The 40,426-nt window shown below is 50.4% G+C and carries 39 protein-coding genes and 1 pseudogene (1 of these 40 only partly in view); 11 read left to right on the forward strand and 29 right to left on the reverse strand.

The genetic code is table 11. The features are described from left to right. Together KXJ70_RS18215 and KXJ70_RS18220 are read left to right on the forward strand one after the other, a co-directional pair. Nucleotides 1-826, forward strand: partial view of an indolepyruvate ferredoxin oxidoreductase family protein gene (locus tag KXJ70_RS18215; RefSeq protein ID WP_219044986.1) — the 3' portion only. It extends 2,669 nt beyond the left edge of the window; only the last 826 of its 3,495 coding nucleotides appear in the window; its start codon lies beyond the left edge, outside the window; its stop codon occupies nt 824-826. Between the two features lie 30 nt (nt 827-856). Continuing rightward, nucleotides 857-1,861 (forward strand): annotated as a pseudogene (locus tag KXJ70_RS18220) (NAD(P)H-dependent flavin oxidoreductase); the annotation flags it as partial. Here KXJ70_RS18220 and KXJ70_RS18225 read toward each other — a convergent pair. The 12 genes from KXJ70_RS18225 to KXJ70_RS18280 all read right to left on the reverse strand — a co-directional run bounded on the left by KXJ70_RS18225 (nt 1,862) and on the right by KXJ70_RS18280 (nt 15,603). Further along, nucleotides 1,862-2,197, reverse strand: coding sequence for a DUF4286 family protein (locus KXJ70_RS18225; protein WP_219044988.1), 336 nt, complete (start codon nt 2,195-2,197; stop codon nt 1,862-1,864). Between the two features lie 45 nt (nt 2,198-2,242). Then, entirely contained in the window at nt 2,243-3,046 is an 804-nt protein-coding gene (locus KXJ70_RS18230) for an enoyl-CoA hydratase/isomerase family protein (protein WP_219044989.1), read from the reverse strand. 27 nt (nt 3,047-3,073) lie between these two features. Continuing rightward, nucleotides 3,074-4,780 (reverse strand): FAD-dependent oxidoreductase, encoded by a 1,707-nt coding sequence (locus KXJ70_RS18235; RefSeq protein ID WP_219044990.1) that lies wholly within the window; start codon nt 4,778-4,780, stop codon nt 3,074-3,076. 74 nt (nt 4,781-4,854) lie between these two features. Then, the gene (locus tag KXJ70_RS18240; RefSeq protein ID WP_219044991.1) at nt 4,855-5,181 is read right to left on the reverse strand and encodes a 2Fe-2S iron-sulfur cluster-binding protein; all 327 of its coding nucleotides are present in this window, start codon (nt 5,179-5,181) and stop codon (nt 4,855-4,857) included. Between the two features lie 120 nt (nt 5,182-5,301). Further along, the gene (locus KXJ70_RS18245; RefSeq protein WP_219044992.1) at nt 5,302-7,611 is read right to left on the reverse strand and encodes a TonB-dependent receptor; all 2,310 of its coding nucleotides are present in this window, start codon (nt 7,609-7,611) and stop codon (nt 5,302-5,304) included. Nucleotides 7,612-7,694: 83 nt separating this feature from the next. Next, nucleotides 7,695-8,540, reverse strand: coding sequence for an SDR family NAD(P)-dependent oxidoreductase (locus tag KXJ70_RS18250; RefSeq protein WP_219044993.1), 846 nt, complete (start codon nt 8,538-8,540; stop codon nt 7,695-7,697). Between the two features lie 31 nt (nt 8,541-8,571). After that, nucleotides 8,572-9,879, reverse strand: coding sequence for a cytochrome P450 (locus KXJ70_RS18255; RefSeq protein ID WP_219044994.1), 1,308 nt, complete (start codon nt 9,877-9,879; stop codon nt 8,572-8,574). Nucleotides 9,880-9,915: 36 nt separating this feature from the next. Further along, nucleotides 9,916-10,953: a helix-turn-helix transcriptional regulator gene (locus tag KXJ70_RS18260; RefSeq protein WP_219044995.1), complete on the reverse strand. Its 1,038-nt coding sequence runs from the start codon at nt 10,951-10,953 to the stop codon at nt 9,916-9,918. A gap of 229 nt (nt 10,954-11,182) precedes the next feature. After that, entirely contained in the window at nt 11,183-12,067 is an 885-nt protein-coding gene (locus tag KXJ70_RS18265) for an enoyl-CoA hydratase/isomerase family protein (RefSeq protein WP_219044996.1), read from the reverse strand. Between the two features lie 22 nt (nt 12,068-12,089). Beyond that, nucleotides 12,090-13,535, reverse strand: coding sequence for an amidohydrolase family protein (locus tag KXJ70_RS18270; RefSeq protein ID WP_219044997.1), 1,446 nt, complete (start codon nt 13,533-13,535; stop codon nt 12,090-12,092). Next, nucleotides 13,532-14,872, reverse strand: a complete 1,341-nt coding sequence (locus tag KXJ70_RS18275; protein ID WP_219044998.1) for a CoA transferase — start codon at nt 14,870-14,872, stop codon at nt 13,532-13,534. Before KXJ70_RS18275 ends, KXJ70_RS18270 begins: the two co-directional genes overlap by 4 nt. 50 nt (nt 14,873-14,922) lie before the next feature. Further along, nucleotides 14,923-15,603 carry an SDR family NAD(P)-dependent oxidoreductase gene (locus tag KXJ70_RS18280; RefSeq protein ID WP_219044999.1) on the reverse strand — a complete coding sequence of 227 codons (681 nt, stop codon included), beginning with the start codon at nt 15,601-15,603 and terminating at the stop codon, nt 14,923-14,925. A 337-nt stretch (nt 15,604-15,940) separates the two neighbouring features. Between KXJ70_RS18280 and KXJ70_RS18285 the strand changes: the two genes are divergently transcribed. From KXJ70_RS18285 to KXJ70_RS18320, 8 genes are all read left to right on the forward strand, one after another. Then, a complete protein-coding gene (locus KXJ70_RS18285; protein WP_219045000.1) occupies nt 15,941-17,311 on the forward strand; it encodes an acyclic terpene utilization AtuA family protein in 1,371 nt (456 codons plus the stop codon). Nucleotide 17,312: 1 nt separating this feature from the next. Continuing rightward, the gene (locus tag KXJ70_RS18290) at nt 17,313-17,645 is read left to right on the forward strand and encodes an AtuA-related protein (RefSeq protein WP_219045001.1); all 333 of its coding nucleotides are present in this window, start codon (nt 17,313-17,315) and stop codon (nt 17,643-17,645) included. A gap of 895 nt (nt 17,646-18,540) precedes the next feature. Next, a complete protein-coding gene (locus KXJ70_RS18295) occupies nt 18,541-18,855 on the forward strand; it encodes a YdeI/OmpD-associated family protein (protein ID WP_219045002.1) in 315 nt (104 codons plus the stop codon). A 143-nt stretch (nt 18,856-18,998) separates the two neighbouring features. Next, a complete protein-coding gene (locus tag KXJ70_RS18300) occupies nt 18,999-19,538 on the forward strand; it encodes a GNAT family N-acetyltransferase (RefSeq protein WP_219045003.1) in 540 nt (179 codons plus the stop codon). After that, nucleotides 19,538-20,170, forward strand: a complete 633-nt coding sequence (locus tag KXJ70_RS18305) for a DUF998 domain-containing protein (RefSeq protein WP_219045004.1) — start codon at nt 19,538-19,540, stop codon at nt 20,168-20,170. Before KXJ70_RS18300 ends, KXJ70_RS18305 begins: the two co-directional genes overlap by 1 nt. 150 nt (nt 20,171-20,320) lie before the next feature. Further along, nucleotides 20,321-20,527 (forward strand): ParD-like family protein, encoded by a 207-nt coding sequence (locus tag KXJ70_RS18310; protein ID WP_219045005.1) that lies wholly within the window; start codon nt 20,321-20,323, stop codon nt 20,525-20,527. Continuing rightward, nucleotides 20,520-21,293, forward strand: coding sequence for a type I methionyl aminopeptidase (gene map / locus KXJ70_RS18315; RefSeq protein WP_219045006.1), 774 nt, complete (start codon nt 20,520-20,522; stop codon nt 21,291-21,293). The genes KXJ70_RS18310 and map overlap by 8 nt, the downstream gene beginning before the upstream one ends. A gap of 56 nt (nt 21,294-21,349) precedes the next feature. Then, on the forward strand, nt 21,350-21,736 hold the full coding sequence (locus KXJ70_RS18320) for a hypothetical protein (RefSeq protein ID WP_219045007.1): 387 nt from the start codon (nt 21,350-21,352) through the stop codon (nt 21,734-21,736). A gap of 147 nt (nt 21,737-21,883) precedes the next feature. Here the strand turns inward: KXJ70_RS18320 and KXJ70_RS18325 are convergent, their stop codons facing one another. The 9 genes from KXJ70_RS18325 to KXJ70_RS18365 all read right to left on the reverse strand — a co-directional run bounded on the left by KXJ70_RS18325 (nt 21,884) and on the right by KXJ70_RS18365 (nt 34,278). Further along, on the reverse strand, nt 21,884-25,150 hold the full coding sequence (locus tag KXJ70_RS18325) for an acetyl-CoA carboxylase family protein (protein WP_219045008.1): 3,267 nt from the start codon (nt 25,148-25,150) through the stop codon (nt 21,884-21,886). A gap of 29 nt (nt 25,151-25,179) precedes the next feature. Further along, complete coding sequence (locus KXJ70_RS18330; protein WP_369409814.1) at nt 25,180-27,369, reverse strand: molybdopterin-containing oxidoreductase family protein; 2,190 nt, start codon at nt 27,367-27,369, stop codon at nt 25,180-25,182. A 17-nt stretch (nt 27,370-27,386) separates the two neighbouring features. Then, nucleotides 27,387-28,304, reverse strand: a complete 918-nt coding sequence (locus tag KXJ70_RS18335; protein WP_219045010.1) for an LLM class F420-dependent oxidoreductase — start codon at nt 28,302-28,304, stop codon at nt 27,387-27,389. A 27-nt stretch (nt 28,305-28,331) separates the two neighbouring features. Beyond that, complete coding sequence (locus KXJ70_RS18340) at nt 28,332-29,189, reverse strand: SDR family NAD(P)-dependent oxidoreductase (protein ID WP_219045011.1); 858 nt, start codon at nt 29,187-29,189, stop codon at nt 28,332-28,334. A 14-nt stretch (nt 29,190-29,203) separates the two neighbouring features. Continuing rightward, complete coding sequence (locus tag KXJ70_RS18345; protein ID WP_219045012.1) at nt 29,204-30,256, reverse strand: DUF7064 domain-containing protein; 1,053 nt, start codon at nt 30,254-30,256, stop codon at nt 29,204-29,206. Between the two features lie 36 nt (nt 30,257-30,292). Next, the gene (locus tag KXJ70_RS18350; protein WP_219045013.1) at nt 30,293-31,420 is read right to left on the reverse strand and encodes a sulfotransferase family protein; all 1,128 of its coding nucleotides are present in this window, start codon (nt 31,418-31,420) and stop codon (nt 30,293-30,295) included. A gap of 85 nt (nt 31,421-31,505) precedes the next feature. After that, nucleotides 31,506-32,249: a 2-oxo acid dehydrogenase subunit E2 gene (locus tag KXJ70_RS18355; protein ID WP_219045014.1), complete on the reverse strand. Its 744-nt coding sequence runs from the start codon at nt 32,247-32,249 to the stop codon at nt 31,506-31,508. 57 nt (nt 32,250-32,306) lie between these two features. Further along, nucleotides 32,307-32,990 (reverse strand): TetR/AcrR family transcriptional regulator, encoded by a 684-nt coding sequence (locus tag KXJ70_RS18360; RefSeq protein ID WP_219045015.1) that lies wholly within the window; start codon nt 32,988-32,990, stop codon nt 32,307-32,309. A 34-nt stretch (nt 32,991-33,024) separates the two neighbouring features. Then, on the reverse strand, nt 33,025-34,278 hold the full coding sequence (locus KXJ70_RS18365) for an acetyl-CoA C-acetyltransferase (protein ID WP_219045016.1): 1,254 nt from the start codon (nt 34,276-34,278) through the stop codon (nt 33,025-33,027). A gap of 193 nt (nt 34,279-34,471) precedes the next feature. On the opposite strand from KXJ70_RS18365, the gene KXJ70_RS18370 reads away from it, so the two are divergent. Further along, nucleotides 34,472-35,113: a TetR/AcrR family transcriptional regulator gene (locus KXJ70_RS18370; protein ID WP_219045017.1), complete on the forward strand. Its 642-nt coding sequence runs from the start codon at nt 34,472-34,474 to the stop codon at nt 35,111-35,113. Between the two features lie 57 nt (nt 35,114-35,170). Here KXJ70_RS18370 and KXJ70_RS19620 read toward each other — a convergent pair whose 3' ends face one another. The 8 genes from KXJ70_RS19620 to KXJ70_RS18410 all read right to left on the reverse strand — a co-directional run bounded on the left by KXJ70_RS19620 (nt 35,171) and on the right by KXJ70_RS18410 (nt 40,287). After that, nucleotides 35,171-35,575 carry a GNAT family N-acetyltransferase gene (locus tag KXJ70_RS19620; RefSeq protein ID WP_219045018.1) on the reverse strand — a complete coding sequence of 135 codons (405 nt, stop codon included), beginning with the start codon at nt 35,573-35,575 and terminating at the stop codon, nt 35,171-35,173. A gap of 173 nt (nt 35,576-35,748) precedes the next feature. Next, complete coding sequence (locus KXJ70_RS18380; RefSeq protein WP_219045019.1) at nt 35,749-36,432, reverse strand: DUF899 domain-containing protein; 684 nt, start codon at nt 36,430-36,432, stop codon at nt 35,749-35,751. Nucleotides 36,433-36,549: 117 nt separating this feature from the next. Further along, nucleotides 36,550-36,969 (reverse strand): VOC family protein, encoded by a 420-nt coding sequence (locus KXJ70_RS18385; protein ID WP_219045020.1) that lies wholly within the window; start codon nt 36,967-36,969, stop codon nt 36,550-36,552. Between the two features lie 89 nt (nt 36,970-37,058). Next, nucleotides 37,059-37,454: a DUF2834 domain-containing protein gene (locus KXJ70_RS18390; RefSeq protein WP_219045021.1), complete on the reverse strand. Its 396-nt coding sequence runs from the start codon at nt 37,452-37,454 to the stop codon at nt 37,059-37,061. After that, nucleotides 37,438-37,845: a PaaI family thioesterase gene (locus tag KXJ70_RS18395; protein ID WP_219045022.1), complete on the reverse strand. Its 408-nt coding sequence runs from the start codon at nt 37,843-37,845 to the stop codon at nt 37,438-37,440. Before KXJ70_RS18395 ends, KXJ70_RS18390 begins: the two co-directional genes overlap by 17 nt. 130 nt (nt 37,846-37,975) lie before the next feature. After that, entirely contained in the window at nt 37,976-38,332 is a 357-nt protein-coding gene (locus KXJ70_RS18400; protein WP_219045023.1) for an MmcQ/YjbR family DNA-binding protein, read from the reverse strand. 324 nt (nt 38,333-38,656) lie between these two features. Next, entirely contained in the window at nt 38,657-39,097 is a 441-nt protein-coding gene (locus KXJ70_RS18405) for a GNAT family N-acetyltransferase (RefSeq protein WP_219045024.1), read from the reverse strand. A gap of 506 nt (nt 39,098-39,603) precedes the next feature. Further along, nucleotides 39,604-40,287: a hypothetical protein gene (locus KXJ70_RS18410; protein ID WP_219045025.1), complete on the reverse strand. Its 684-nt coding sequence runs from the start codon at nt 40,285-40,287 to the stop codon at nt 39,604-39,606. Between the last annotated feature and the right edge of the window lie 139 nt (nt 40,288-40,426).

The raw sequence follows: 40,426 nt of genomic DNA on the forward strand, positions 1-40,426 counted from the left end.
ATCAATGGATTCGATTCGAGAAGCTATTCGGATTAATGGCAGCTTTGTTGACAGCAATTTACACACCTTTGATTTGGGTCGTTTGGTGGCTGAGAATCCGCAAGCGCTCTATGCACAGCTAGCACCGCAGCCAGAAAAAGTCGACTTAAGCTCGCTAGCAGCCGTCTTAGAAAGCCGCAGCAAGTTGCTGACGCAATACCAAAGTAGCGCGTATGCCGACAGTTATCTGAGCTTTATACAGTCTATCAGCGATACCTTAAGCAAGATCGATGGCGGCGATGCCTTTAGTCGCCAGGTCGCGCTGACACTCGCCAAATTAATGAGCTACAAAGACGAATACGAAGTGGCTCGTCTTTACACAGATGAAAAATTTATCCAGCGAATTAAAGCGCAATTCAGCGGTGATTTTAAGCTCAGCTTTAATCTTGCACCACCAGCGCTACCTGGCAAAGACACCGCCACCGGCCGCCCCAAAAAACGCGAGTTTGGGCCGTGGATGCTTTCGCTGTTTAAACTGCTCACTAAATTAAAAGGACTCCGAGGCACCGCCTTCGATCCGTTCGGTTACTTCCCTGAACGTAAAATGGAAAGACGGCTGATTGAGGATTATCGCCAACTGATCACAAGTATCGCAAACGATATCAATGCCGATAATCTCAATGCCGCTATCGCCGTTGCCGCCGCCGCACAGGATATTGGCGGATATGGGCCTGTTAAAGACGAGTCAGTAGAACGCTATAAACAGGCATTACCTAGCCTGTTAAATACGTTCAAAAATGCCAACGCGACACAGCGTGATACCATAAGCGTAGCGCAGATTAACTAAGTCCGGTCGCATAACAATTTTTATTTAGTATCGAAAATAGTGGAGACGTCAAACCAAATGCAATTAAAAACCAGAATCACCGAACTACTTGGCATTGAATACCCTATCGTCCAGGGCGGCATGATGTGGGTGGGCCGGGCAGAGCTTGCCGCGGCGGTATCTAATGCAGGCGGCCTAGGCATTTTAACGGCGCTGACTCAGCCCTCGCCCGACGCCCTGCGTAAAGAAATTGAGCGCTGCCGCGCCATGACTGACAAACCCTTCGGCGTAAACCTCACTATTTTACCGTCAGTCAATCCACCGCCATACGCTGAATATCGCAAGGCCATTATCGACAGCGGTATTAAAATTGTCGAAACCGCTGGTCATAATCCCCGCGAACACGTCGAAGATTTCAAGGCCCACGGCATTATTGTTGTTCACAAATGCACGGCGGTACGCCATGCATTATCGGCAGAGAAAATGGGTGTAGACGCTATTTCTATCGACGGTTTTGAGTGCGCAGGACACCCAGGCGAAGACGACATTCCCGGCTTGGTTCTTATTCCAGCCGCCGCCGACAAAGTAAAAATTCCCATGCTCGCCTCCGGCGGTTTCGGCGATGGTCGCGGATTAGTGGCTGCTTTGGCACTGGGTGCAGACGGTATTAATATGGGAACACGCTTCTGCGCGACCCTGGAAGCACCTATTCATGACAATGTGAAACAACTTATGGTCAGCAACGGCGAACGCGATACCAATTTGATTTTCCGCTCACTGCGCAATACTGGCCGCGTTAGCAAAAACAGCGTTTCAGATCAGGTGGTTGAAATTTTACGCAACCCCGACGCCAAGTTTGAGAACGTCGCGCATTTGGTTAAAGGCGCGGATGGTCGAGTTGCTTTGGAAACCGGTAATTTAGACGCGGGACTCATTTGGGCCGGACAGGTGCAGGGAATTATTAACGACATCCCAAGCTGCGACGTGCTCATTAAACGAATCGTCGCTGATGCCAACGCGATTATTAGCCAGCGATTATCAGCATTTACCGCCTAATCAGGAGCGACTAATGCGCTCCCCAAGGGGCGCATAAATCGAGGCATAAACGCTGGCAGTATCAAACGCGGGTGACATCACAATACTGCCATCCCCCGCTGCGTCTTGCAGCGCGGCAAATGCCGATTGCACATCATCTGTTTCAATTTCGTAAATGGCGATATAGGGATAAGCGCCTTCGCCGAGCATGTTCACCGCCAACTCATATCGCTCCGCCGCGATAAAACCCGGCAGCGAAATAATTTGCGCCAGGTGCGTGTTTTGATACCAGTCATTGTATTCGTCTTCGCAACCTTCGGTGGGACGACTCAATACCAACATTTTATAGCGTGCCAAAACTCGCTCCTCTAACGCATTACAAATGACGCAATCCCTAGCCGACTATTTTTTGGCCTTACCGAAAACAGCTTCACGCTTTTCTAGCATCGCATCAACCGCTTCACGGTGATCCGCCGAGCGAACACTCAGGGCTTCGTAGGCAAGACCCGCATCCATGGTGGCGTGCGCAATACGCTTTAATTCAAGATTGAGCATAACCTTGGTAGCGCGAATCGCTCCCTGCGCGCCCTTAAGCATTTTTTCGCAAAAGGCTTCTACGCGCTCGTCCAATTCTTCCCGCGGCAGGCAGTGATTGATTAAACCGATGTCTTTGGCCTCTTGTGCAGTCAGTAAGTCGCCAGTTAACAAAAACTCTTTCGTGCGGCACAAACCAATACGCTGCGGCCAAATTGCCGCCCCGCCGTCGCCAGCAACCAGACCGACATTGACATGAGGATCGCCAATTTTGGCTTTATCCGATGCAAAAATCACATCGCAATACAGGGCCAAGGTCGCCCCCAAACCCACGGCATGGCCGTTCATTTTACAAATAAGCGGCTTATCCAAATCCAGCATTGCGAAAATAATACGCTTAGCCAGCCGCACTTCTTCATCAAATAATTCAGGGTGATTGGCATTATTAGAAATGTGATTTATATCGCCGCCCGCCGAGAAGGCCTTGCCCTCTCCGGTCAGCAATACCAAATCGGAATCTGGATCAGCCAGTGCAAAAACAAATACCTCAGCCAGCTCTTCATGCAGAGTTAAATTCACCGCATTAAACAGTTCTGGCCGATTCATACTGATTTCTAACAAACGCCCACGCCGCGTCATTTTCAGCGTTTGGTAATGGGGTAATTCGCGCATTAATTAACTGCCTCGCTATTTTTTGACTTATTCAGCTCCCTTTGCGGCGGAAACTGCAATCTCGTTGGCAGCGACAAAACCAAAGGTTGCTGCAGGCCCTATAGTACCACCAGCACCGGGATAAAGATTACCAAAAGGACTACCGGAATTATTTCCCGCCGCGTATAAACCGGCAATCACTTGGTCTTGACCGTCTAAAACCTGTGCCTTGGCATTGGCCTTAAGCCCGCCCTTGGTACCCAGGTCGCCCAAATTAATTGGCACCGCGTAATAAGGTGGCTTATCAATGCGGCCCAGGCATGGGTTTGGTGCCACATTGGCATCGCCGAACATTTGGTCGTAGGCATTGCTGCCGCGATTGTATTCCTTGTCTACACCACTCTTGGCGTATTCATTCATATTGTTAACGGTGTTCTTGAGCTCTACAGCAGGAAGGTGAATTTTATCGGCGAGTGCCTCGATACTTTCTGCACGGAATATATAGTGATCCCAGCTGTCAGCTGAAATCATGCTATCGGGCATAATCAAGGTCGGCAAAAATCCACCCGCGGTAAACTTGCTGCGGAAGGTGGCATCAAACACCAACCAGCATGGCGTATTGGCACCGGTCTTTTTCTGGTCTTCTACCATTGCAATACCGAACTCGTCGTAACTGCAGGCTTCATTAACAAATCGCAAACCTTTGCGATTCACGCAGACGCTATGCGGGCGACCAACATCAAATGCCGCCTGATGAATTTCCTCAAAATTCGCCGCCTTCGGCATGGGCTTGTGCATCGTCGGTATCCACCAACCCGACTCGGTGTGCTCGGTTGCCGCACCAATATCCATTCCCGCAATAATCGCTTCGCCGCGGTTGGCGTCCTCTGGTGTTGAGCTGTGACGGGTTAAGCCCGGCACCTCAAAGAAGCGGTCGCGCAGCTCCTGGTTCCACTCAAAGCCACCTGCCGCCAGAACCACACCGTGATTCGCCTTAATGTCATAAACCCGGCCAAAGTTACTCACTGTAATGCCTGATATTTTACCGTCTTCAAGAATTAATTTATCCAAGCGAGTTTCTAAGCGAACCTCGATACCCCGTGCAAAAACCTGTTTAAAAATATGGCCCATCAAGGCAGCGCCCTGGGTGAATCGGCGATCGCGACCACCTATTTTGCGGGTACTTAAATCGCTCCAATAGCGCCAAACCATTTTAAGAAAGGCTCTTATCCAACCCGGACCGCGGGTCGAGATCGCAAAAAATTCACCGATATCCATGGTATAGCGACCAAATATTTTGAAACGATTGTACTGCTCACGCATTTCGACAAAGTGCGTGCCGAGCTCGCGACCGTCAAAGGTGTCACACAATATTGAACGATCTGCCCGCGCCTCTGGGGCATCGGCGAAATAATCAGGCCACATCGCCTGAACCAATGGCACACCCGTCGATATCAAAAAATTAGCCATCTTTGGTGCTTCATCGACATAGGCTTCAAGTCGGTCACGCTGAACAGGCCCACGCAGCAAACTATCGATATAGCTAAAGGTTTTCTCTCTGCTATCGTCATTGGGAGTCAGTTGGTTATTGGGCACCCACAGCACACCGCCCGATGTTGCGGAGGTACCGCCGTATTTATGCGCCTTTTCAACAATTAGCACCGACAGCCCCAGCTCCTTGGCCCGCAGTGCGGCAACGGCTCCGGCGGCGCCAGAGCCAACCACGATAACGTCATAGCTTTCTACTGAACTCATTCTTTCGTCTCCCAAACCCCGGCACGGGCAGCCAGTAAATTAAATTTATTTTTCACTATTTGCAGCGGCCAGCTCTAGACCAACGGCGCTACCGTCACCTTGATACCATCCATCTCGGAATTCAAAACCAGCTGACAACTCAAGCGGCTATTGGCTTGCACCTCACCGGCCATATCTAAAGTCATTTCTTCAATTTCATCGGGATTGCCGACAACCGCCTGCCAGGCCGGGTCAACATACACGTGGCAGGTAGCGCAGGCACAACCGCCGCCACAATCACCCAAAATACCATCGATACCATTTGCCCTAGCGACATCCATCATCGTTGCGCCAAGCTTGGCATTTTCGACAATCTTTTCGGTGCCATCGGTCTCGATAAAAATGATCTTAATTTCACTCATTAAGCAAACCACTCCTTAGCTTTAAATTAAACGCCAGCGCCCTTTCAGCATAAACAATCCAGAAAGATGAAAGCCGGCTACGCACTATTTCACTGCGTCGCCGGCCCCCTAATACCTTGACTAGAACTGGTAAGACACCTCTACGCCATACATCGCCGGCTCACCTACTGCGGCCGCATTGTGACCAAGCGATGCACCCAAAGGCATCCCGCCCACAAAATACTCCTCGTCTAGCACGTTCTTACCAAACACAGCGCCGGACAATTTACTGCCAAAAATATTGGCCCAGGACAGCCGCAGATTAACTAGCGTGTAACCTGGGAGTTTGGTATCTGGAGTCAGCGAATCAGCGGAGTTAGAAAAATACATCTGCGCCTGACGATAGGCGTCCGCGCGAAGACCTATATCACCAATATGGGCATCGTTGAGAATATCTACTTGGGCCCACAGTCCCCATGTCGTTTTTGGTGTGTTGGCGACGGGGCTATAACTGTAGGTCGTACCGAATAATTCAGTCTCGCCATCGGTAAATTCAGCGTCGGTATACGCGCCCACGACACCGAGCTCCAAATTATGCAGTGGCATTATCGAGGCTTCAATTTCGATACCACGCACTTCCATTTCCGGCACGTTCGCGGTTACCGCAATTGACGGCGGATCACCCGGCAAAGTACCTGGCGGTGGGCTGGGGAATTCTATGCGCTGCACATCTTCTACCCATTGCTGGTAAACCGCGAGATTCAGGCGGGCAGGTCGATCCAGCACTGAGCCCTGATACTTCAAACCCGCTTCAACATCTTGCACAGATTCTTTTTCGAACTTGTTACCACCGCCGGTCGCCGTGGCGTTGACTGGCGGCGCTGAACCGTTAAAACCGCCGCTGCGGAAACTGCCGCGGGTTTTCAGGTAAGTAAAGGTGCTATCGCTGAGATCATATTCCAAGCCCAGCTCCCACGAGGGCTCTTCGAATGTTTCATCCTGCTTTTGAGCAAACCCGGCAACACCGTTGTAATCCGACTCAGCGAGCTGCTCAATTGAGACTTTCTCCTGGGTATAACGCAGCCCAGCAGTAGCGCGCAGCGCCGATGACAAGCTGTAACTCGCCTGCGCATATAATGCCGCCGTTTCGGTATCGATGCGGAAATTATTGGTCGCATTCTGGGCGCCTTCAAAATAGGTTTGCGGCCACAGCGTATCCACGCGCATGTCCTGAATGTACAAGCCCGCGATATAGGTCAATTTGCCATCCACGGCCTCGCCGGAAATTTGAAATTCATTGCTAAGTGAATCAACCTCAACTTCATTGCCCGCTCGACCTGTCGCCAAATTCCGCGTCGCAAAGGTTGCGTATGCCGCTCCCAAGGCAGGTTGCTCAGAGTCAGTATCAGCAGAGGTGTAACCCAAAATATTTTTTAGCTGGATGCCATCACCTAACTCATAAGTGGTGGTGTTGATAAAAACCTCATCCTCACCGATATGATCGGCGCCATAGGGATGCCGGGTTTTGTAGTAGCCAATGGCCTTCTGATCATCTACCGAGCTAGCAAGAAAACTTGATGCGGTATTTAAGGCGTAACCATTGTTTGTTTGCCCCGCCTGATAAATACTATAGACGTAAGTCGCGCCAGTATTGGTGCCATCGACGCGGGCATAGCTGTATAGGGTGGTATTTTCCAAGCGGTCGCTGGGTCGCAGGGTCAATGTCAGGCGGCCCGTGTCACGACCTAATTCACCGTGTTCCTCGCCCGTGGTGAGGTTGTCGATATAGCCATCGCGGCGAATGGAGTTAGCTGCAGCTCGAAACAATATTTTATCGTCGACGATAGGCACATTCACAACGCCTTCAAATTCACGCATATCGTAATTTCCAGCGCGCACCCGAAGCAGTGCTTCATTTTCATTGCTCGGCTTGGCTGTGGTGTACAACACCGCACCGCCAGTGGTATTTCTTCCAAACAAGGTACCCTGTGGGCCTTTCAAAACCTGAACTGATTCAAGATCGTAAAACGTAGAGGCACCACTGATCGTTAAGGGCACTTCATTTATGTAAGCGACTACCGCTGACGGCGAGCCACTAAAGGTATCCGCTGATTGGCCGCGGATAGAGTAGGTTAAGGAGTTATTGCCCTGAGTTTGGCGAATCGTCAATCCTGGTACCGCAATTTGCAAATCGGAGTCGGTTTTAATTTGCCGCTCGGTCATCTGCTCGGCACCAATCGCCGACACTGCAATCGGTACTTTGGCAAGACTCTCATCTTTTCGACGGGCGGTTACCATCACTTCTTCGATTTCTCCAGCGGCAGGTCCAGCTGCACCCGCCGCAGATGTTTGCGCATACGTCGGTGCGGCAATGGCCGCCATTGCTATAAATAAAGCTGAGCGCGAGAAGTGGTGTTGATCTTCTATTTTTTGTTTTATTTTATTATTCATTGCGACGTCTCCAATCACAGTTACCACGGTCATAGTTGAAGCATTTCCGCTCCAAGTTTTTATTAGAATTAAAAATGAATTATTTATTCAAACGAGGCGATAGCAGCTGAACGCGCGTCAAATAATTCTTGCAGGTGATTTACCGGATCACCAGCGGTGATACCGCCATCAATGGGCAGCACCACTCCAGTAATTTGCGCCGCCTTCTCGCTACATATAAACAGTGCAGTTTGCGCAACATCCACAGGACGACCATGGCGTTTTAGTGGCTGATTTGAATCCCACACCGGCGCCAATGCTTCACGAATTCTTACCATTTGCTCACTGCTCATTCCCGGAATGGTAAAGGCCGTTAAGGGTGTACGAATATGCCCCGGCGCCATGGCACAAACACGGATTCCGTATTCAGCAAAATCAATAGCAGAGCATTTGGTGAAATGGATAACCGCGGCCTTTGAAACGCGGTAGCTCATCAAAGCCTGGCCTGGGACAATACCGGCGATGGAGGCGTTATTTAATATCACGCCGCCGCCATTTTTGGCCATATATCGAGCGGCACATTGGCTGCCAATCATTACACCACGCAAATTTACGCCAATCACTTTCTCAAAATCAGCCATATCATCGTCCAGGAAACGAGGATATTGCGCGCCGGAAATACCGGCGTTGTTAAACATAATATCGAGACCGCCAAAGGTGGCGACGGCGAATTCAACGAGGTTTTCAATATCTGCTTTGCTTGAAGTATCAGTGTGTTTAAAGCGCGTATTTTCACCCAGCTTGGCTGCGAGGGCCTCGCCCACCTCGGCATTGATATCGGCAATCACAACTTTAGCGCCCTGCTGAGCAAACAACTCCGCGGTGGCTTCGCCAATCCCACTGGCACCACCGGTAATGATGGCAACCTTTCCCTCTAATTCTTTGCTCATTCCTGTCTCCACCCGATATGGATATATGCAGCTAAACCCTGCGCTCTAACAACATCGGCAAACTTTCGATGGTGTGAGTTGCGACGGTTGGCTGGTATTTAAGTTCGTCCATGGGGATGGCGAGCTTGATATTTTTAACTCGTTTAATCAGTTCTTTTGCCGCCACATTGATTTCCATTCTGGCCAGGGAGGCGCCAATGCAGCGGTGAATACCAACACCAAATGCGACATGAGAACCGAGATTGCCGCGACCAGTATCAAACTGCTGCGGACATTCGAATCGTGTTTCATCGGCATTGCCAGAGGCGTACAACACCAGCATATGGGCGCCTTTAGGTAGCTTTTGGCCTCCTAATTCGGTTTCGCAAGTCGTCATTTTAGCCAAGCCCCTGACCGGCGGTGCATAGCGCAGCAACTCCTCGACAAATCGATTCATATAGCGGCTATCTTCAACATTGTCGTAAAGCTCTTGGGCCAGTTCCGGCTTGGTGGCAAGAATAAAAAGGAGGTTGCCAATCGCCGTTGCGGTGGTGTCGTTACCGGCAATAATCAGGGCGCGAATAAGCGATACTGCTTCGGCAAAGGTCAGTTTTTCACCATCTTCTGTCGAGGCGTGCACAAGATCAGAGATCATATCCTCACGGGGGCTTTGTTCTCTGTCTTTCATCTGGGCGATGATAAAATTCTGCAGATCGCAAATTTCTTTGGCATTGGCAATCATCGACTCGCGGTTTTGCATACGACCGATTTGCGCGGTAATCGCCACAGACCAGCGAGATATTTTTTCGCCGTTATATTGATCTATGCCCATTTGCTCGCAAATCACCGCAATGGTCAGCGGAATAGCAAACTCTTTAACGCCGTCTACCACATTGCCGTTGGCGGCTTTTTCGGCAAATTTATCCGCTAAGTCAGCAACAATTTTGGTGATACCCGGCTCTAAAGCTTTAACGCGATGGGCGGTGAATGCCTTTTCCAATAGCTTTCTAATACGGGTGTGATATGGCGGGTCGCTTTTAATCGCGTCTGAAAAAAAGCCGCCACCCTCGCGTTCCAGTATTTCTTTAAACTCTTCGAAATAGCCACTGGCGTATTGTGCTTCGTAGCCATGTTTATCTGAGTAGGTATCGGGGTCGCGCAATAGCGTAACGATATCTTCGTAGCGAGACACCAACCACATACCGAGCTTGGCGTCGAAATGCACCGGCTCTTCGCTGCGCAAAGTTTGATAAAACGAGGTGGGATACGCTTGGATCAGCGGATCAGTTAACGACAAATCCGCAAGTGGTTTGCCGCTGTAAGGGCAAGCTGATCCTGCCGAAGGCTGGCTTGAATTCATATTTTTACCTCAAAGTATGAAAAGGCGATATCACGATCACTGCAGCAAACGCGATCCCGCATTATAAAATTCATGTTGTTGTGCGCTTTCTTCAAGCTGTGTAGATGCCGCGCGCTGACTTGATCGGTATTCACGGGGCCCAACTTTGTACACCTGCTTAAACAGGCGGCTAAAGTGCGCCGGGCTTTTAAAGCCCACTCGAAAAGCGATTTCCGCTATCGAAATTTCTGTTGGACTTGTGTTCGATAGCCATTGATGGGCATTTTTTAAGCGCCAATCCCAAACCAGTGACGAGAAGGACGTGTCGTGTTGTTTTAATAGATGCGATAGATAGCGCTGCGAAATTTTGCAGGCATCAGCCACTTTGGCCGCATTTAGCTTTGGATCTGAAAGATGAATTTCAACGAAACGCATTACATCCTGAAAGCGCTTTTCAGACAGCGAAACCCGCTCTTTGGTACTGCCGTCGCAATCATTTAAGGCTTCCGTAATCACGGAAAGCGCACTATCAAGCAACAGCTGTTCAATTCGTGGAGACAGCGCCGCATCACCGTCATTGAAAATATCCGCCAGCATGCGCTCTGCAATCGCCAACTCGCGACTGCTCGTAGGCATGGTAAATCCTTCCTTGATCTCATGCGGGAAGAACTGACGAAACACATGGGTGGGAACAATGACATGCAGCACTTCGTGCACCGAGCTGTCATCGATTGTGCATTCAATTGTAAACGGCGACATAGACTTGGTAATAACAAAGTCACCGGGCTTTGCGGTACAGTTCGCCGCTTGGTATGACAAATTCATACCGCCACGTTTTACAAACCACAGCACCATGACATCGGTGGCGTCTTCGCGGATATGATTCCAGGACCGCCGGAAGAATAATCGCGACTTTGAGCGCAGCCGAATGATGGAGCAAGAGCCCACCGACTTTTTATCGGCGCGAACATCAATAGCAGACCCAGCGTCTATAGTGTAGTCGCCCAAGTAATACTCCTGATTATTCTCACCCCGAAAGGTGTTCTGACATTCTTGGTAATTGCGCTCATCGAACGCAAAGAGTGTTTCAGTCATGGCTAGTCACCACCGCGTCGCTAATTATTTTAGTTGCGGCCAGTTAGAAAGTCCGAGTGGCTCTAAAGATACTCATTGCTCAAATCTTACTCAACAGCGTTGTTTAACTATATTACCGGACGACATGACTGTCTATTCGAGGGACGTCAAACTGTAGACATTTCGCGCAAACAATTGACCACTCACACGGGCAGAGGGCGAAGGCAGGGGCGTAATGTTAATACCGAAGTTAATCGCGGAGCTCGTCTACCAAGCCCCACGCTAGGGCCGTCTGGGCATTGATACGCCGCCCGCTCAACACCATCCAAGCCGTGCGCTGACGCCCTATACGACGCGCAATACCGACCGTGCCGCCCGCGCCTGGTATTAAGCCGAGCTGCAGTTCGGGCAACTGGAAATAGCTTTTAGAGTGAGCGACGACTTTTGACGCAAAGGCTGGCAACTCAACACCTGAGCCAATACACGCGCCGTGCAGATAAAAACTGACCCGCTCACGCAGCTTGTCGATTAAACGTGCGGGGCTGTGGACGGTGCGCACCCAATGGGCAGTTACCGGATCGGGTGAACTGCCAAACTCTCGCAGTTCGCCGCCCACGCTGAAACAAGCTCCGACCGCATCAAAGTGTAACTCTTGCAATGACTCATCGGCTTCAAGCACCTGCAATGCTTCAATAAAAGCATCACGCATGGGCAGGGATATCGAGTTTCTGAGTTCAGGTCTATTCAAGCTTGCGGTCATCCGCGCACCGTCGCGATGTAATAACAGTGCATCACCTTCGCTATCCGGCCACGTTTCATCTGACTGCTGCGCTTGCCGCCATGACGCAAACTCTGGCCCGCCCTGCAAGGTCGAATAGGCTAGTGATTCCACATCCAAGCCCTGAGCCGCCGGCAACGTTTCATTTATCCGCAACACCTGCACCAAGACCAAGGCAGCTTGGGGCCATTTTGCAATTCGCGCCTCTATACTTTTTGCCGCGGCCTCATCGCCGACGATGACATCTGCGTTAACAGCCGAACCATCGCCATAGGCAATTACCGGCAGGGTTTGACGCATTAACCAGCCCTCAGCGCTTGGCAACTGCTGTATCGGAAAGATCAAGGCTGTGTCCATTGCAATTCACTTTCTAGGAAAACTAACATTTATTATTTGCACGCTCGTAAATCGGCTGACCAGCACAAAATGTCTTCGCCACATGACGAGCGTCAAGCTCATCCAGTACGGTTACCCAGTCACAATCCATTAAACAAAGATCGGCTAATTGACCGACCTCAAGTTCGCGCAATCCACCGCCTGGACGATGAAGGTCTCCGCCATATAAGGCCAAGGCTTGCTGCGCGGATAAATTTTCCTGATGACCAAATGTATAGCCACTTTTGGAGCGCCGGTTTACCGCCGCCTTCATGCTGGCCCAAGGGTCCACCGCGCCATAGGGCGCATCGCTACCGCCAGCCAATGCCACACCCGCCTTGAGAAACCCCGCGCCGCGATATAAAAAAGGCTGATCGTCTATATCTACATCTTGCCGATATTGATCGCCCCGCTCTGCAATAAAGTGGGGCTGAGTGACTACCGTCACCCCCAAGTCCGCCAGTATCTCCAGGGCATAGCTATCGGCGACCGCCGCGTGTTCAATACGGTCACCCACCATGCCACCCGCCTCGTCCAAGGCCGCCAGTGCGAAATACAATTCGACCCGAGTGACGCAGTGGATTGCCACCACCCGGCCATGCTCGTGGGCATCTTGAATGCGCGCCGTAAATTCATCTAGCTCCGGTAAGCGCGCCTCTCGTAAATACAGTTTTACCGCGCCCACACTTATCCGCTCATTGCCGACGATATTGTGCAGGGCATTATTGCCCATGACCAACAATCGCTGCCGGAAATAGCCGCTCTCAAGCTGCTCGCTCAAGCTTTGCCAGGTGGCCAAATTATTATTCACGCCGGTATCAGTCACTGCGCTAATGCCCATGCTCGCCAACTGCGCTGACAAGCTTGCGAGAGATTGTCGCGGCCCTTGAAAACGCTGACCCAACCAGGCATCTAAATTAATAAAGCGTCCAGTCAACTGGCCGTGCGCATCGCGCTCTGCGCCCTCTGGCAGCACTTCGTCCGAAGACAACTTTAGCGCCGCAATCGCCGCCGAATTAAACACCCACATCATGCCGCTGCGGTGCTGAATTCGCACAATACGATCGTCACAGCAGCGATCTAACCAATGGCGATCTAATGATTCGCAAACACTTTCATGAAAGCCCACCCCGCGAATCGGATCGGCGTTACGGCGCAATTGTGCACGCAAACACTTAAACAAGGCTTCTTCGTCGGCCACATCCTCTGGTCCACAGCGCACTGAGGCACCCGCCGATGCGGTGGCGAATAGATGTAAGTGATGATCGTGTAAACCGGGCAGTAGCGCGCAGCTCGCAGCGTCAATTAATCTTTCATCGCCCCCCAGCAAAAGCTGGTTGGCTTTTTCTACAATACGGCCACCGGCAATACGAAGGTCGACACACTCCCCCGACACAAGCTGGGCTTGGCGAATAAGAAATCGAGTATCCGCACTAGCCGCTGCAGTCATAGCAACTCCCGCAGAACGCGATCTGTGTCGGCGCCCAGCTCGGCCGCGCTGCCAAAAGGACGTCTGGCCTTTGGTGGCAATATATCTGCTGAAGAACCGTCGCTCTCGGCGCGACCTGACTGGATGCAATAAGACGTAACGCCGTGAAGTGAAATATCCAAGACACTGCCGCCGCCCTGCTGCCAAGCAGAGGCCGCTAGCAAAGCCGCATGCAAGCCAGTTAGAGGATCGGCAATGGCATCGGCGCAAAATATTGGATCGCCTTGATCCCCCCCCATCAACCAGGACAAGCCCGCGGCCACCCCCGCGTCGTCGCCATAGGCGATCCAATTTCGGTTTGGCTCGCCGCGCCCGTAGCCACTTATTCCCACCCACACCGCTCCGGGATTCGCCGCGACAATATCCGCCGCAACAATGCCCATTTGCTCTAAGGCCCGCGGCCGTGTGGACTCAATAACAATATCGGCCCGTTTTAATAATGCCGCGAGTTGCTGACGTCCAACTGAACTCGACAGATCGAGCAACACGCTTTCTTTACCGGCATTTAGCAGATCAAAGAAATCGCGATTTCCGAAGCGCGCGCCATCGGGTCGCGCCACGCTCTCGACCTTAATCACCCGCGCGCCTGTTTGCGCCAGTAGCTGGCCGCATAAAGGCCCCGCCCACAGAGAGCTTAAATCTATGACTAAGGGATTTTTTCTAGCGACGGCAATAGGCGCACTACAGCGCTGCTCTTGGTACCAGTGCGAGCTTGCTAAGGGAGGCTCCACTAGAGCGCAGGCCAAACCCAATAGTCGACCTCTTTCTAGCAGTGACTCGCCATCGCAAGACACTAGGGCGCTCTGTAGATCCGCCCAGTCTTCAACGTCACTTTCCAGCCACGCGGCCAAGAGTTCGAAATCATCATCGCGGGGCAGATTCACCGCGATAAAGCCATCTGCAATAGCGAATATGCGGCAGGCACCACCGGCCGACACCCGTCCTCGACGAGTGTAGCCAGACAGCGCGGCGCGCTCACCCAGCAGTTGATAAGCGGGAAAATCGCCGCTTAATTTATCCGGAAATAAGGCCGCCAAAGCCAACCAAGCGCCCTGCGCACACGCCGCTATCGGCGCAGGACAGGGCTGAGCGGATCCCTCTGCGTGTCCACTCAAGGCCATCGCGCCGGAGTGTGCCCAAAGCATTGCGGCACTGCGCTCATCATCGAAACGGAAATTGACTAAGGGACTATCTAAACTGGCTAGCAGAGCAGCGGCATAGGCCGCCGGTGTCAACGAGGACGCAGTATCTTCGGCAAAGAGCGCAGCGGCCGGATTCAGCTTGGACAAAATCGCCATGCTTCTCCAGTCGCCTTCATTGCTGCGCTCCACTGCCTCATTTAATTCCTTTACACCCGCCCCATTACCGGAATCAAGGCACCGGTAATTGGCTCGCCGCGATCGCTGGCCAAGAACAATATCACTTCGGCCAAGGCCTTAGGTGTTACCCACGTTGAATAGTCGGCATCGGGCATCGCATCGCGATTTGGTTTTGTATCTATCACACTGGGCATCAGTGCGTTGACCGTGATGTTCTTAGGTTTTAGCTCTTCAGAAAGCGCTTCGGTAAAGCGCGCCACACCCGATTTTGCTGCGGCGTAAGCGCCCATGCCCATCGCCGCCTTCATCGCTCCCGCGGCACTGATGTTTATAATCCGACCACCCGAGCCAGGAAAATGCGCCAAGGTCGCTGAGCTAGCGCTTACCGCAGTACGCAAATTGATTTGATACTGCTGATCCCATGTTTCAATAGCACCATCAGCTAGTGTTTCCCAGGCAAAGCCACCGGCGATATTTACCAGCGCATCGATATGGCCACACTCCGCCGCAATGGCGGCCATAGTCTGCTTAGTCGCGGCGGCATCACCTAAATCCAAGACCTTAAATACAGCTACGACTGATTCCGGCTTGCCATCAACACAGTCAATGCCAACAACCTTAGCGCCCGCTTCGGCCAACACCGCAGAGACAGCCCGCCCAAGCGAACCAAGCGCACCCGTAATTACGACAACTCTATCTTTTAATTCCATTATTACCCCTGAAAGTGGCTATTTACGCCAATTTACCATTACTACGGACTCAAACCTACACGTCGGAAACACGCGATTCAGGTCATCGCCTTCAAATTAAAGTTGACTACACAACACTGATGATTATTAAATAAGCGCACTTAAAAAGCAAAGACCCGTATATACCCCCGAAATTCAGTCGCAGGTAAATGCTAGTCTGCCACTTTATACAATGGCGGCGCAGCCGTCATTCAACGTAAATACACGGCAACTAAGTAAGAACAATAGCCCTATTACGTCTACGTCAGCACCTATCTCTTAGCCATGCTGAAAACTTAAATGCACAGGAGCAGAATTAATGAGTACAGACAAAACCGTGCTGATCGCCAACGGTCAGGGCTTTTGGGGCGACAGCTTATTAGGCCCTCTGCGGCTAGTGGAAGAAGGCCCACTAGACTATCTGACCCTGGACTACCTCGCCGAAGTCACCATGAGTATTATGCAAAAGCAGAAACTGCGTAATCCGGAGGCTGGCTACGCCACTGATTTCGTCGAAATGCTCCGCCAAATCCTGCCCCAATGCCAAGCAAAAGGCATTAAAGTTATCGCGAATGCGGGCGGCGTTAATCCACGCGGCTGCTTAAACGCAATCAAAAAAGTGGTTAAAGAGCTCGGTCTCACCGGATTAAAAATCGGTATTGTCGAGGGCGATGATATTCTCGACCAGCTCCCGGAGTTAATTAAATCAGGGGAAGCATTCAAGAATTTAGACAACGGCGCCCCTGTTCAAGACATTATCGACAGAATGTCCAGCGCCAACGTCTATATCGGTGCTAAACCCATCGCAGACGCCTTAGCCCAAGGAGCCGATATTGTCGTTACTGGCCGCGCAACAGATCCGTCCGTAGTACTCGCGCCGCTAATTTATGAATTTGGCTGGTCGATGGAAGATTACGACAAGCTGGCCGCCGGCACCGTGATGGGCCATATTCTAGAGTGCGGAGCACAGTGCACCGGCGGCAACTACTGCGATTGGAAATCGGTACCCGACTTTGCCCGAATCGGCTATCCGGTCGTCGAAGCCAAAGCTGACGGCACCTTCACCGTAACCAAACACCAAGGCACTGGCGGCTTGGTCAACGTCGATACCATCACCTCGCAGCTGATGTATGAGCTGGGCGACCCGAATCACTATTTAGGGCCAGACTGCACCTCTGACTTCACCACTATTCAGCTAGAACAAGACGGCGAAAACCGCGTGAAGGTATCCGGCATCAAGGGCTCAGCACCTACCCCCACTTACAAAGTGTCGATGTCATATGAAGACGGCTACAAAATTGTCGGCCAATTGACCTACACCGGACCCGACGCCATAGAAAAAGCGGAGTTAGCTGCGCAAATTTTATTTGATCGTGTTGCACTGTACGGCAAACCTATTCCAGAGCAAGACCGCTTCGTTGAGTTATTTGGCACCAATGTTTGCTACAAAGGCATTGTAAAACAAAGCCAAGCGCCGTCTGAAATCATGTTGCGGGTCGGCGCCAAGAGCTACGACAAAGAATTGTTAAACATCCTCGCTCGCGAAGTCGCGCCCCTAATCACCAGCGGACCCGTCGGCGTAACAGGCTTTGCTGGCGGCCGCCCAAAACCGTCCGAAATTGTTGGCTACTGGCCCGCATTAATAGACAAAACCAAGGTGCACACCACCGTCACTGTGGAGGAAGTATAAAATGGCGATAATAAAACTAATGGATATTGCCATTGCACGCAGTGGCGACAAAGGCGATGGCAGCAATGTTGGCATCAAAGCCCGCACTCCAGCGCTCTACCAATTTTTAAAAGAAAACCTTAGCGAACAGCGAGTGAAAGAACACTTCAAAGAAATTTGTTTTGGCAAGGTTACCCGCTACGAATTGGATAATTTAAACGTACTTAATTTTATCCTCGAAGATTCACTGGGCGGCGGCGGTACCGCAACGCTTATTATGGATGCTCAGGGCAAAGTCCATAGCCTAGCCATGTTACACATGGAAATGGATGTGCCTGACTCACTACTGGCGTAAACCCCTCCTCCACAAGAATACCTAGACTCAGCCTTACTGTTTGCGGTGAAGAATATCCGCCGCAAACAGATTATTAAATCATCAGTGAGCCAAAGCTTATCACTAAAGGCCTTGTGATTTTATTCCTCCCAAAGGCGTTACCCAAACACCACCCACACCAGTGATCTCACTGAACAGCCACATTAGGGGCACGTCATCGCTTCGTCATGTTCAACGCGTTTGAACAGCGGCGCTGCTCCCGCCACCTACCGGGCGACTTACTTAAGGCAACTCTGATTAATTCGGTAATGTCTCAGCGGAGTCTCTGGCGCGCACTGGTAAGGTGCGGCGCGAACGACTGCAGGGATGCAGGAGGTAGAGCAACGCAGGAGCAGTTGCCGAGATCAAGGCTGGTTGTCCTTGATGACGGTCCGACGTTTCGGCGTCGCAACGCAGTCCAGTGTGCGCCAGAGGCCCGCCCTTCGGGGCTTAGCCAAAAAGGACTCCGCTGTGTTGCCGCCATTTGAAAGGCAGCCAGCCTTCCTGCATGAGAGCCTGCCCCATGAGCGTAGCGAGTGCTGTGGGTACGGCGCCTTGCCGAGCCATTTTTGGCTAAGCCTGAGGCGTCACCGAATTAATCAGAGGTGCCTTAACTCATTGAAATTTATAAAAACCGAGATATGATCAACTGAAAGGAATGCGGGACAGAATTAAAGGGAATTGGTGGTTGCGTGATGAACGCTCGCGACTGCGAGGCATACACCACATTGAATTTCCTCATACGTCTCAGTCAACATGAACGTCCATTCCGTGATAAGGGGGCCAAGGTGGTATACGACCCGAGTCCTAACAACAACCTTTATGTGTTTCGAGTCCTTAGCTCGTAAACCCAGCAGTAGAAAGCAGGGAATTAAATATGAAGCCAAAAATTTCCGGAGGCCTGGTGCACGAATTACCAGATGATCTAGCCAAGACACTATGTGACAAGGACATAATTAGTATCTGGGAAACCTTGTCAGCAATTGGTCGGAATGAATTTATCTGCTGGATCGAAGACGCTAAACAAGAAAAGACTAGAGTAAAACGAATAGCTCGAGCTACTGAAGAACTTCTGGAGGGGAAAAAACGACCTTGCTGCTGGGCAGGTTGTATACACCGCACGGACAAGAAGCCTAGCAAATGGCAGCAAGATGTTTTGATAGATAAAAAGAAAAAACCAGCAACTAAGTAGAATGAAACCAACATATAACAAATTGCGCACGTTAACGCAGCGGCTTACCTTCCTTTCTACGCGATCGCCACGCTCATTACCCCACAAACATTCAGTACAAGCGCTGCGCAACTGAGCAGGGCGCCATACCCACGGAGCCTATGGTGCAGATTGCTAAAACAGCGCGTTTGATTTTGAGACACTTGTCCCTGGAGGATGTACCCGCATTAACCGACATTCTCAGCGATCCTGAGGTGATGAAATATTCCATCAATGGCGTTTGTGATGAGGCGGCTACCCGAGAATTCATTGAGTGGTGTTTATCTTGTTACGAGTCACATGGTGTGGGTCCGTGGGCACTCATCGATAAGAAATCGTCTGAACTCATAGGCTTTTGCAGTGCTGGGCCAGAAATGGTCGCTGATATCGAGGAAATCAACCTCGGCTATCGCATTGCGAAGCGCTACTGGAATAAAGGGCTAGCATCTGAGTCTGCCACCGCCGTGTTGAATTATGTTTTTGGCGAGCATAAGTTCACTTCCGTCGTCGTCATCATAGAGCCCGCTCATGTCGCATCCCTAAAAGTTGCTGAGAAGATCGGTTTTTCTAACTATGATGTACTGGAATTTCATAGCCGGCCGGTGAGGCTATACCGCCTAACATCCAAGCAGTGGAAGACATTGCGTCACAAGGAATCGTCGTAATGAGTGAGCGTATAAATCGCTGGTATTACTTCTCGGGAGTATTAGCCCCCATTTGGTTAGTGATTGGAGTGACCATTGCGGGAAGCGTTTACCCTGAATATAGTCACTACAATCAGGCAATGAGTGAGCTTGGCGCTAAAGGCTCGCCAAGCCATATACTTTCTCCGCTTATTAATAATTATCCACTGGGCCTACTGTTTATTCTTTTCGGTATCGGCATTATCAAAACATTTTCCACATCAACGTTGGCGCGCTTTTCTGGCATTTTGGTGCTTATTCATGGATTGAGCAGCTTGTCTGCCGGCTTTTTCTCTTGCGATGTTGGCTGTGCTCTTGAGTCGCCATCACCAGAACAAAATAAGCATAATATTTCTGGTTTAATACTATTTTTCAGTCTCTTACTATCAAGCTTAATATGGGTATTTATATCTAATCGCTGTCTGGGAATTAAATGGTTTGCCTGGTTTTCCCTAGCATGTTCTCTCGTTGCCATAGCGCTACTACCACATATGGCTGCTGCAATAGAATCAGGAGAGGGTTTTGGTCTATATCAACGACTAAATTATGGCTCTCAGGCTTTGTGGGTTCTGGTATTCGCCTTAATTTTACTGCGGCGCAAAATAACTAAATAACAAGGCCATTCCTTCGTGCAATGAACAACGGCATGGCACTGGACGACTATAGTCAGTGTTTAGCGGGCGTTACATGACTCCTTAGCGATATTGCAAACCTGCCACCATCGATATACGATCTGTATACAAATCGTATATCGAGAGTTTGCAATGGGAATTGTTAAGATTAACGACGAACTGCATGGAGAAATTCGCAAGGCTAGTTCAGTCATGGTGCGCTCTATCAATGCTCAGGCGGAGTATTGGATAAAGATTGGCATGCTTGCCGAGGCGAACCCTAGCATGTCTTTTTCCGACATCATGCGCGACCAAATGAAGCTCGCCGAAGTAGACATTAGGAAGGCTGTCGGTGGCTAGCGTAAACCTCAAAAGTACTGAAGAATTGAATGTAATGCGGGAGTCCGGTCGGCTTCTGGCAAGGGTGTTTGATTACCTAGATGGCGTTATCGAGATCGGTGTCTCAACGATGGATATCAACAATCTCGCCGAAAAGTACATCACTGATCAGCTGTGTGCTCGTCCAGCAAGTAAAGGTCAGTATGGGTATCAGTATGCTTTGAATAGCTCGGTAAACCACGTTGTATGCCATGGCGTTCCTTCAAGCACTCAGAAACTCAAATCCGGTGACATTATCAATGTTGATATCACCTTGGAACAGGGAGGGTTTATCGCTGATTCCAGCAAGATGTACATGATTGGTAACGTGACTCCAGCCGCCAGAAGTTTGGTCGATAAAACCTATGAGGCAATGTGGCAAGGGATCAAGAGTGTAAAACCTGGCGCCACTCTTGGTGATATTGGTCATGCCATTCAGCGCCATGCCCAGAAAAATGGCTATTCAATTGTTCGCGAGTATTGTGGACATGGGATTGGCCGAGAAATGCATGAGGAGCCACAGGTGCTGCACTATGGCCAGCCCGGCAAAGGTTTAGCGCTACAGGAAGGGATGGTATTTACGATAGAGCCGATGATCAACCAGGGTAAGGCTAAAGTTAAATTGAAGAAGGATGGCTGGACCGTTGTCACCAGCGATAAGAAGCTATCTGCTCAGTGGGAGCATACCGTCGCCGTGACCTCAGATGGATACGAGGTACTGACGCTTAGAGGCGAAGAGCGTATTTAAACTGGGTAGCGGCGGGAACTATTGGAATTTTTTCTACCACAAAAAAGGAAGCTATCTTGGCTAAATGGTTTTTTTGCGCGGCTGCTTTTTGTTCTGCTTTGGGACTCATCGCTCACGAGCTGCTCGGTGCACCAATGGTGCTTCCACCGCTCAACGAGGCGGATATCGCAGCAGAGATTGTCTGGCTACATCACTTCTCGTGGCATGTAGGGTCGGTTTCGGTGGCGGTAATGGCATCTATGTTTCTCTATGCTGCTTTGCGTCCTGGCAACTTGGCTGTAGCCGTATTCGCAACCGCCATGAGCATCGGCTTCGCGTGTTTAGGAATAGCGCTGGCACTTTTTGGAAACGAGGTTCTTTGGGGCACCCCCGCCCCCTACGCGTGGTTAGTTGTGGCTGCATTAGCTGGGCTTGGAATCGCAGGCGAGATTAGAAGGAAGTGACGCACTACACGAAGTTGAACCGGCGAAGGAACTAGCAATTGGTTGTTGGCGTAATTCAAAGGCCAGAACCGCGTTGCTGCTTAAGTCGTTGTTGAGTGTTTATAAAAGCTTACACCACTCAAACGCATGGCTTACCCAATATCAAAATTACCAGCTATCAATAAAGCGCCTAGACCTCGTCTTAAGCGACTCCGCCGCCGCCATTAAGCCGCGCACAATCCACTGCCGGGAATCCGCCGGATCAATCACCGCATCTAACTCGAAATAGCTGGCGATGTAACTGGCCTTGCCTTTGCGATAGCGAGAAGCGACCCGCTCTTCAAAGAATGCCTGGCGCTCATTCTCATCTTCTATGGCCGCCAATTCATTTTTATACGCAAGGCGAACGCCGCCCTCCAGGCCCATACCGCCAAGTTCACCGGTCGGCCAGGCGATGGTAAAAAACGGCGCCCGAAAATGTCCACCGGCTGCGGCCATCGCGCCCAAGCCGTAGGCTTTACGCAACACAATGGCAAAGATGGGAACCTGCAAAGAGGCCGCTGTAACAAACATACGAGCTGAATGCCGAACCAAGGCGGTCTGCTCGGCCTCTGGCCCGACCATAATGCCAGGGGTATCAATCAAACTCAGAATCGCCAATCCATGAGCATCGCACAACCGCATAAAGCGTGACGCTTTATCGGCACTATCAGAATCAATTGCCCCGGAGTTAAATTTAGGGTTGTTGGCGATAACCCCAACTGCCCGCCCCTCAATCCTAGCGAGAGCCGTCACATAAGCCTTGCCAAAGGCACTGCGCAGTTCAAGCACTGAGTCGATGTCGGCCAGCTCATTGATCACGTCGCGCACGTCGTAGGCGCGAAGACGATTCTCGGGGATGATATGACGCAGGCGGCGGGCATCTGTCGCTCGCCACGTTTCAATATTACCCTGAAAGTAGCCGAGGTATTTTTTACTCGTCGCGACCGCTTCGGCCTCGTCTTTAACGCGAATATCCACTACGCCGTTGTCGTGCTGTACTGCAATCGGTCCGACTTGCTCAGGGCTGAATACGCCGAGCCCACCGGCCTCAATCAACGCGGGGCCAGCCATACCGATATTGCTATTTTCGGTGGCGATGATGACGTCTGCCATTCCCAGCAAGGCGGCGTTTCCCGCAAAACAGCGCCCGGAAACCACACCCACCACCGGCACTAATCCGCTTAATTCCGCGAGTTTGCGAAAGTTTTCGTTCTGCAGTGCAGCGATAGTAACGGGATCTTCTCGCGGGCGACCGCCGCCCCCTTCGGCAAACAACAGCAAGGGAATTTTATGGTCTTTGGCTAAATCAAATAGGCGATCAGTTTTCTGATGATTTTTATGACCCTGCGTTCCCGCCATCACGGTCGCGTCGTAGCTGCCCACTGCCACTTGCGCAGCTTGCTCACCAAACAAATCGGCGTTCACCGTGGCGATGCCCATCACAAAGCCATCGGCAGGCGTCGTCGCTCGCAACTCCTCATCGCTCTTACGCGCGTGCAAATACGCCACCGTGAGCTGACCGTATTCTATAAAGCTGCCGTCATCGCACAAGTCGGCGATATTTTCCCGCGCAGTGCGCTGCCCTCTGCTACGCCGACGCGCCACGGCAGTGGGTCGCTGTTCGTCCAGAGTTTCAGCATGTCGCTCACGCAGCAATTGCAGATCTTCACGGATCAACGCTAAATCCATTTCAGTATTTGCATTTGCCTGCACAGACTTGTCGTCTGCGTGTTGCAAAACAACGATAACATCGCCCTCTTGCAGAGAATCACCCACACGGCAAAACACGTCCTGAACAAAGCCGTTGCTGGGCGCATGAATAACGTGTTCCAACTTCATTGCCTCAATACACAGCAACTCCGCGCCCTGCTGAACATAATCCCCAACGGCAATATTGAGAGCCGACACGACGCCGTACAACGGCGCAACTAGCGCCACGACATCGTCGTCATAAAGCGCTTGCTGTAATTTATCCTGTTTATCTACAGCAACATACAAATCGCTTATATACTCTTCGACGAAACGTGTAGAAATAGTATTGGCAAGCACTGCGGGATGACTGAGCAATTTATTGAGAAATGCAATATTGGTCGACACCCCCTCTATGTCAAACTCCTTCAACGCTCGACCAGCCCGCTTCAACAGCGCTGAGTAATCCCCACCCGGCGAACTGACAATTAACTTCGCCAGCAGCGAATCAAAGCTGGCCACGGTGCGATAGCCGCTATAGGCAAAGGTATCGACTCTAATCCCCGGCCCCGTCGGCGCAACAAACCGCTCTAGAAAACCTCCACTCGGCAATGCTCTGCCCTGCTCATCCATAGTCTCCATATTAATTCTAAGCTGAACTGCACAGCCACGCGGTGCTGGGATACTATCCTGATTTAAATTTAGCTCCGCCAGTTTAGCGCCAGCAGCTAGCGCCAATTGAATATGCAGCAGATCTAACCCAAGAACTTCTTCCGTTACCGTATGCTCAACCTGCAAACGGGGATTCACCTCTAAGAAAAGAATTTCATCCGGCTGACCTTCACGATCAAGATCGATCAAAAACTCAAAAGTGCCGATATTTGAGTAGCCCGCCTTTTGCGCCATTAACATCGCGCTGTGAATAACGGTGTTGCGTTGTTCCTCACTTAAACTCGGACTGGGGGCTATCTCAACAAGCTTCTGATGCTGACGTTGCAGGGTGCACTCACGCTCCCATAAATGACTAACTTCCTGTCCATCGCCAATAATTTGTACTTCGATATGTCTGGCTCGACGAATCAAACGCTCCGCATAAAGCGCGTCGCTGGCAAAGGCTTTTATGGCTTCAGACTGGCAGTGGGCAAATGCCTGCGCCAACTCATCGAGATGAGAGACTACGCGCATACCTTTGCCACCACCACCGGCACGGGCTTTGATGATCATCGCCTCGCCAGCGCCCAGCGACACAAAAAACGATTTCGCTTGGTCCAGGGTAAGTGCCCCCGTCGTGCTTTTATTCACCGCCACGCCGCACTGCACCGCTAAGTCTATGGCGCGGGTTTTATCGCCAAACAAGGCGATATTTTCTGGGCTAGGGCCAATAAAAACCAAACCGGCTTGCTGGCAGCGTCTGGCAAACTCGGCGTTTTCACTCAGGAAGCCGTAGCCGGGATGAACCGCATCACAACCCCTCTCCTGTGCCGCGCTAATAAGCTGGTCTGTATCTAGATAGGCCGCCGCACCGCTACCTCGCAAAGGATGAACACTGTCTGCGTAACGCAAGTGGCCAGAGTGCTCATCATCCTCACTGTAAACCGCAACGCAGGCTAAACCGATATCCTGTGCTGAGCGTGCAATCCTTACCGCAACCTCGCCACGGTTGGCGATAAGCAACTTTTTAAATACAGATATTGAACTGAACATAAGGCATTCCGCAGTGTAAACGGGTAATTTCAATGGCGCTGATCATTAATCTCATCGGCGATTTCATCAACAGAAACCGCCACCGGCACGCCAGAAAAGCGCGGCATAAAATTGATTGGTTCGAGATACTTTTGCAGAGACGTTAACTGACCGGTATAACTCCCCGCCTGACTTAAGGGTTTTGTTTTGGCATTCAACAACCCGAACATATGGGTCATGGAAACTACACCGCGACGCAGACCTGGATCAGCTTTGACCAGCGCGCGAATGCAGCCGAACTCAGAAGTGACCTCAATTGCAGTTTCTGGCAACACAACCAGCTGCGCCATATCATCGGGGTTCATATAGGCCCAATTAACGGGATATTTTTTCCGTGTCCGCGCCGAATCGCGAAATGCGCTATTCATCGCCTCTAAAATACGGCGCGACGTTAGATAAAAGGGAAATTGGTTTTGGGGTGTTTCTTCTTCAGTTAAAAGTGACGCTAATTCTGTCGCGACATCGCTGGGGCAAAGTTGTAATCGTGCGCCGTTGTCCACCATCGCCGACTCAACAAACTGCTCTGTTAAATCGGGCCGCACGCCAGAAGGATTATCGCGCAGCACCTCAAACGGCACTCGGCTCTTACGGCACAAAAACCGAATCATTTCCGATGGCTCTGGCGCTTTATCCATAGTGAGTTCTAAGCCGTCTTCAATATCGTCAAAGCGAAGCCCATAACTCCAATATTTCAGTGTTAATTGCAACTCCATTCGCGCCGCCAAGGCCCAAAAAAACTGCCAGTCATCTATCACACCTGCGGGCTTTGTCACTGCAGGTAGCGCATACTGGGCAAAGGCTTCAGGATATAAACTCTCGCCGGGAATGCTAATTTCGTGACGCTCAAAGGGCTGCGAGCTGGCAATCACATAGTGACTGAGCTTGCCCGTTTCATTCACTCTGGCGTCAAGCGACACCAATAAATCCAAGTCTTCAAAAGCCGGCAGCGCTAGCGTTGGATCACCCAAGGCCATCACGGGGTCACCACCGAACACAATAAGGGCACGAATTTTATCTGGCCCTTTCGTCATTATTTCTTGGGGCAACAAGGCAGTCGGAAATTCACCAAAAAGTTGGCCAATGTCGGTGCTATGGCATTTCACACCGCGCTCCCAGCTGCGGCTTGGCGCCACCGCCATCTCCACAAATTTTCGAGGATTTAATGTGCCCGGATTACGGACTTTATCGCCAGCGCGGCGATAGCCTCCCACCAGCGCATTGACCACTTCGATCATGTGATCATTCAAATTTGAATGCAGCGACATCGACGGACCCGTGCCGCTGCCAACGAAGGGACGCTTCGCCTCAGCAATCCATTTTGCCGCCAGCTCAATTTGCGCCACCGGCACATCTGCGCGACGAGCAGCAAGCTCAGGAGTAAAACCCTCCACCGCAATGCGCAACTCATCAAGTTGACTCACAAACTGCGAACAGAACGCTTTATTGTAAGTCCCGTCGCGCAACAGAATATGCGCTATCGCGGCAAACACTGCCGCATCCTGCCCCGGTAGCGGCTGGATAACTAAATCAGCAAGGCGCGCCGTTTCGGTTTTTCGCGGATCGATAACAATCATTTTGAAGCCGCGCTTTTTGGCGTCGAGATAGGATTTCGCCGGCGCACCACTTTCCCCGGCACTAAAGGGGTAAGTCTGATGCGTCACCACCGGGTTATTACCTACGATTACCGCCAGATCAACATCGGCGAAGGCTGGTTTGCCCGACGCCATCACCCCCATTCGCCCCATCGTTACCCACTTGGCAGATTGATCAATAGTCATTGTCGAAAATAAATTAGGCGTCCCTATAGCGGATAAAAAGGACTTTTCTAATTGCGAGCCCAACACGCTGCGATAGGCGCCGGTGCCATGATATAAGGCGATGGAGCGAGGCCCATATTGCGCGATTAGCGCCGACAGTTTTGCTGCAATTTCATCCAAGGCGTCTTCAACATCAATCGGTTGTAAGTCACCTACTTCATCGCGCTTAAGGCTATTTAATATGCGCCCTTCACCATTGTGAAAATCGACACTGGCGCGCCCCTTGGCGCACATATAAGCCCCATAGGGTGAAACCGAACCATCGGCTGTCACTGCAATAATTTTATTATTCTCTACTTCCAAATTCATGGAGCAAAGTGCACTGCAATTTCGGCAAAAAGATTTGACGGTGTTCCGCATCATTACTCCAGTTTATACTGCTAATTGGTATCGAGTTTGGCCAGCACTTCGGTGCCAAACCAGCGCGCATTGTCACACCACTGCTCGCAGCTTTCCCCTTCGATATGAGTTACTGCACCGGCGACGCCCAGCTCGCGGTAAGCCATTAATTTGTCGAGAATTGCCTGCGCATTCCACTCTTCGCCGGGACGGCGAATACTGCCGAGAAACACTTCTGGCATCTCTGTTCGGCCAATTTTTTCGCAGTGCTCCTTCATATAGTCAATGCCCGCAATCAGCTCCTCGCTACCGGCCATTGATGCCGTGCGCGCAGTTGTCGATAATTCCGCTGGAGTAAAAAAGGGATACCAGCCATCACCCAATTCCGCCGCGCGCCGAATGGCTCGGCGAGAGTTACCACCCACTAATAACGGTGGATGGGGACGCTGAATCGGCTGCGGCTGCATTCGGCAGTCACGGGCATTGTATGTTGCGCCCGCAAAACTAAAATTCTCCCCCGTCCAAGCCGCTTTCATCGCCTTTAGATATTCATCCATCACATCATTGCGCGAATCAAAATCAGCACCTAATACAAAGAACTCGCCCTTTAAGTATCCCGCCCCTAACCCGAGTGATAGCCTTCCTCCAGAAAACACATCCAAGCTCGCCGCCGCACGGGCGGTAATAAATGGATTCCTGTAGGGCAGTACCAAAATACCGGTTTGCAAACGCAGGCGAGTGGTCACGGCCGCCACTAAACTAAGGGTCACAAACGGATCTTGAGCGTCGTGCCCACCACTATCTAACCAGCGCGCTGGCGGGCAGGGATGATCTGTTACATTGGCACCGCTAAACCCTGCCTGCTCCAATGTTTGCGCAACCTTAGTAAGTGCCGCCATATGCAAAAATTCACCGGGCGCATCGCTGCGATCAAAGGGCAATGTCGCATTTATTCTCATACTATCTCCATGGGCATGTCACTGTGCTCAGCGACCACCATTTAAGGTCCATTTACCATCATTGTTTCTCAGCCAACCTGCTGAGGCCCAGGTTCCGCCATCCACCGGCAGCACGGTGCCGGTCACATAACTACTCATGCCGGAACACAAATACACCGCTGCTTGCCCACACTCACTGTCTAAGCCGGATCGACCTAGGGGAATACGTTTAGCCGTTGCCTGTTCGTCCAGCTCACTTGGTTGAATCCAGATTGCGGGATCAACAGGACCGCTAATATTGCCTCGCAAGCCTGGCGTCACCGTATAATCCGGCGCAATCGCATTGACGCGAATATGATGATCAGCAAGTTCAAGCGCCATAGTGCGAGTGAAATTAAGCATGGCGGCTTTACAGGCGGCATAAACCGCAAATTGGGGCGCGGCGCGAGAGGCCTCGATACTGCTGATATTTAAAATAGATCCACCTCGGCCACCGGCAATGAGGTGCGGAATGACCGCTGACGTCGCCGCCAACATACTGACGAAATTGAGATCGATAAGGCGACGCCAGGACGATTCCGACTGCTCAGCAAATGGTTTGGGACGCACACCGCCGACGTTATTCACCAACATATCGATGCGCCCAAAATGGGCCATGGCCGCTGCCACCATGTTTTCAACCTGACTCGAATCCGACATATCGGTGGTCAGTGCCAGCGCCTCCCGCCCCATTTCGGTAACCCGTTGAACGACTTCTGCACCGCGCTCAGGAATGCGATCTGCAATAACAATATTGGCCCCAACTGACGCCAACGATAAGGCGATGGCCCTGCCGATACCTGCGCCGCCCCCCGTGACAATTGCAACTTGATCAGTAAGGTTAATGTCAGGCTGATATTTATTCATCGTCGACACCCTAATCAGTAACTGACTTTATCTTTACGAGATGAGCGCTCCATCATGCCGTAGCTCTCTTCGCCGTCCCAGCGGTAGCGCACTCCGGTTTGCTGTAATACCGGAAAGTTAGGCGGCATATTCGGACGCCCCATTGCAAAGGTAGAAACAAAGGTTTCGCCGTGGATATGCACTTCACCATTGGCGGTTTCCAGCACACAGCTCACGTCATCGCCATTAGGACTCAGCTTTGATAGCCAGGGCGCTTTTATCACCCGAGCCGGTATGAGTTCACCATGACCTAAATAGATAAACCCCTCGTTATACGTTGGCTTGCCATCTTCTCTGGGCGGGTAGGCGTTATAGCCAAAGGCTCGGCCACTGGGAAATAAAGCTGACTGCCAACAGTGACCCCAAAAATCCTGCACATTGCGCACTCCTTGGCGACGAATACGCAGGCCACTGCCAAAAAACTCATGAAGCTCTGTATCAATTTGAACACGGCCGACAACGCGGAATAACTGCTCAAAGCGATCTCCACCCATGAAACTGCCCTCCTGCCCGTTTAATATATCGGCAGCGGCACTAGACATGGTGCCCTGAATCCAAGGTGGTACAGCCATCGTCGCTTCAAGATCAAAAGACACATCAACCAGTAGCCCTTCGTCAGCTTCTTCGCTAAGGCGCTCGTGTGGCAAGGCGCCGTGCATTTGCGCCGCTGTCGTCATCGGCTCGGCCTTGCCCTTAAACGAAACATGCCACTCTTTAAACGGCGAGACACATTGAAAACGCAGCGGACCAGCACCCAAAATTGACGCTTTACCCTGCTCGTCAGTAGTTTTGTGCGCTACACCGTAATCACGCACGATATAAACTCGCCCATCGGGAAACGCGATATTTAGCGACAGCATATGCGTGTCGTAATCCGGCGCGACGGCTTCAATCGCGAAACGCGGTAAACCTATTACACCCCGGTCGTCAGACACCCACATATTAATGGCGTCACGCATTCCTTCTTGCGCGGGGCAGCTATCAAAAAAATACTCTCGATCACTCCCCATACCACCGCTTAAATCCATATTGCCCTCCCCACCATTGGAATATCGAATAAGATGCTAAACAGCCTGCTGAACAAAGCGCCGAGAATAATCACCAAAGTGTTCTTGCAAACGTGCTGGGTCTATTTGCAATACCTCCGCAGGCAAGGTCTGACTCGGCTCCCGATGACTGGCATTGTTTTCCCACCACGCCGCCATCGCAGTTTCAAATTCTGGCGTCACTGGCTCAGCCAGCCATTGGTATAAACCGCGAATCTCAGCAATGGGATCTTTGTGCATAGCGCTAAAATCGATGTCGTAGAAACGTCCGTGATTTCCAGCGTCTCTAAATTCAAGCGTGCGGGCCATACCGGCTGACCAATGCGCGATATTGAGATCGCGCATATAAGCAACGTCCACCGCATCGCTAAATTTACTGGCAATATCGACATACACAGACACCACCGAGGCCATGACATCTGCAGGGGCGCGGTGAGTCATCACAAATCGCGCATCTGGAAATACCGAATTGAGATCATTCAAAAACAAAAGATGAGTGGGGCATTTTAGACGCCACGATTTCGACGGTTGCTGCCACTGCAATAGTTTCAAAACACGGCGCTGATAGGAGTAAGTAGAAGATAAATCTGCATCTAACAGCCACTGTGAGTAGCTGGGAATTTGCGCAAAAGCCTGAAAAATATGCGACTTGAAATCAAGGGCCATTAAATCCTGACATTCGGCTGGCGCATTGACACCCGAGGGCACGTGGGTCTTGAGCCCCGTCTCGCGGCGAAAGTCTTCTTCCGATTGGCCCTGCCCGGCGCCACCACATTGCACTGCCACATTGGCCGCAGGTTCGGCGGCTTCTTGGCGATACAGTGAACGGGAATGGGGGTCTTGCTCTAACAAAAAGGAAAGGACGGTTGAGCCGGTGCGAGGCAAGCTCAAGCCAAACAATGGCGCCCTAACTACAATCTCATCTATCTCTGGATGGCGCTGATAGTATTGCTCGATCTGTAAGCGCTGTTTTAAGTGCAATACGATGCGATCGCGAATAATTTTATCGCCCAGGGCATTTAACTTTGCCTGCCGACCAAGGGCAGCAAGCAAAATCTCTAGACCTTCTCGAAATGAATCCGGGCCAAAATGACGTAAGCCGGTTTCATTTCTAGCAACATCCAATAGTGCTTTTACGTTTTCCATACAGAGTCGTCGCCCTGAAGAAATTTAGTTATTTTTATTGCGACAGCTGGACTGCAGTTTAAGACAATCGGTTTAGGAGCAAACGCTAGGAAAACTCAAAACCCTGCAGAAAATCTGCCATTGATTTTACAAACCGCGCCGCATCGGCACCGTTAATAACACGGTGGTCATAACTTAATGACAGCGGTAGCTGTAAACTAAGAACAGGGGCGCCATTTGCATCGGGAATAAAACGGCTTTGTGCGCGGGTAATCCCCATAATCGCCACTTCTGGTGCATTGATAATAGGGGTGAATGCCGTACCGCCTATATGCCCCAAGGAACTTAAGGTAAAGCAGCCGCCAGACATCTCTGCCATAGACAGCCCTTTAGTACGCGCCTTCTCAGATATCGCAGCTACTTCGGTGGCGATCTCATCGATACTTTTCTTATCGCAATCGCGAATCACCGGCACCAACAAGCCGCTTGGCACGTCAACCGCAATACCTATGTGGTAATACTGCTTTTGAAACAGCTTGCTACCGTCGGCATTGATAGAACAATTAAACTGCGGGTATTGCTGCAGAGTCGCCACTGCGGCTTTGATTAAGGCTGGTAAGAGCGTGCGCTTTTTATCCGGATTGGCTTGATTAAACGCTTTACGGCGAGCCTCAAAGCCGCTGATATCGGCCTCGTCGTGATGGGTCACATGGGGAATCATTGACCAATTTCTCGACATTGCCTTGCCGACAAACTGCTGAACCCGACCTACTGCCCGCTCCTCGACAGGACCATAAACCGAAAAATCTTCTTCCGGCCACGGCATCATGCTGGCTTGATTTTGTGTCATATATCGCTCCAAAATTTTGCTAAAACACGGCGGCGATTTAAAGGCTCGGCCGCTTAATTATTCGTCTATCACCGCATCAGGCACGGAATCGCTTGACACATCCAAGGCCTGAAACTTCTCTTTGTTCAAGGTGCCATGAAGGCTTAAACGCAGCATTTCGTCGGTGAACCGCGACGCCATACGCTTGCGTCCGGCTGCGCTTTGGGTATGCGCCCTCGCCCACACCGGCCATAAAAAGACCGTCACAATTAAAGTAATGGCGTGCACTTCTGAGTCAATGCCTGGCTGCGAAAACTCCGATTCAACGAACCGGTCGACATGCCCTTTGTACATATTCCAAAATGGATCGGAAGCGGGCTGGCTGTTGCTCAATAGCTCGCGTAGCCAAACACGACCTAACTCAGGGTTCTCCATCGCAAAACTCGCCAGCTTCTCAATTATTTCTCGCGGTTTGTTGCGTGGTTCCAGCGAACCGTCTTCAGGCTCATCGCCAAATACTTCAAGGCGGAGCGTATTGCTGACCCAGGCGATGGTCTCATCTATCAACTGTTCGCGGGTGGGAAAGTGATGGTAGGCCGTGCCTCGGTTAACTCCGGCCAACTGGGCAACCTGCGACACACTTAAGCCCTCTGGCCCGTCGCGTGCGAGCAACTTACCAGTCACTTCCATAATGGCTTCACGGGTTTTCTGTGGATCGCGAGTACCCTTACCTGTTTTCCGCTTTATCTCGTCAGTGGCCAAATCCGTTACCTCATCACAACGTTTTATCCAAGACTTAAACCCGCTCGATAATCACTGCAGGCGCCATACCCCCCGCCGCACACATTGTCACTAACGCGCGCTTTAAACCGCGGCGCTCAAGTTCATCAAGCACGGTGCCAATCAATACGGCGCCGGTGGCGCCGATGGGATGACCCAGCGCGATTGCACCGCCGTTCACATTAATCTTGTCGCGATCGATCTGCAGATCGCGGATGAATTTTTCAACAACAACCGCAAACGCCTCATTTACTTCCCACAGGTCGATATCCTTGACGGTCAAACCTGCTTGCGCCAACACTTTTTTAGCCGCGGGCACCGGTGCATTGAGCATTAAGGTTGGGTCGTCACCGATATTTGCTGCCGCGATGATCCGTGCACGGGGCTTGAGACCGCTTTTGGCAACATAGCGACTAGAGGCCATTAGCAAGGCCGCGGCGCCGTCAACCACACCTGAAGAACTACCGGCATGATGGAAGTGCTGAATATCTAAGTCTGGATAGCGCTTATTAATTAGCGAGCGGAAGGTATCGCCCTGCTCGTTGATGGGGAAGCCCGCTAATTTCCCAAAGCTCGGCTCTAATCCGGCCAAGTCAGCGGCGGTGGTATTGGGTCGCGGATGCTCGTCGTGACCCAGAATCAATTTACCGCTGTCATCGACAACCGGTACGATAGAATTTTTAAAGTAGCCTCCCGCAATAGCGGCGGCTGCGCGGCGCTGGCTCTCCAAAGAAAAGGCGTCCAGATCCAAGCGACTAATTCCTTCCATAGAGGCGATAGCATCGGCGCAAACACCTTGGTGAGATTGTGGCAGCTTTAATTGCAGGCGCTGATTGCCCGAGCCCATCATTAAGGACTTCAGTCCGGCCTCTCGCTCCTGCTGGCTGATGGTGGTAATCAGAGACATCATCTCGGTGCCACCGGCAATAATGAGGTCTTCAAACCCTGCCTTCAATTGACCTGCCGCGAAGTTAGCCGCTGTTATACCACTACCGCAAAAGCGATCGAGGGTAACGCCACTGGCGCGCACATCGTAACCAGCGTCGAGTGCGGCCATCCGCCCCATATCCCCGCCCTGCATACCTTTCTGCGCGCTCGTACCCCAAATCACATCGTCAACGTCGGCGGTTTTAAAATCATTCCGCTCTTGTAGAGCCTTAAGGACTGTCGCGGCTAAATGCTGGGGGTGCATACCTGACAAGGCACCCTTGCCTGGCTTACCACCGCCACGCGGGGTTCGAACTGCATCAATAATGAAGGCTTCAGACATTGCAAACTCCAATAATTTTTCTTCTAGTGTTATCTGGATCTAAACTATTTCCGAGTATAACGCGAAAATTTCAATTGTTCGACACTGTTGTTTAATTAAGGACTTTACCCGCGAGTAATTAGCCACCTAAAAGTGACGGTAACGGCGGTGATCTGCTACCATTCGCGCCACACGCCACTCAAGATATTGCGACATGCCAGAAGAAAAAAAAGCAGGTGCTGCCGGCCCCGCCAATAAGCGCAAATACCACAGCCCGCTGCGAGAAAAGCAGCGCGAGGCAACCAGAGAGAAAATTATAGATGCAGGATCTGAGCTAGTTCACAGTATGCCGAGCTGGGACTGGCGAAATCTCAATGCCGAGGTCGTTGGTAAACATGCAGGGGTAAGCGAGCGCACCGTACACCGCCACTTTGCCAACGAGCGCAGCCTGCGCACAGCGGTCTTGCAGCGCCTCGTTGAAGAATCCAATATCAATATCGAACGTTTGGAACTCAGCGACTTTGGCCGCACAGTCGGCACCCTACTTCGCTACCTGCAGTCATTTTCGGTGGCAAGTACCTCAGCGTCTGACCCCCTCATGGACGACATCGACCGCTATCGAACCAATGCCTTGCTCGACGCCGTTGTTCGCGCGACCCCCGATTGGGAAACCCATCGCCAAGAAAATGCCGCAGCGCTGCTAGATATTCTCTGGCAACCCCAGCTTCAAGAACGACTTACCCAAGTCTGGGGCTTTGATGGCGATCGCACCGTGCATTTAATTACATGGCTTTTCGACTTAATGGACGACGCCATCAAGCATAATCGCAGCCCCGATATCGGCCCGAATAGTTGATTTTTATTTATTAGTTAAGCGGGCGCGCTCAGAATTTCTCGATTGCGCATCACCCCGCTATATTTTTGTACTCATTAGCTTACTACTGGCTGAAAAGCCGAATTTCTCATACAAGCCATGAGCGTCATCCGTAACGAGAAATTGAAACTTGGAACACCAGCGTGGATCGTTGACTACAACCCCGAACATCCACTTTCCTATACCCAGAGCGCGGTGATCAGGATGGATAATTAGATCCGCGATATACGCAAGCGAAGCAAAATCAGTCACTACTCGCGCAAAGCCTACTTGGGTGCCCCCGCAAAAGAGGGAAAAGCAAACACTATTCGCAATGGATACATTTATGGTCTCCAAGCTTCTTTCGCCAGCCCAATACGATGACCTTAAAAGTGACTCAACTTGATCAATTTGAATTGAGCCGCGATCGTCACTTATTCGATAATTTCCGTGTTCGTAGATCATAACATCCTTGAAATATACGATTTTGACTTGGGGTGCCGAGCACCGCCACCCCAGCACAATTTTTTAAATACGCTTTGATACTGGGAATTAGACCATCTTAATTCTAAGCTCTTCCCGCAAAATCACTACTCCTTAAATTATGATGGCTATAGAACGCCGCCAATACACGCGTTTCAGCCGTCGTACTCGTCATGACGACGAATCCATGCATACGGTTCAGTCTGCGGCCAGCCTTCGGGGGAATCTTCCCAAGTCTCTTGACGACCAAACGGGGTCAAATCTAAGTAAGTCCAGAGGCTGCCGAGATATTCCACGCCACGCGCACCACTATAATAGCTTCGATAGATATCATTGCCGTCGCGAATAAAAACACTAACACCGTGCCTCTCGCCTTTATCTGTTGTTGCGCCAAAGTCGAAATTGAAGTCGCTATCATATGACGAATACCATGGCAGACTAGTAGTCCACCCCATCCGCGACCGGTACTGCTCGAGCTTTTCCCTGGGCGCACGTGACACCAAAACCAAGGAGGTATCGCGGGCATGCAAATGCGCCGGATGAGTCATGGCATCTAGAACCCAGGAGCAACCGCCACAGCCCGCATCCCAATCGGGGGCAAACATAAAATGATACACAATGAGCTGGCGACGCCCTTCAAACAAATCGATTAAGGCCGTTTCGCCGTGTTCTCCCTCTAAGGTATATTGCTTAGCCACCTTGACCATTGGCAACTTCCTGCGCTCAGCGCTCAAGGCATCCCTAGCGCGAGTGAGCTCTTTTTCTTTTATCAGAAGCTGGTCCAGCGCTACTCTCCATTCATCTGAAGACACAACGTCCGGCAGTTTTTTTGTTGTCATTAGCTGATTCTCCTATGTGTTCAATGTGAGTGCGAACTGGACTCGAAGGTAATCACGGCGCTGTATCGAAAGCAAAAACGGCAATTAGCCACCACTGCACTTGGCCAAATTAGCGTGTTATTCGGGTAGTAGCTGTGGGTTCCAGACTACTTCCCATAAATGCCCATCGGGGTCTTGAAAATATCCTGCGTAACCACCCCAGAAAGTATCATTTGCTGGTTTTAGTATGACCGCACCAGCAGCTTCGGCTTGTGCCAAAACCTCATCAACCTCTGTCTTCGACATGACGTTGTGACCAAGAGAAAGCTCGGTGGTACTCGGAGCTGCCAACTTTACACCGGCATCATGCGCCAGGCTCGCTCTGGGCCAAAGTGCTAGCTTGAGTCCAGCACTTAGCTCAAAGAACGCCACCGCACCGTACTCAAACTCTTCGCCAACAATCCCTTCCGTCGGGAGTCCTAAGCCGTCCCGATAGAAACCAACAGCCCTCGCTAAGTCATCTACACCAAGGGTGATGACAGAAATTCGAGGTCTCATTATCGCTCTCTCCGAAATGGATAACGCCGCGCGCGGGGCCGTGAACTGCAAGTAAAAGGAGATGAAGGCACAGCACTTACCATCGTTTGTTACGCATGTTCAGTGCTGCGAGCCGTTAGCTGCGAATGACGTATAAGCAGGTAAAGTGCAAAACCCACCGCCACACCAGGAACAACGCCTAACACTAGGCAAAGCCAGCCATGCTTGACCGCATGATTAGATGCCTCAAACCAAACCCAAATAGCGAGGACGAACCAACAGAAAAAAACATCAGTTGAATACCCTGCGGCAAATGGATTTACAAAACCCGCCGCAAACGCAGCTATGATATTAGGGTTTTCAATCAGCGGAGGAATAACCAAAAAACAGAAAATAATTGTAAATAGTAAGGCGGCTAAAAAGAGACAAGCCTTGAACACTCTATCACTCATAATATGGGTCTCACTGGATGAAATGAATAGCACTTTGCTATACATTAATGACATTAAATACCGCACTCGCTCTTGCTATGCGTTTTGAATCTACAAAGAAGTAGCTGTTGGCAAAAGCCATATTTCTCCCTACTTTCTGTACGTCGACCTCAATCTCAATCCAGTCACCTAACTTTGCGGAACCTGCATAATCTACATTTAGGCTTGCGGTGACCATAGGCACTGCTTCCTTGCCATTGAAGGCTGCATTATATCCAAGGGCAATATCTGCAAGACTGCTAAACACGCCGCCATGAACCAAATCTCTAGCATTGCAATGTTTTTTCTCCGCTCTAAGACCGATGATTAATCCAGACTCTGACTTTTTATTATAGATAGGGCCAAGTAAATCCAGATAGGGACTACTTCTAAAAATTGGCTCAAAACCTTCTGGAACATTGCTCATATTTTTATCCTTAGAGATGTATAATCCCACAACAGAGGTGTCCAAATAGCCGCTGTGGCATTGGTTGTGCTAGTTTAGCGATCTGTGCATAGGCCAAGCAACGTAAAGGCCGCAAGTATTGAACGCCCTGTTATACATTTAACTCTCGCTGCGCCTTTTTACTTAATGTTGAACACGCCTTCCGATAAGACCAGCCAATCAACTCAGTTAAATACGCTGAATCGAATGCACTAACATTAACAATTGTTACCCAATGAAAACGATGCATATATCTTGCTGGTTTTACGCCAGGCTGATCCGTTAACTCCAAAAATCGTTCCGGCGATACCCGAATACTAAAACGCCACCGTTCAGGCTCGCTCGTTTTAAAGTAAGCAAAGTTTTTACCACGGACTTTATAAGAAAGAATATTTGAAGGCTCACCTTTTTCTGACAATGTCGCATCAGTAAAATTAACGCATAAGCGCTTTACATCAGATACATCCATAATATCTCCGAATACGTGAAAGACTTGAGCTAAGGGCGCTTGAAACGGTGCCTAAACCGACCTCCAAATGATTGCGGGAGATACTGTCGTTGTAGTGCTTCTCAATCCTTTGACGATGGGCACTTCCGGACGAAGCTATTCGAGTTCAATGTCGCAGACTAACAGCGTTCCAGGGGTATAGACTGTTTGTCCAGCCCTAACCTTTTGTTTAGATGGCTGTATCAACATTTCTACCTTGTTTTCTGCTAACACAGGCAACCGAAGCGCGGCGTGGGCTGCCCAGTGCAATGTGTCTTTTGCATTGCACGATTGCGCCTAGCTTTCTTAGGTATTGTATGTGTAGAAGTGCCACGTACTTTTACCAGTATTTAGTGACTCATATAGCTTTTGTGCCTGCTCATTGTCCGGTGCCGTGACCCACTGTAAACGAGCGGCTCCATTTTTAGCGGCATAGCTTCGACAATGTTCAATTAGCTGCCGACAAATACCTTTGCCACGACAATTTGGCAAGGTGTATAAGTCATTGAGAATAGCCACTTTTGCAGTAATTGATGTTGCATATGAAAAGTAAACCGTAGCAAACCCAACAACATTGCCAGCTTCTCTATAGATAAACTGGCAACCAGCAGGGCTAGATTCGCCGAACTGCGCAAAAAAATCTGCATTTCGATCATCAGATATTTCTGAAACTTTATAAAACTCTTGGTACGCCCGAATGAGCGGGAGAACTTCGACCAAGTTTCTTTTTGATACTACTTCAATCATCTGAGGTTTGAATCCTTTTGGCACTTAACACCCGCAATAGGAGCAAAATTGTAGTTCCACTGAGAAGTTTGTCCCTACCTGCTTGCGCTTGTTTTGGGTTATCTCTTGAACCATGACCCCGTCCAGATGACTGTTCCAATTGCGCAAGAATGACCCTAAACTGAAATCAAATACAATACTGGCAAAAATAGGATGCTGATCTTCGCTGCGGTACCATAAACTCCGTACAAGGTGAGTAACGCTGTAAATATTGCAATGCCTAGTGGATAGAAAAAAAGCGCCCTTTCCCCTCCTATAACGACCTCCAACGGTGAGCGACCAATTTCAGACTTATATCTATAACCCACAATAAGCATCGGCAGGAACAATGTAGCCAAGAGAATCAATTCCAAATTCTCCGAACCTATACGAAAAAAATTACCAAAGAAGGATACAGACAACATCAAAGTGAAGATTACCACTCCGTGCCGCGTTCCTTTAGCAAACATGTGTGGGCCCATAACGCCCTAATCAGCCGCGCCGTTTTTTGGCGCCGGATGAATTTGATTGTTAGCTGTATCTACACCACTCTTGGTTTGAATCCAGCCATCAATGTAATAAAACAATATATTGACCGCATTAGTAAAGCAGTCCACCGCCTCTGTCCAAGACCATTCAGGATACTGAATATCTTCTTTTCCAATATGAAATGTCACCGTTCTTTCATTATCATTAAGATTCTGCACGGAATTTGACAAATGAGAACCAGAAAAATGGACATAACCACATAAATTTTTATATACGTCTTTTAGCCATGGATATTCGGGACTCAGAACGTCGACTAAATAACCATCATTCATTTTTTCCCCGTTCCTGTCCTTCAAATTTCTAATTTGTTTACCACCTATTACATCAGTAGCAAAATCGTGGGGCTTTTCTACTAGCCAAGCCGCAGAGAATCGCAAAAACGTATCAATTTGAATTCTAAGTAATGACCTTGCCGCGGCCATATTTTTCGCTTCAATTAATGTAATGAAGCCTTCCGTGTTACCACTAGTTCTTTTCATCGCAGCGATTGCAAGGAGATCTACAGGAAACATGTTGCCACTATCTGCTGAGAAAACAGCTTTCCCAAGATCCATAATTTGATATTCAGTACTTCGGAGCTTGATAATAGCTTCTTCGAGGCTATTGGATGCTACTCGTTCCATGAATTTCCTTACACAGCTAACGAGGCTGTAGGAAAACGTATTTGTAGCTCACGTAATCTTCCAGCCAGATATTTTTAGTTGATTTAATTTTCATACGAATTCTTCATCGTCAGGTCGTTTATTTTTCATATTCCAGCAG

Origin of the sequence: Zhongshania aquimaris, assembly GCF_019312595.1 — a bacterium.
Lineage (GTDB): Bacteria > Pseudomonadota > Gammaproteobacteria > Pseudomonadales > Spongiibacteraceae > Spongiibacter > Spongiibacter aquimaris.

Coding starts and splice junctions, on each gene's coding strand:
- KXJ70_RS18230 (WP_219044989.1), bottom strand. CDS start 3,046: ATGCGCGAATTACCCCATTACCAAACGCTGAAAATGACGCGGCGTGGG.
- KXJ70_RS18235 (WP_219044990.1), bottom strand. CDS start 4,780: ATGAGTTCAGTAGAAAGCTATGACGTTATCGTGGTTGGCTCTGGCGCC.
- KXJ70_RS18240 (WP_219044991.1), bottom strand. CDS start 5,181: ATGAGTGAAATTAAGATCATTTTTATCGAGACCGATGGCACCGAAAAG.
- KXJ70_RS18245 (WP_219044992.1), bottom strand. CDS start 7,611: ATGAATAATAAAATAAAACAAAAAATAGAAGATCAACACCACTTCTCG.
- KXJ70_RS18250 (WP_219044993.1), bottom strand. CDS start 8,540: ATGAGCAAAGAATTAGAGGGAAAGGTTGCCATCATTACCGGTGGTGCC.
- KXJ70_RS18255 (WP_219044994.1), bottom strand. CDS start 9,879: ATGAATTCAAGCCAGCCTTCGGCAGGATCAGCTTGCCCTTACAGCGGC.
- KXJ70_RS18260 (WP_219044995.1), bottom strand. CDS start 10,953: ATGACTGAAACACTCTTTGCGTTCGATGAGCGCAATTACCAAGAATGT.
- KXJ70_RS18265 (WP_219044996.1), bottom strand. CDS start 12,067: ATGGACACAGCCTTGATCTTTCCGATACAGCAGTTGCCAAGCGCTGAG.
- KXJ70_RS18270 (WP_219044997.1), bottom strand. CDS start 13,535: ATGACTGCAGCGGCTAGTGCGGATACTCGATTTCTTATTCGCCAAGCC.
- KXJ70_RS18275 (WP_219044998.1), bottom strand. CDS start 14,872: ATGGCGATTTTGTCCAAGCTGAATCCGGCCGCTGCGCTCTTTGCCGAA.
- KXJ70_RS18280 (WP_219044999.1), bottom strand. CDS start 15,603: ATGGAATTAAAAGATAGAGTTGTCGTAATTACGGGTGCGCTTGGTTCG.
- KXJ70_RS18285 (WP_219045000.1), top strand. CDS start 15,941: ATGAGTACAGACAAAACCGTGCTGATCGCCAACGGTCAGGGCTTTTGG.
- KXJ70_RS18290 (WP_219045001.1), top strand. CDS start 17,313: ATGGCGATAATAAAACTAATGGATATTGCCATTGCACGCAGTGGCGAC.
- KXJ70_RS18295 (WP_219045002.1), top strand. CDS start 18,541: ATGAAGCCAAAAATTTCCGGAGGCCTGGTGCACGAATTACCAGATGAT.
- KXJ70_RS18305 (WP_219045004.1), top strand. CDS start 19,538: ATGAGTGAGCGTATAAATCGCTGGTATTACTTCTCGGGAGTATTAGCC.
- KXJ70_RS18310 (WP_219045005.1), top strand. CDS start 20,321: ATGGGAATTGTTAAGATTAACGACGAACTGCATGGAGAAATTCGCAAG.
- KXJ70_RS18325 (WP_219045008.1), bottom strand. CDS start 25,150: ATGTTCAGTTCAATATCTGTATTTAAAAAGTTGCTTATCGCCAACCGT.
- KXJ70_RS18330 (WP_369409814.1), bottom strand. CDS start 27,369: ATGATGCGGAACACCGTCAAATCTTTTTGCCGAAATTGCAGTGCACTT.
- KXJ70_RS18335 (WP_219045010.1), bottom strand. CDS start 28,304: ATGAGAATAAATGCGACATTGCCCTTTGATCGCAGCGATGCGCCCGGT.
- KXJ70_RS18340 (WP_219045011.1), bottom strand. CDS start 29,189: ATGAATAAATATCAGCCTGACATTAACCTTACTGATCAAGTTGCAATT.
- KXJ70_RS18345 (WP_219045012.1), bottom strand. CDS start 30,256: ATGGATTTAAGCGGTGGTATGGGGAGTGATCGAGAGTATTTTTTTGAT.
- KXJ70_RS18350 (WP_219045013.1), bottom strand. CDS start 31,420: ATGGAAAACGTAAAAGCACTATTGGATGTTGCTAGAAATGAAACCGGC.
- KXJ70_RS18355 (WP_219045014.1), bottom strand. CDS start 32,249: ATGACACAAAATCAAGCCAGCATGATGCCGTGGCCGGAAGAAGATTTT.
- KXJ70_RS18365 (WP_219045016.1), bottom strand. CDS start 34,278: ATGTCTGAAGCCTTCATTATTGATGCAGTTCGAACCCCGCGTGGCGGT.
- KXJ70_RS18370 (WP_219045017.1), top strand. CDS start 34,472: ATGCCAGAAGAAAAAAAAGCAGGTGCTGCCGGCCCCGCCAATAAGCGC.
- KXJ70_RS19620 (WP_219045018.1), bottom strand. CDS start 35,575: ATGATCTACGAACACGGAAATTATCGAATAAGTGACGATCGCGGCTCA.
- KXJ70_RS18380 (WP_219045019.1), bottom strand. CDS start 36,432: ATGACAACAAAAAAACTGCCGGACGTTGTGTCTTCAGATGAATGGAGA.
- KXJ70_RS18385 (WP_219045020.1), bottom strand. CDS start 36,969: ATGAGACCTCGAATTTCTGTCATCACCCTTGGTGTAGATGACTTAGCG.
- KXJ70_RS18390 (WP_219045021.1), bottom strand. CDS start 37,454: ATGTCATTAATGTATAGCAAAGTGCTATTCATTTCATCCAGTGAGACC.
- KXJ70_RS18395 (WP_219045022.1), bottom strand. CDS start 37,845: ATGAGCAATGTTCCAGAAGGTTTTGAGCCAATTTTTAGAAGTAGTCCC.
- KXJ70_RS18400 (WP_219045023.1), bottom strand. CDS start 38,332: ATGGATGTATCTGATGTAAAGCGCTTATGCGTTAATTTTACTGATGCG.
- KXJ70_RS18405 (WP_219045024.1), bottom strand. CDS start 39,097: ATGATTGAAGTAGTATCAAAAAGAAACTTGGTCGAAGTTCTCCCGCTC.
- KXJ70_RS18410 (WP_219045025.1), bottom strand. CDS start 40,287: ATGGAACGAGTAGCATCCAATAGCCTCGAAGAAGCTATTATCAAGCTC.